At 52.2% G+C, this 57,270-nt stretch carries 58 protein-coding genes and 1 riboswitch (2 of these 59 running past the window's edge); of the genes, 31 read left to right on the top strand and 27 right to left on the bottom strand.

Translation table 11 applies throughout. The features are described from left to right. A protein-coding gene (bioA, locus tag AB7038_RS09750; protein ID WP_369453219.1) for an adenosylmethionine--8-amino-7-oxononanoate transaminase crosses the window boundary here: on the bottom strand, nt 1–201 show its 5' portion. 1,101 nt of this gene lie to the left of the window's left edge; the window shows 201 of its 1,302 coding nt (coding positions 1–201); its start codon is at nt 199–201; its stop codon lies off the left edge, out of view. Nucleotides 202–287: 86 nt separating this feature from the next. On the opposite strand from bioA, the gene bioB reads away from it, so the two are divergent. From bioB to bioD, 4 genes are read left to right on the top strand one after another with little or no spacing between them, the layout of a single operon-like run. Next, nucleotides 288–1,325, top strand: coding sequence for a biotin synthase BioB (gene bioB / locus AB7038_RS09745; RefSeq protein WP_004241642.1), 1,038 nt, complete (start codon nt 288–290; stop codon nt 1,323–1,325). A gap of 8 nt (nt 1,326–1,333) precedes the next feature. After that, nucleotides 1,334–2,506, top strand: a complete 1,173-nt coding sequence (gene bioF, locus AB7038_RS09740; protein ID WP_368888836.1) for an 8-amino-7-oxononanoate synthase — start codon at nt 1,334–1,336, stop codon at nt 2,504–2,506. Further along, on the top strand, nt 2,472–3,266 hold the full coding sequence (gene bioC, locus AB7038_RS09735) for a malonyl-ACP O-methyltransferase BioC (RefSeq protein WP_368888775.1): 795 nt from the start codon (nt 2,472–2,474) through the stop codon (nt 3,264–3,266). The genes bioF and bioC overlap by 35 nt, the downstream gene beginning before the upstream one ends. Then, nucleotides 3,253–3,936: a dethiobiotin synthase gene (bioD, locus tag AB7038_RS09730; protein ID WP_369453218.1), complete on the top strand. Its 684-nt coding sequence runs from the start codon at nt 3,253–3,255 to the stop codon at nt 3,934–3,936. Before bioC ends, bioD begins: the two co-directional genes overlap by 14 nt. A gap of 349 nt (nt 3,937–4,285) precedes the next feature. Here the strand turns inward: bioD and AB7038_RS09725 are convergent, their stop codons facing one another. Beyond that, the gene (locus AB7038_RS09725; protein WP_175547161.1) at nt 4,286–4,438 is read right to left on the bottom strand and encodes a hypothetical protein; all 153 of its coding nucleotides are present in this window, start codon (nt 4,436–4,438) and stop codon (nt 4,286–4,288) included. Nucleotides 4,439–4,465: 27 nt separating this feature from the next. Here AB7038_RS09725 and uvrB point away from each other — a divergent pair, with 27 nt between their 5' ends. Next, nucleotides 4,466–6,478 (top strand): excinuclease ABC subunit UvrB, encoded by a 2,013-nt coding sequence (uvrB, locus tag AB7038_RS09720; protein WP_368888773.1) that lies wholly within the window; start codon nt 4,466–4,468, stop codon nt 6,476–6,478. 5 nt (nt 6,479–6,483) lie between these two features. Here the strand turns inward: uvrB and AB7038_RS09715 are convergent, their stop codons facing one another. Further along, complete coding sequence (locus tag AB7038_RS09715; protein ID WP_004241647.1) at nt 6,484–7,392, bottom strand: gluconeogenesis factor YvcK family protein; 909 nt, start codon at nt 7,390–7,392, stop codon at nt 6,484–6,486. Between the two features lie 256 nt (nt 7,393–7,648). On the opposite strand from AB7038_RS09715, the gene AB7038_RS09710 reads away from it, so the two are divergent. The 6 genes from AB7038_RS09710 to AB7038_RS09685 all read left to right on the top strand — a co-directional run bounded on the left by AB7038_RS09710 (nt 7,649) and on the right by AB7038_RS09685 (nt 11,715). Further along, a complete protein-coding gene (locus tag AB7038_RS09710) occupies nt 7,649–8,191 on the top strand; it encodes a GNAT family N-acetyltransferase (RefSeq protein ID WP_368888772.1) in 543 nt (180 codons plus the stop codon). A 286-nt stretch (nt 8,192–8,477) separates the two neighbouring features. Next, nucleotides 8,478–8,627: riboswitch (molybdenum cofactor riboswitch) on the top strand. Beyond that, nucleotides 8,615–9,598: a GTP 3',8-cyclase MoaA gene (gene moaA, locus AB7038_RS09705; RefSeq protein WP_368888771.1), complete on the top strand. Its 984-nt coding sequence runs from the start codon at nt 8,615–8,617 to the stop codon at nt 9,596–9,598. Its footprint overlaps the riboswitch before it by 13 nt. Nucleotides 9,599–9,623: 25 nt before the next feature. Next, nucleotides 9,624–10,103: a cyclic pyranopterin monophosphate synthase MoaC gene (moaC, locus tag AB7038_RS09700; protein WP_004235693.1), complete on the top strand. Its 480-nt coding sequence runs from the start codon at nt 9,624–9,626 to the stop codon at nt 10,101–10,103. Then, entirely contained in the window at nt 10,100–10,345 is a 246-nt protein-coding gene (gene moaD, locus AB7038_RS09695) for a molybdopterin synthase sulfur carrier subunit (RefSeq protein WP_369453217.1), read from the top strand. The genes moaC and moaD overlap by 4 nt, the downstream gene beginning before the upstream one ends. Nucleotides 10,346–10,348: 3 nt before the next feature. Beyond that, nucleotides 10,349–10,804, top strand: coding sequence for a molybdopterin synthase catalytic subunit MoaE (moaE, locus tag AB7038_RS09690; protein ID WP_369453216.1), 456 nt, complete (start codon nt 10,349–10,351; stop codon nt 10,802–10,804). Between the two features lie 200 nt (nt 10,805–11,004). After that, entirely contained in the window at nt 11,005–11,715 is a 711-nt protein-coding gene (locus tag AB7038_RS09685) for a Bax inhibitor-1/YccA family protein (RefSeq protein WP_153641935.1), read from the top strand. A gap of 111 nt (nt 11,716–11,826) precedes the next feature. Here AB7038_RS09685 and AB7038_RS09680 read toward each other — a convergent pair whose 3' ends face one another. The 7 genes from AB7038_RS09680 to cecR form a co-directional block, all read right to left on the bottom strand. Continuing rightward, nucleotides 11,827–12,603, bottom strand: coding sequence for a hypothetical protein (locus AB7038_RS09680; RefSeq protein ID WP_369453215.1), 777 nt, complete (start codon nt 12,601–12,603; stop codon nt 11,827–11,829). Next, nucleotides 12,569–13,729, bottom strand: coding sequence for a hypothetical protein (locus AB7038_RS09675; protein ID WP_368888768.1), 1,161 nt, complete (start codon nt 13,727–13,729; stop codon nt 12,569–12,571). The genes AB7038_RS09680 and AB7038_RS09675 overlap by 35 nt, the downstream gene beginning before the upstream one ends. Before the next feature lie 233 nt (nt 13,730–13,962). Then, a complete protein-coding gene (locus AB7038_RS09670; protein ID WP_369453214.1) occupies nt 13,963–15,060 on the bottom strand; it encodes an ABC transporter permease in 1,098 nt (365 codons plus the stop codon). A 10-nt stretch (nt 15,061–15,070) separates the two neighbouring features. Continuing rightward, nucleotides 15,071–16,207, bottom strand: coding sequence for an ABC transporter permease (locus AB7038_RS09665; RefSeq protein ID WP_368888766.1), 1,137 nt, complete (start codon nt 16,205–16,207; stop codon nt 15,071–15,073). Further along, entirely contained in the window at nt 16,204–17,949 is a 1,746-nt protein-coding gene (locus tag AB7038_RS09660) for an ATP-binding cassette domain-containing protein (RefSeq protein ID WP_369453213.1), read from the bottom strand. The genes AB7038_RS09665 and AB7038_RS09660 overlap by 4 nt, the downstream gene beginning before the upstream one ends. Before the next feature lie 9 nt (nt 17,950–17,958). Further along, complete coding sequence (hlyD, locus tag AB7038_RS09655; RefSeq protein WP_369453212.1) at nt 17,959–18,954, bottom strand: secretion protein HlyD; 996 nt, start codon at nt 18,952–18,954, stop codon at nt 17,959–17,961. 38 nt (nt 18,955–18,992) lie between these two features. Further along, nucleotides 18,993–19,679, bottom strand: a complete 687-nt coding sequence (cecR, locus tag AB7038_RS09650) for a transcriptional regulator CecR (RefSeq protein WP_046024218.1) — start codon at nt 19,677–19,679, stop codon at nt 18,993–18,995. 214 nt (nt 19,680–19,893) lie between these two features. Between cecR and rhlE the strand changes: the two genes are divergently transcribed. The 3 genes from rhlE to AB7038_RS09635 all read left to right on the top strand — a co-directional run bounded on the left by rhlE (nt 19,894) and on the right by AB7038_RS09635 (nt 22,530). Continuing rightward, nucleotides 19,894–21,240, top strand: coding sequence for an ATP-dependent RNA helicase RhlE (gene rhlE / locus AB7038_RS09645; RefSeq protein WP_004235705.1), 1,347 nt, complete (start codon nt 19,894–19,896; stop codon nt 21,238–21,240). Between the two features lie 12 nt (nt 21,241–21,252). Next, nucleotides 21,253–22,197 (top strand): tRNA dihydrouridine(16) synthase DusC, encoded by a 945-nt coding sequence (dusC, locus tag AB7038_RS09640; RefSeq protein ID WP_072871117.1) that lies wholly within the window; start codon nt 21,253–21,255, stop codon nt 22,195–22,197. Between the two features lie 84 nt (nt 22,198–22,281). Then, entirely contained in the window at nt 22,282–22,530 is a 249-nt protein-coding gene (locus tag AB7038_RS09635) for a GlsB/YeaQ/YmgE family stress response membrane protein (RefSeq protein ID WP_368888763.1), read from the top strand. Between the two features lie 56 nt (nt 22,531–22,586). Here the strand turns inward: AB7038_RS09635 and sseA are convergent, their stop codons facing one another. Both sseA and AB7038_RS09625 read right to left on the bottom strand, forming a co-directional pair. Beyond that, nucleotides 22,587–23,426, bottom strand: a complete 840-nt coding sequence (gene sseA, locus AB7038_RS09630; protein ID WP_368888762.1) for a 3-mercaptopyruvate sulfurtransferase — start codon at nt 23,424–23,426, stop codon at nt 22,587–22,589. 32 nt (nt 23,427–23,458) lie between these two features. Continuing rightward, nucleotides 23,459–23,608: a hypothetical protein gene (locus AB7038_RS09625; protein ID WP_004235712.1), complete on the bottom strand. Its 150-nt coding sequence runs from the start codon at nt 23,606–23,608 to the stop codon at nt 23,459–23,461. A 186-nt stretch (nt 23,609–23,794) separates the two neighbouring features. Between AB7038_RS09625 and dinG the strand changes: the two genes are divergently transcribed. Next, entirely contained in the window at nt 23,795–25,903 is a 2,109-nt protein-coding gene (dinG, locus tag AB7038_RS09620) for an ATP-dependent DNA helicase DinG (RefSeq protein ID WP_369453211.1), read from the top strand. Between the two features lie 16 nt (nt 25,904–25,919). On the opposite strand, the gene AB7038_RS09615 is transcribed toward dinG, so the two are convergent. The 3 genes from AB7038_RS09615 to rhtA all read right to left on the bottom strand — a co-directional run bounded on the left by AB7038_RS09615 (nt 25,920) and on the right by rhtA (nt 28,501). Further along, nucleotides 25,920–26,624: a fimbrial biogenesis chaperone gene (locus tag AB7038_RS09615; RefSeq protein WP_369453210.1), complete on the bottom strand. Its 705-nt coding sequence runs from the start codon at nt 26,622–26,624 to the stop codon at nt 25,920–25,922. Between the two features lie 331 nt (nt 26,625–26,955). Next, nucleotides 26,956–27,459 carry a DNA starvation/stationary phase protection protein Dps gene (gene dps, locus AB7038_RS09610; RefSeq protein WP_036425007.1) on the bottom strand — a complete coding sequence of 168 codons (504 nt, stop codon included), beginning with the start codon at nt 27,457–27,459 and terminating at the stop codon, nt 26,956–26,958. A 142-nt stretch (nt 27,460–27,601) separates the two neighbouring features. Then, nucleotides 27,602–28,501 carry a threonine/homoserine exporter RhtA gene (gene rhtA, locus AB7038_RS09605; protein ID WP_049241374.1) on the bottom strand — a complete coding sequence of 300 codons (900 nt, stop codon included), beginning with the start codon at nt 28,499–28,501 and terminating at the stop codon, nt 27,602–27,604. 248 nt (nt 28,502–28,749) lie between these two features. Between rhtA and AB7038_RS09600 the strand changes: the two genes are divergently transcribed. Beyond that, complete coding sequence (locus AB7038_RS09600) at nt 28,750–29,325, top strand: TIGR00730 family Rossman fold protein (RefSeq protein WP_368888758.1); 576 nt, start codon at nt 28,750–28,752, stop codon at nt 29,323–29,325. 12 nt (nt 29,326–29,337) lie between these two features. Continuing rightward, on the top strand, nt 29,338–29,799 hold the full coding sequence (locus tag AB7038_RS09595) for an N-acetyltransferase family protein (RefSeq protein WP_368888757.1): 462 nt from the start codon (nt 29,338–29,340) through the stop codon (nt 29,797–29,799). Nucleotides 29,800–29,855: 56 nt separating this feature from the next. Here the strand turns inward: AB7038_RS09595 and AB7038_RS09590 are convergent, their stop codons facing one another. Then, on the bottom strand, nt 29,856–31,577 hold the full coding sequence (locus tag AB7038_RS09590) for an amidohydrolase (protein ID WP_369453208.1): 1,722 nt from the start codon (nt 31,575–31,577) through the stop codon (nt 29,856–29,858). 27 nt (nt 31,578–31,604) lie between these two features. Next, nucleotides 31,605–32,957, bottom strand: a complete 1,353-nt coding sequence (locus tag AB7038_RS09585) for an APC family permease (protein ID WP_369453207.1) — start codon at nt 32,955–32,957, stop codon at nt 31,605–31,607. 1,006 nt (nt 32,958–33,963) lie between these two features. On the opposite strand from AB7038_RS09585, the gene codB reads away from it, so the two are divergent. Next, on the top strand, nt 33,964–35,211 hold the full coding sequence (gene codB, locus AB7038_RS09580; protein ID WP_195431531.1) for a cytosine permease: 1,248 nt from the start codon (nt 33,964–33,966) through the stop codon (nt 35,209–35,211). Continuing rightward, nucleotides 35,204–36,508, top strand: coding sequence for a cytosine deaminase (locus AB7038_RS09575; RefSeq protein WP_368888754.1), 1,305 nt, complete (start codon nt 35,204–35,206; stop codon nt 36,506–36,508). The genes codB and AB7038_RS09575 overlap by 8 nt, the downstream gene beginning before the upstream one ends. Here the strand turns inward: AB7038_RS09575 and moeB are convergent. Continuing rightward, the gene (moeB, locus tag AB7038_RS09570; RefSeq protein ID WP_369453206.1) at nt 36,465–37,238 is read right to left on the bottom strand and encodes a molybdopterin-synthase adenylyltransferase MoeB; all 774 of its coding nucleotides are present in this window, start codon (nt 37,236–37,238) and stop codon (nt 36,465–36,467) included. The two genes, AB7038_RS09575 and moeB, sit on opposite strands and share 44 nt — an antisense overlap. Beyond that, nucleotides 37,238–38,488, bottom strand: coding sequence for a molybdopterin molybdotransferase MoeA (moeA, locus tag AB7038_RS09565; protein ID WP_369453205.1), 1,251 nt, complete (start codon nt 38,486–38,488; stop codon nt 37,238–37,240). Before moeA ends, moeB begins: the two co-directional genes overlap by 1 nt. Between moeA and AB7038_RS09560 the strand changes: the two genes are divergently transcribed. From AB7038_RS09560 to yeiB, 6 genes are all read left to right on the top strand, one after another. Next, the gene (locus tag AB7038_RS09560) at nt 38,487–38,612 is read left to right on the top strand and encodes a hypothetical protein (protein ID WP_368888751.1); all 126 of its coding nucleotides are present in this window, start codon (nt 38,487–38,489) and stop codon (nt 38,610–38,612) included. The genes moeA and AB7038_RS09560 overlap by 2 nt on opposite strands. A 78-nt stretch (nt 38,613–38,690) precedes the next feature. Continuing rightward, nucleotides 38,691–39,851, top strand: a complete 1,161-nt coding sequence (locus tag AB7038_RS09555) for a YbfB/YjiJ family MFS transporter (RefSeq protein WP_369453204.1) — start codon at nt 38,691–38,693, stop codon at nt 39,849–39,851. A 424-nt stretch (nt 39,852–40,275) separates the two neighbouring features. Next, complete coding sequence (locus tag AB7038_RS09550) at nt 40,276–40,566, top strand: hypothetical protein (RefSeq protein WP_369453203.1); 291 nt, start codon at nt 40,276–40,278, stop codon at nt 40,564–40,566. A 97-nt stretch (nt 40,567–40,663) separates the two neighbouring features. Then, nucleotides 40,664–40,852, top strand: coding sequence for a hypothetical protein (locus tag AB7038_RS09545; protein ID WP_369453202.1), 189 nt, complete (start codon nt 40,664–40,666; stop codon nt 40,850–40,852). 225 nt (nt 40,853–41,077) lie between these two features. Then, nucleotides 41,078–41,737 carry a GTP cyclohydrolase I FolE gene (folE, locus tag AB7038_RS09540; RefSeq protein WP_004235735.1) on the top strand — a complete coding sequence of 220 codons (660 nt, stop codon included), beginning with the start codon at nt 41,078–41,080 and terminating at the stop codon, nt 41,735–41,737. Between the two features lie 3 nt (nt 41,738–41,740). Next, complete coding sequence (yeiB, locus tag AB7038_RS09535; RefSeq protein WP_369453201.1) at nt 41,741–42,892, top strand: DUF418 domain-containing protein YeiB; 1,152 nt, start codon at nt 41,741–41,743, stop codon at nt 42,890–42,892. A 7-nt stretch (nt 42,893–42,899) separates the two neighbouring features. On the opposite strand, the gene sanA is transcribed toward yeiB, so the two are convergent. From sanA to metG, 6 genes are all read right to left on the bottom strand, one after another. Continuing rightward, nucleotides 42,900–43,667, bottom strand: a complete 768-nt coding sequence (sanA, locus tag AB7038_RS09530) for an outer membrane permeability protein SanA (protein WP_440590465.1) — start codon at nt 43,665–43,667, stop codon at nt 42,900–42,902. Nucleotides 43,668–43,817: 150 nt separating this feature from the next. Further along, on the bottom strand, nt 43,818–45,515 hold the full coding sequence (locus AB7038_RS09525; RefSeq protein WP_024474101.1) for an NAD-dependent malic enzyme: 1,698 nt from the start codon (nt 45,513–45,515) through the stop codon (nt 43,818–43,820). Nucleotides 45,516–45,712: 197 nt separating this feature from the next. Beyond that, nucleotides 45,713–46,597 carry a cytidine deaminase gene (gene cdd, locus AB7038_RS09520; protein ID WP_368888745.1) on the bottom strand — a complete coding sequence of 295 codons (885 nt, stop codon included), beginning with the start codon at nt 46,595–46,597 and terminating at the stop codon, nt 45,713–45,715. 130 nt (nt 46,598–46,727) lie between these two features. Continuing rightward, entirely contained in the window at nt 46,728–47,423 is a 696-nt protein-coding gene (locus tag AB7038_RS09515; protein WP_262861022.1) for a CidB/LrgB family autolysis modulator, read from the bottom strand. Further along, a complete protein-coding gene (locus AB7038_RS09510; protein ID WP_072871068.1) occupies nt 47,417–47,869 on the bottom strand; it encodes a CidA/LrgA family protein in 453 nt (150 codons plus the stop codon). The genes AB7038_RS09515 and AB7038_RS09510 overlap by 7 nt, the downstream gene beginning before the upstream one ends. Nucleotides 47,870–47,993: 124 nt before the next feature. Continuing rightward, the gene (metG, locus tag AB7038_RS09505; protein WP_369453199.1) at nt 47,994–50,027 is read right to left on the bottom strand and encodes a methionine--tRNA ligase; all 2,034 of its coding nucleotides are present in this window, start codon (nt 50,025–50,027) and stop codon (nt 47,994–47,996) included. 256 nt (nt 50,028–50,283) lie between these two features. Here metG and apbC point away from each other — a divergent pair, with 256 nt between their 5' ends. The 6 genes from apbC to AB7038_RS09475 all read left to right on the top strand — a co-directional run bounded on the left by apbC (nt 50,284) and on the right by AB7038_RS09475 (nt 56,817). After that, on the top strand, nt 50,284–51,396 hold the full coding sequence (gene apbC, locus AB7038_RS09500; RefSeq protein WP_004235745.1) for an iron-sulfur cluster carrier protein ApbC: 1,113 nt from the start codon (nt 50,284–50,286) through the stop codon (nt 51,394–51,396). Between the two features lie 271 nt (nt 51,397–51,667). Next, nucleotides 51,668–52,312, top strand: coding sequence for a uridine kinase (gene udk, locus AB7038_RS09495; RefSeq protein ID WP_123569211.1), 645 nt, complete (start codon nt 51,668–51,670; stop codon nt 52,310–52,312). A gap of 68 nt (nt 52,313–52,380) precedes the next feature. After that, nucleotides 52,381–52,962, top strand: a complete 582-nt coding sequence (gene dcd / locus AB7038_RS09490) for a dCTP deaminase (protein WP_072871051.1) — start codon at nt 52,381–52,383, stop codon at nt 52,960–52,962. A 59-nt stretch (nt 52,963–53,021) separates the two neighbouring features. Next, nucleotides 53,022–54,884, top strand: coding sequence for an outer membrane assembly protein AsmA (gene asmA, locus AB7038_RS09485; protein ID WP_368888743.1), 1,863 nt, complete (start codon nt 53,022–53,024; stop codon nt 54,882–54,884). A gap of 197 nt (nt 54,885–55,081) precedes the next feature. Continuing rightward, nucleotides 55,082–56,470, top strand: a complete 1,389-nt coding sequence (dcuC, locus tag AB7038_RS09480; protein WP_072871046.1) for an anaerobic C4-dicarboxylate transporter DcuC — start codon at nt 55,082–55,084, stop codon at nt 56,468–56,470. A 68-nt stretch (nt 56,471–56,538) separates the two neighbouring features. Next, the gene (locus tag AB7038_RS09475; RefSeq protein ID WP_072871043.1) at nt 56,539–56,817 is read left to right on the top strand and encodes a riboflavin synthase; all 279 of its coding nucleotides are present in this window, start codon (nt 56,539–56,541) and stop codon (nt 56,815–56,817) included. Nucleotides 56,818–56,871: 54 nt separating this feature from the next. Here the strand turns inward: AB7038_RS09475 and AB7038_RS09470 are convergent, their stop codons facing one another. Then, nucleotides 56,872–57,060: a hypothetical protein gene (locus AB7038_RS09470; protein WP_029991050.1), complete on the bottom strand. Its 189-nt coding sequence runs from the start codon at nt 57,058–57,060 to the stop codon at nt 56,872–56,874. 80 nt (nt 57,061–57,140) lie between these two features. Continuing rightward, nucleotides 57,141–57,270 carry the end of a rhomboid family intramembrane serine protease gene (locus tag AB7038_RS09465; RefSeq protein WP_369453198.1) on the bottom strand. 749 nt of this gene lie beyond the right edge of the window, so only the last 130 of its 879 coding nucleotides appear in the window; its start codon lies off the right edge, out of view; it ends in the stop codon at nt 57,141–57,143.

Here is a 57,270-nt window from a genome sequence, read left to right as displayed (position 1 = left end):
GATAGCCGCCCACCAGGAGGACATACCGTCAACCAGTTCGCGGCCGTCTGCGAGTGTCAGTACCGCACCGTGTGCCGATACTACCGGGTAGACCGGAAGCGGCTGAGTCATTGATGTATAAGGATGCCAGATGTGGCGGCGGTCAAAATCCGCATCATCAGCCGAAAAGGCGTGACCTGAAATATTCCCTGAAAAAGTCATTATGTAAACCATGTTAATGCAAATAAAGTTGACATGATAATGCTGATATTTAAACTGGCAACACTTTTTTATCGGGAGTTACAGTTATGAGTCAAGGTCGTCAGTGGACATTAAAAGAAGCCAATGCATTGTTTGAAAAACCTTTTTTTGAACTGTTGTATGAAGCTCAGACCATACATCGCCAGCATTTTGACCCGCAGCAGGTGCAGATCAGTACACTGCTTTCCATCAAAACCGGGGCGTGTCCGGAAGATTGTAAATACTGTGCGCAGAGTGCGCGATACAAGACCGGGCTGGAAAAAGAGCGGCTGATGGAAGTACAGCAGGTGGTGGAAACGGCGCGTAAGGCGCGGGCAGCCGGTTCGACCCGGTTTTGCATGGGCGCGGCGTGGAAGAATCCCCATGAGCGCGATATGCCGTATCTGGAAACCATGGTGAAAGAAGTACGGGCGCTGGGTATGGAAACCTGCATGACTCTCGGCATGCTGAACAGCTCACAGGCGGAGCGACTTGCCAAAGCGGGTCTGGATTACTATAACCACAACCTCGATACCTCGCCGGAATTTTACGGCTCGATTGTCACCACCCGGACCTATCAGGACAGACTCGATACCCTCGACAATGTACGGGATGCGGGGATCAAAGTGTGTTCCGGCGGGATCTTGGGGCTGGGTGAAGCGGTGCGTGACCGTGCGGCCATGCTGGTGCAGCTGGCGAATCTGCCGAAAGCACCGGAAAGTGTGCCGATCAACATGCTGGCAAAAATCAAAGGCACACCGTTTGAAGATAATGAGGAAGTCGATCCGTTTGATTTTGTCCGCACCATCGCGGTTGCCCGCATTATGATGCCAACGTCTCACGTGCGCCTCTCCGCCGGTCGCGAAATGATGAATGAACAGACCCAGGCGCTTTGCTTTATGGCGGGTGCGAACTCCATTTTCTACGGCTGCAAACTGCTCACCACCACCAACCCGGAAGAAAATACCGATATCGCCCTGTTTAAAAAGCTGGGGATCAAACGCGAAGCCATTCATGTTACCCGGGGTGACAATGAGGAGACGGATTCTTTACTGGATGCCATCAGCCACAGCGATGACGAAAAATTCTATAACGCAGCCCTGTGAGCCGTACCATGTGGCAGACTTTTCTTTCTGAGCGCCTGCAGCAGGCGCAGGAACAGGATGCGGTACGCCGCCGTGAGGCCAATGACGGCGCGGACGGGCGTACCCTCCTGATTAACGGCAAACGCGCCGTGAATTTCTCCGGCAATGATTATCTCGGCCTCAGCCGCCACCCGGCGGTGATCCGCGCCTGGTGTGACGGCACCCGGCAATACGGCGTGGGCAGCGGCGGATCCGGTCATGTTACCGGTTACACCACGGCACACCGGGATCTGGAACAGATGCTGGCGGAGTGGCTCGGGTTTGAGCGGGCGATTCTGTTTGTGTCCGGTTTCAGTGCTAATCAGGCGGTGATCACGGCACTGATGCAGCGCGGTGATCACTTAATCTGCGACAAACTCGCTCACGCGTCCATTATGGAAGCGGCAATGCATTCACCTGCTGAATTCAGTCGTTTTCACCATAACGATACTGCCCATCTCAGCACCCGGCTGAGCCGGACTGAAAATAGTACCGGTAAAACCCTGGTGGTCACGGAAGGGATCTTCAGTATGGACGGGGATGCCGCGCCCCTGGCGGCGATTCTGCCGCTCACCCGGCAGCATAACGCCCGGCTGATGGCGGATGATGCGCACGGTATCGGTGTCTGCGGCCGTGAAGGGCGGGGCAGTTGTGATGCGGCGGGAATACGCCCGGATATTCAGATTGTCACCTTCGGCAAAGCGGTCGGAGTCAGCGGCGCGGCGGTGCTGTGTGATGCACAGACGGCAGATTATCTGACGCAATACGCCCGTCATCTTATCTACAGCACCACCTTCCCGGCGGCGCAGGCGTGCGCCATTCAGGCGGCGGTGCAGGAAATTCGTCACGGTGACGGGTTACGGGACACACTGGCGGAAAACATCCGCTTCTTCCGTGAGCGGGTGGCGCATCTGCCGCTGCCATTACTGCCGTCCGCCTCGGCGATCCAGCCGCTGATCGTGGGGGATAACCACGCTGCTCTGGCTCTGTCGCATTATTTACAGGAACGCGGCCTGTGGGTGAAAGCGATCCGCCCGCCGACCGTGCCGCCGAATACCGCCCGTCTGCGTATCACACTGACCAGCGCTCATCACCGCGACGATATCACACAGCTTACGGAGGCGCTGGATGCATTCTGCCGTCACTACCGCCCCGGTGAATAAAGCCGCGGTTGCCGCTGCTTTCGGGCGTGCCGCAGGGCAATATGACTCAGTTGCACATCTTCAGCAGAAAACCGGCCATCATCTGCGTCAGCTGACCACTCAGGCACTCTCCGGACAAATCGTGTCTGAACTGCACGGGCTGGATGCAGGATGCGGTACCGGGTTTTTCAGTGAACAGTGGAAAGCGGATTGCCGTAATGTGACCGCGTTTGATCTCTCACCTGACATGCTGGCGCACGCCCGGCAGCAGCAGCGGGCGACCCGTTATGTATTGGGGGATATCGAACAGCTGCCTTTTGCAGATAGTCAGTTTGATTTCTGTTTCAGCAACCTGGCGGTGCAGTGGTGTGATTCACTGACGGCTGCTCTGGCCGGACTGGTGCGGGTGACCCGGCCCGGTGGTGTGGTGGCGTTTTCCACTCTGCTCAGCGGGTCGCTGGATGAACTGAATCAGGCGTTTGCCCGGGTGGACAGCAACCGTCACGCCAACGGTTTTCTCAGCCGTGAGGCGGTTTCCGCCGCCTGTCAGCCTTACCGGCATACCTTGTCAGAAGTCTGTTACCGGCTCTCCTTTGATTCTCTGCCCGCGCTGCTGCACTCCCTCAAGGGGATTGGTGCCACCCATGTCCATCAGGGACGTGCTGCCGGGTTGATGACACGCAATAAACTCATACAGCTGGCGAATCATTATCCCGCTGAAGACGGCCTATTTCCGCTCAGCTATCTTATTCAGTACGGAGTCATACATGTTGAAAAATAACTGGTTTTTAACCGGCACCGATACGGATGCCGGTAAAACCGTGGTCAGTTGCGCCCTGTTGCAGACCGCCCGCAACGCCGGTTTCCGCTGCGCCGGTTATAAGCCGGTGGCCTCGGGCAGTGAGATGACGGAGGAGGGGCTGCGCAACAGTGATGCGCTGGCATTGTGGAGGCATACGGTACCGGCGGTCAGTTACGCGCAGATTAACCCGTATACCTTTGCCGAGCCGACATCGCCGCACATTGTCAGCGAGCTGACACAAACCCCGCTGGAATTTGCGGTGATGACTGACGGGCTGCATGCCTTAAATCAGCAGGCGGACTGGGTGCTGACAGAAGGGGCGGGCGGATGGTTTACGCCGCTGTCGGCCACACAAAGCTATGCGGACTGGGCGGAACAAATGCGAATGCCGGTGATCCTGGTGGTCGGGGTGAAGCTCGGCTGTATTAATCACGCGTTACTGACCGTGCTGGCGATACAGCAGGCCGGACTGACCCTGGCAGGCTGGGTGGCTAATGAGGTCACACCGCCGGGCCTGCGTCAGCCGGAGTATCTGGCAACACTGAACAACCTGATCCCGGCGCCGTGTCTGGGTGTGTTACCGCATCTGCCGGATCCGCTGAATCAGGACTTATCCGGCTATCTTTCACTGCCGGTTTCCGCGCACTGATCCTGCATCCGGACGGATCGTGCCGGGATCACGGCAAATCTTCCGGCCGGGTGTTTTTTATCAGGAAAAAATCCTGAATTATTTTTTCTCTTTGTGCTGAAAGTGACAATTTTATGACTGCACAATGTCACGCAACCATGCACCGGCAAACGACTTTATTAAGTTATCCACTATTCCTGTGGATAACCCTGTGTATTAACTTTAGAAAACTCACGCCATCCTTGCAGGAACGGGGCTTTCACTGACATTGTTGTAAAATCGGGCTTTTATGATTTATTTATAAATAACAAGTAGATAAATAAAATCAAGGGTCCTCCGGCGTGAAAAATAGCAATTGGTCAGAGGGGCATCAGATTTCAGCATAATTTAAAATTGCAAGTGCTTTTTTTTGGGGATAACTGTGGATAGCCAATAAAATTTTCCCCGGTTTTGCAAGCAAAAAATCACAAAATAACGGATTTTTTCTGCCGGGGGTTGAAGCTGGTTTTTTATCCAGTATCATAGTGACCCTATTCGCGCAGGGGGGCTCATGAGCAAACTATTTAAACTGCATTCTGACTTTAAACCGGCCGGTGACCAGCCGCAGGCTATTGCAAAACTGGTTGAGGGCCTGGAAGACGGGCTGGCGCATCAGACGCTGCTGGGGGTAACGGGCTCGGGGAAAACCTTCACCATTGCCAACGTTATCGCCACACTGAACCGCCCGACCATGATCATGGCACCCAATAAAACCCTTGCCGCGCAGCTTTACAGTGAGATTAAAGATTTCTTCCCGGAAAACGCGGTGGAATATTTTGTCTCTTACTACGACTATTATCAGCCGGAAGCCTATGTGCCGAGCTCTGACACCTTTATCGAAAAAGATGCCTCGGTAAACGAACATATTGAGCAGATGCGGCTTTCTGCCACCAAAGCCCTGCTGGAGCGGCGGGATGTGGTGGTGGTGGCCTCCGTTTCCGCTATCTACGGGTTGGGTGATCCGGACAGCTACCTGAAAATGATGCTGCACCTCACCGAGGGGATGATCATCGATCAGCGCTCGATCCTGCACCGGCTTTCCGATCTCCAGTACACCCGTAACGACCAGGCCTTTCAGCGCGGCACATTCCGTGTGCGCGGCGAAGTGGTGGATATTTTCCCTGCGGAATCAGATGATTACGCACTGCGCGTGGAACTGTTTGATGATGAGGTCGAGCGCCTGTCGCTGTTTGATCCGCTGACCGGCCATATCCATTATCAGGTACCGCGTTTTACTGTTTACCCGAAAACCCACTATGTGACACCGCGTGAGCGCATTATTGAGGCGATGGAAGGGATCAAAACCGAGCTGGCGGAGCGGCGTAAATTTCTGATCGACAACAACAAACTGGTGGAAGAGCAGCGCCTCGCCCAGCGTACTCAGTTTGATCTGGAAATGATGAATGAACTGGGTTACTGCTCGGGTATCGAAAACTATTCACGCTATCTCTCCGGACGCAAATCCGGCGAGTCCCCGCCGACCCTGTTTGATTATCTGCCGGCGGACGGCCTGCTGGTAATTGATGAATCCCACGTCACCATTCCGCAAATCGGCGGGATGTACAAAGGCGACCGTTCGCGCAAAGAAACGCTGGTGGAATATGGTTTCCGTCTGCCGTCCGCGCTGGATAACCGTCCGCTGCGCTTTGAGGAGTTTGAATCTCTCGCGCCGCAGAGCATTTATGTGTCCGCCACGCCGGGAAAATATGAAATGGAAAAATCCGGCTCTGATGTGGTTGAACAGGTTGTGCGTCCGACCGGGCTGCTCGATCCGGAAGTGGAAGTGCGTCCGGTGACCACCCAGGTGGATGATCTGCTGTCTGAAATCCGCATCCGTGCACAGAAAAATGAGCGCGTGCTGGTCACCACACTGACCAAACGGATGGCGGAAGACCTCACTGAATATCTGGAAGAGCACGGCGGGCGGGTGCGTTATCTGCACTCGGATATTGATACCGTGGAGCGGGTGGAAATTATCCGCGACCTGCGTCTCGGGGAGTTTGATGTGCTGGTGGGGATCAACCTGTTGCGTGAGGGGCTGGATATGCCGGAAGTGTCGCTGGTGGCGATTCTGGATGCGGATAAAGAAGGCTTCCTGCGTTCCGAACGTTCCCTGATCCAGACCATCGGTCGTGCTGCCCGTAACCTGCACGGTAAAGCGATTCTCTACGGCGATAAAATTACGGATTCGATGGCGAGGGCTATTGAGGAAACTGAACGCCGCAGAGAGAAGCAGATGGCGTTTAACGAAGCAAACGGTATTGTGCCGAAAGGGCTGAATAAAAAGATTGGTGATATTCTTAAGATCGGTCAGCCGTCAGCCGGGGCGAAAAATAAAGGCAAAGGAAAAGCAGCCGCGAAAAGCAGCGATTATCAGCGTATGTCGCCGAAAGAGCTGGAAGTTAAAATTCAGGAACTGGAAGCACAGATGTACCGCCACGCTCAGGATCTGGAATTTGAACAGGCGGCAGCGGTACGGGATGAATTACAGGGGCTGCGTGAGCAGTTTATTGCCAACTCCTGACGGGATCAGGGCAGCAGGCCGATGGTTTTATCCAGCGCACTCAGCAGCAGGCGGCGGTCATGGCGGTACGGGACATCCTGTGCTTCCAGGACCTCTCTGACAATCAGGCGGTCACCGAGGTCGCCGGTATTGATATGCGGTGCGCACACCACCGCATCTATCCGTTTGCGGCCGATACGTTTTTCAATCACGGCGATTTTTTCACTCAGGCTGAGCGATGCCGCCGCCGGGCTCAGTTCTTTGCCGAGATTCTCAATATAGATCATCGGCGCCTGATTAAAATTAATCGCTTTGGTGAAATCGGGCAGCAGCATCAGTGGCATCAGGCTGGTAAAGAAACTGCCCGGCCCGATAATAATCAGTTCTGCGCGGCAGATGGCGTCCAGCGCCTCTTTGGTGGTTTTCACCGGCGGGGAGAGCTGTAACTCCTGCGGCGGGCAGGTCAGCTGATCGACATTCACTTCGCCGTACACTTCATGGCCTTCGCTGTCGATAGCCATCAGGTCAACCGGGGTTTCCGACATCGGGATCAATTTGGCTTTGACTTTCAGCATATTACGGATCAGATTGATGGCATCCAGCGGGCGCACACTCATATGATCCAGCGCCTTGAGCATCAGGTTGCCGAGGTTATGTCCCGCCAGTTCGCCGTTACCGCTGAAACGGTATTCAAACATGGTGGAGGCAATCGACGGCTCCGTGATCATCTGATTGAGGCAGTTGCGCATATCCCCCCAGGCAATGCCACCCTCCGCCCGGCGGATCCGGCCGGTGGAGCCGCCGTTATCCGTGGTGGTGACCACGCCGGTCAGCCGCGATCCCAGACCGTTCAGGCAGGACATCACCCGTCCCAGCCCGTGGCCTCCGCCTAAAGCAACAACATGTTCCAGCGACGTGAGTGTGCGGTTTCCCATAGTGTTTATGCATTCCCTGAGTTTTCATATTTATTTGCGCGGTAATCTATCATAAAAACCAATTTTTCGCGTCACGATACTGAGATTTATCAAACTCCGGTCAATCATAAAGATAAATTATCTTTTTGCTGCGTACTTTCACGTGTGATTGAGAGGTGGCAGCGGCAGGGAAGTCATGATATGAGTGAATGCGGTGACTGAAAGCATCACAAATAAACATCAATAACAAAAATCAATAAATGACAGGAAGAACATCATGAATGACCTGACGTGCACGATTCCGGTGCTGGAAACCGACCGCCTGATCCTGAGTGCCCACCGCAGAGAAGATCATGCAGCAGTGGCTGAAATGTGGTCGGATACGGCGGTTACGCATCATATTATGGCGGGACAGATTTCCACACCGCGCGACAGCTGGATGCGGATGCTGGCGTATCTCGGATTGTGGCCGCTGCTGGGCTATGGTTACTGGGCGGTCAGGGAAAAAAGCACCGGAGAGTATATCGGGGATATCGGTTTTGCGGATTTTTACCGTGAAATGGAAAAAGACATCAGCCACTATCCGGAAGCCGGTTGGGTGTTTGCAAAGCGGGCACACGGTAAGGGTTATGCCGGTGAAGCATTAGGAGCCATACTGAAGTGGCTGAAAGAGGTGCGCGGTATTAATGAATGCGTGTGTATTATTGCTCCTGAGAATAAACGCTCTGCCCGGCTGGCAGAGCGTTACGGATTCCGTCCGCAGGAGACACTGAGAATGAATCATAAATCCGTTATTTTCTATCACGTTACACTGGACTGACCGGGCCTGCTATACCTGTGTCAGATCAAAAAAGCGGTAAATAATTTTCCTGTCAAACCGCCGTATTTCCGGCGGTTTTCTGTTTATTATTTATTCAGTTACCTATAATTGATTTGCTAATTAATTGAAAAACTGTGTGAAATTTTCGTTATCCGGTGTATCCGTTCCTTTTACCGGAGGCCCGGTAACTCGTTGTATAATAAGATATATAGCGTATTTGTCATGGTAATTCCCGCAGGGCAACGCTAGAATCAATTCACTTAGCGTGGTTATTAACAGCATTAATGACAACGATTAACTCCTAGCCTTCACACCTACGTTTCAGGTCAGAACCGGAAATAGGGTGAGCTGGCCGTGACACTCACGAGTGCCACCAGGGTGCAGGATAGAAATGTCCGCATCTCCCGTATTTGGAAAGGTGTTATGACTGAACAACTGACAGATCCCTTTGCGCGCAAATTTTACTATCTGCGCCTCTCCGTGACAGACGTTTGCAATTTTCGTTGCAACTATTGTCTGCCTGATGGTTATAAACCAAACGGACACAAATCCTTTCTTTCTCTCGGCGAAATCCGCCGGGTGACCCGCGCGTTTGCTCAGCTGGGCACGGAAAAAATCCGTCTGACCGGCGGAGAGCCGACGATGCGCCGCGATTTTACCGATATTGTTGCCGCTATCCGCGAAAATGAGAATATCCGCACCATTGCCGTGACCACCAATGGTTACCGCATGGCACGGGATATCCGCGACTGGCGTGCTGCCGGGCTGAGCGCCGTGAATGTCAGCGTTGACAGTCTCGACCCGCGCCAGTTTCACGCTATCACCGGGCAGGATAAATTCATGCAGGTGATGAGTGGTATCGATGCCGCGTTTGAGGCCGGTTTTGAGAAGGTGAAAGTGAATGTGGTGCTGATGAAGAATGTTAATGACATCCATCTGCCTGCCTTTCTGAACTGGATCAAAGACCGCCCGATCCAGCTGCGCTTTATCGAACTGATGGAAACCGGTGACGGCAGTGATGTGTTCCGCCGTTTTCATATCTCCGGCAATGTTATCCGCGCCCGTCTGTTACAGGCAGGCTGGCAGCAGGTGGCGCGTGCCCGCAGTGACGGCCCGGCACAGGTGTTCAGTCATCCGGATTATCAGGGCGAAATCGGCCTGATCATGCCGTATGAAAAAGACTTCTGCCAGAGCTGTAACCGTCTGCGGGTGTCTGCGGTCGGTAATCTGCATCTGTGCCTGTTCGGCGAGCAGGGGATCACGCTGCGTGATCTGCTGGCGGAAGACGGACACGACGCAGAGCTGAAAGCACGGCTTCAGTGCGCATTGCAGCACAAACGCGAAACCCATTTTCTCCATCAGGGGGACAGCGGTATTACCCCGAATTTATCCGTTATCGGCGGCTGATCCGCCGGTCATATCAGGAGTTTACATGTCTCAACTCACCCATATTAATGCGGCGGGCGAAGCCAACATGGTGGATGTGTCCGGAAAACAGGAAACGGTCCGCGAAGCGCGCGCCGAAGCCTTTATCACCATGGATGCCAAAACCTTACAGATGATTATTGACGGCAACCATCACAAAGGGGATGTCTTTGCGACAGCCCGTATCGCCGGTATTCAGGCCGCCAAACGGACCTGGGATCTGATCCCGCTGTGTCATCCGCTGATGCTGAGCAAAGTGGAGGTTCAGCTGAGTGCGGAGCCGGACACATCCCGTGTGCGTATTGAATCCTGCTGCCGCCTGACCGGTAAAACCGGGGTGGAGATGGAAGCTCTGACAGCGGCTTCTGTGGCTGCACTGACGATTTATGATATGTGCAAAGCGGTGCAGAAGGATATGGTTATCGGCCCTGTGCGTTTACTGGAAAAAAGCGGCGGGAAATCAGGACATTTTAAGGCGGATGCATGATTAAGGTACTGTTTTTCGCGCAGGTGCGCGAGCTGGTGAATACCGATGAGCTTTCTCTGTCGTGTGATTACGCCACAGCGGAAGATTTACGGGCTGCGTTATGTGAGCGCGGTGAGCGCTGGGCGCTGGCGCTGGAATCCGGCAAACTGCTGTGTGCGGTGAATCAGTCTTTTGTGCCGTTATCGCAGCCGCTCACAGACGGTGACGAGGTCGCATTCTTCCCGCCGGTCACCGGAGGCTGAGCTATGAATAATACCCGGATTGCTGTTCAGACAGATAATTTCAGTGTCGGCGAGGAATATCAGTGGCTGGCCGGTTGTGCGGACGACGGCGCGGTGGTCACGTTTACCGGTAAAGTCCGTAATCATAACCTGGGTGATAATGTGGCTGCTCTGACGCTGGAACATTACCCGGGCATGACTGAAAAGGCGCTGGCGGATATTGTCACACAGGCGCGTGAGCGCTGGGAATTGCAGCGGGTGACGCTGATCCACCGGGTCGGCAGCTTATACCCGAATGATGAAATTGTGTTTGTCGGTGTCAGCGCTGCGCATCGCGGTATGGCATTTGAAGCGGCTGAATTTCTGATGGATTACTTAAAAACCCGCGCGCCGTTCTGGAAAAAAGAGACACTGCCGGAAGGCGGCACCCGATGGGTGGATGCCAGAGAAAGCGACCAAAAAGCCGCAGAACGCTGGTAATTTACCGCCAATCCCCGCCGGATCGCCGGATTTTTTCCGGCGGTTTCACATCAGGTTAAAAATATTTCCTGTTTGTAAAGAAAAGGGGAGAATTCCTGACAGTTTGCCTGCTGGCAACACCCTTTTTATGTGATAATCTATAGGCCTTGGTCGTTTATCATCCGATAAACAATTTGATACAGATGAAAGGGTTATCCATCATGGACCGATTTCCTCGTTCTAACGGCTCGATAGTTTCACAGGCGGGCTCCGGTATTCAGGCTTATATGGCCCAGGTTTACGGCTGGATGGCTGTGGGTCTGTTACTGACCGCGTTTGTTGCTTTTTATGCATCAAACGACGCCAACATAATGAATTTTATTTATTCCAGCAAGATTGTCTTTTTTGGTCTGATTATTGCCCAACTGGGATTAGTCTGGGTCATTTCCGGCATGATTGAGCGCCTGAGTGGTGCCGCAGCTACCGGGCTGTTTATGCTTTACTCCGTTCTGACCGGACTGACATTATCCAGCATCTTTATTATTTATACGTCATCGTCTATTGCCAGCACTTTCTTTATCACGGCAGGGATGTTCGGTGCGCTGAGTATCTACGGTTACACCACCAAGCGCAGCCTGTCCGGGATGGGTAACTTCCTGTTTATGGGGCTGATTGGTATTATCATCGCGTCGCTGGTTAATATCTGGCTGAAAAGCGAAGGTATGACACTGATCATCACCTATATCGGTGTGATTGTGTTTGCCGGTCTGACCGCGTATGACACCCAAAAACTGCGTGAGCTGGGTGAGCAGATTGACAGCAACAACAAAGACACCATGCGCCGCTATGCGATCGTGGGTGCGCTGTCGCTGTACCTGGACTTCATCAACCTGTTCCTGATGCTGCTGCGCCTGCTGGGCGACCGCCGCTAATCACTGACAGAACAGGATGTAACAATGAAAGGCCGGTGAAAACCGGCCTTTTTACGTTTACTGTTCTGCATCTGCAATAATCTGTTCCAGTGTCCGGATCTCGTGGTATTTTTATTTTTCATACTTTACATTATATTTTTTCATCTTATTATTTCCTGACTTTATGCACTCAGCGGTATTTCCCCCGGATTCTATACAATTATTCACTTCCTTTTCTGTATTTATTCTGAATAGGATGTAATCCCAGTTATCAATATATTTCTGATATTTTTTATTTCCGTAGCCAGCGACGGTGGCAACATGTTCTCTTGCTTTATCGATATCTTTATCTATGTTTTCCTCACCATTTAAAAATGCTGAAAATACAAAATCACAGGCGGAAATCAATCTATTTCTGCCAATGTGACACGCTTTTTCATAGTAAGTTATAGCGTTCTTCATATCTTTTTCTTTCCCGTAATCATGGGATAAAATAAAACCATAGTGGAATAAAGCAAGTGGGTTTTCAGGATCTGAAGAGAGTAACGCTTCCAGATGGTAAACAGCGGTATTACAATGTTCTGAAATGCCCGTGTTACCTCTTAATTGCTGCAGGTGGTAGCAGTTATTATAATAAAAAGAGAATAATGTATAACGACTTGTTAAATTACCCCTTTCTGCTCTATTAATCAGAGAGGCAAGCTCATTTTTATTTTTTGGATAGGGGGCATATTCTGGTAATGCCGGATCATAGCGTAGTTCAATTGGATTGTATTCATACACAGTAATGTTGTTATTCCACTGACTTTCTGAGTAAGCACAGAGACTGAAACCGGGTAATAACATCAGAAATATTAATTTTTTATACATTTTTTTATCCGAATAAATAGGGTGTGATTGTTGTGTCATGATATATATCAGAGGGGAGTGCTGTAATATAAATATCGTCAGATAACGGAGCTGTTTCTCTGTTGTGTATATGAAATAAAACATCGGTAATCTCTGATTTTTCGCCGTCATGCCAGTTAATATCAGAGGTTAATTTATGAAAATTACCGCTGTCATCATAAAAACAGGAAGGCCGTGTAGCTAATTCAACAGATACTATGCCTATACTTTCAAGAGAAAGCAGTTCATCTGACTGACTGATTCCATCTGAATTTACATCCTGCCAGACTAACAATGCTGACCATGCAATATCATCCTGATTTATCAGATGATCATTATTACTATCTAAAACGAAAAGCGATGAGAATCCATCTTTGTTATTGATATAATTCGTGTATTCACCAAATAACTCGGTACCATTATTTATAATACCATCATTATTACGATCTAATACCAGTAAGCCATCACCGGGATGAACCCAGCCTGTTTGTACAGATTCGCCATTACCATTTAAATCGAAATATATTCCGGTATTATCAGCTAGTGTTGTAACACCATTTCTGTCCAGATCAATAATGAGTGGAGTACAGTAACTGTCAGCCGCATTTTCCAGGTTGTCATACAAGTTATCAGGAAAAAAAGAAACATTGATTCCATCTATATTACTGTCAGTTAATAAGTCATCTACAAATTGACCACAGTTATTAGTGAGTAAGTTATAGTTCGGCGGTTTACTTTTTCCTGTCTTATAATTATGCAATACAGTAAAAAGTTTATTGAAGTCATTATGGAATTTAAAATTATCAGACGTTATAGATAGCGTGGACGCATTACGATAATAAATGTGATCATTGAATGATAAGTTATCACTGGCTGTTTTGAGGCTTTCTCCGGTACTTAAACCAACGGTGATAATATCATACTGTTTTGTAACGGGATTAATTCCCTTTATACCAATGAAGGTGTGACCAAATGCAGAGTTGCTGACAAATTCTCCATTAATATCATGGATTTCACTGCCCTGAGGAGCGACGAATAATGTTATTTCAGGTCGGCTTATTGCATTGTAATTAAATGGTTCTTGTATCTCACGGTGAATGTTCATATCTTCTGTTTTGTAGACCTGATAGTGTTTGGTTTTTTTCATTTTCCATCCTGAATTAATTATATTAATTTAAATTATTTTTCATTAATGTTTATTGAATGGGGTTAAATTCAATTCACCCATCATTAATGTAAATTAAAGAATTTTAAATGTTAATTTTAAAAGGATGGTTTTTATTTTTTATAATAATTGTTATATCGGACCGGACTAATATTGACCTTTTTTATAAAGATGTCAAAATAATAAATTATATTAATTTCAAGTTTTATTATTATTTACGCAATCTTCCGCCGGAACAACGCATAGGCGGCGGTTCCTGTGGTCACGGCGATCACCAGTAATGGCCAGAGGCTTTGGCGGATAACACTGAAATCCGCATCTTTGAGGTAAATCTGTTTGGTGATTTCATTGAAATGGCGGATAGGATTGACCCAGGTGATATGTTGCAGCCAGACCGGCATATTCTCCACCGGAGCAATATAACCGGACAGCAGCACGGCAGGCATCATAAAAACAAACACGCCGATAAAGGCCTGCTGCTGGGTGGAGGAAAGGGCGGAGATTAACAGGCCGAACCCGACCAGCGACAGCCCGTATATCACCATGGTGAAATAAAACAGAAGCAGTGAGCCGGAGAAGGGGATACGGTAAGCAAAAATGCCGATCACCAGCACAATGCTGGCCTGGACTGTGGCCACAATCAGTGCCGGAACGGCCTTGCCGACAAAGATTTCACCGGTGGTCAGCGGGGAAACCAGTAACTGATCCAGCGTGCCCTGTTCCCGTTCGCGGGCAACCGACAGTGAGGTGACAATCATCACGCCGATAGTGGTGATCAGCGCCACCAGCGACGGCACGATAAACCATTTATAATCCAGATTCGGGTTATACCAGTTGCGCACCACCAGCTCACTGGTGACCGCCTGCGGTATCCGCTCCTGCTGGTAATGCGCAGTGATTTGCTGAACGTAATTGGCGGCAATCTGCGCACTGTTGGAGTTTCGTCCGTCGAGCAGGATTTGCAGTTGTGCCGGTTTCTGTGCGGTGAGCTGCGCACTGAAATTCTGCGGAAAATGCACCAGCAGCAGGGCTTTGCGGTTATCAATCACATCCTGTACGTCATGCCGGTTTTGGATCAGCAGCACATCGGAGAAGGCACTGGCTTTGGCAAACTGCTGGGTCAGTTCAATGGATGCGGGGCCTTTGTCCTCATCGTAAATCGCGATAGTCGCGTTGGTGACTTCCAGCGTTGCCGCCAGCGGGAACAAAATCATCTGAAAAATTACCGGTACGATCAGGATCGTCCGGGTCTGCCGCTCACGGAGAAGTAATTGCAGTTCTTTGATAATTAAGGTGAATATCCGGTGAAACATGGTGATCTCCTTAATCAAGCCGGCGGCGGGTTTTCAGGGCGGTCAGGCCGATAAACACAATCGCTGACAGGATCAGCAACACCAGGTTACTGATAATCACCGGCATAATATTACCCGCCAGGAACAGTGTCTGCAGGCTTTCCACAAAGTAGCGCGCCGGGATCACATAAGTCACCACCTGTATCGCCACCGGCATACTGTCGATTTCAAATACAAATCCGGACAGCATAATCGCGGGCAGAAACGCGGCGTTCAGTGAAATCATGGCGGCGTTAAACTGATTGCGGGTCACGGTGGAAATCAGGAGCCCCATACCGAGCGCGGTGGCGAGATAGAGTGAGGTCACCAGTGCCAGCAGCCACAGCGAGCCGTGATACGGCACATCCAGCACATACACTGTTACCACCATACACAACACCATGACAAAGCTGCCGAGTACCTGATACGGCAGCAGCTTGGAGAGCAGCAGTTCCGTTTTGGTCACCTGAGTGGAAAGCAGGGCTTCCATGGTGCCGCGTTCCCATTCCCGCGCCACCACCAGTGAGGTCAGGATCGCGCCGACCACGGTAATAATGATGCTGATAGCCCCCGGGATAATAAAATGCTGGCTGATGGCGGCCGGGTTAAACCAGTAGCGCAGCCGGACATCAATGGGCGGTTCACTGCTGAGCCCCCGATCCTGCGCCCGCTGCTGCTGCCAGATCTGCCAGATACCATTAGCGTAACCCTGCACAAAATTGGCGGTATTGGGTTCGCTGCCATCAGTAATCACCTGAATCTGTGCGATATCGCCCTGACGGGCCAGACGTTTGTCAAAATCCGCCGGGATCACCACAATACCGCGGATATGTCCCGCCTGGAGTTTATCGATTAATTCACGGCGGTTATCACTGAGGGTGGCATCAATAAACGGAGAGCCGGTAAAGGTGTGGATCAGCTCCCGCGCCGGTTCACTTTGCTGATTCACCAGAATCCCGAGGCGCAGTTTTGATGAATCCAGATTGATACCATAACCGAAAATAAATAGCAGAATCAGCGGGATCACAATGGCGATCAGGGCACTCGACGGGTCGCGGACAATCTGTTTGCTCTCTTTGATGCACAGCGCCCGCAGACGGCGCCATGAAAAACCGGAAGGTGTGCTCATGATGCGGCCTCCTGTGCGCTTTCTTTGTCATACTCTTCGACCAGCCCGATAAAGGCATCTTCCATTGACGGATCCGGATGGGTACCATCCGCCACCGAGGCTTTCAGCTCATCGGGGGTGCCGGCGGCAATGATTTTGCCGTGATAAACCAGCCCGATACGGTCACAATATTCCGCCTCATCCATAAAGTGAGTGGTTACCATCACGGTCACGCCTTTATCCACCATGCCGTTAATATGCAGCCAGAACTCGCGGCGGGTGAGCGGGTCAACCCCGGAGGTGGGTTCGTCGAGAAAGAGAATATCCGGCTCATGCATCAGAGCGCAGGCCAGCGCCAGCCGCTGTTTGAAGCCGAGGGGCAAATCTTCGGTGGTCTGGCGCAGGATCGGGGTGAAATTAAAGGCATTCACCATATCATCGATTTTCTGCTGCTGCGCTTTACCGCGCAGGCCGTAAACGCCGGAGAAAAATGTCAGGTTCTGGGCGACCGTCAGATTGCCATAGAGGGAAAACTTCTGCGCCATATAGCCCAGGCGGCTGCGGGCTTTGGCTGAGCTGGTTTTCAGATCCAGCCCCAGCACCAGGGCACGGCCGCTGCTGGGGATCATCAGGCCGCACATCATTTTGAAGGTGGTGGATTTGCCTGCGCCGTTCGGGCCGAGCAGGCCGAAAATCTCCCCGCGTTTGACCTGAAAATTCACATGATCGGTTGCGGCGAAATCGCCGAATTTTTTCGTCAGGCTGACGGCTTCAATCACGGTTTCATCGGGTGCCGCCGGGATCTGCGGCATAATCTGCGCCAGTTGTGAGCGGTGAGAAGGGCCGCCGCCGAGCAGATCAATAAACGCATCCTCAAAACGGGGCTTAGCGGGCAGCAGTTCTGCATCATGACATTTCAGTGCGCTGAGCAGGGCGCGGGTATCGGCCTGTGGTTTCACAATCAGCAGGACATAACGTCCCTGAATAACACCGTCAGATACCTGTGGCTGAATCAATGCTTCCTGTAAGATGCGGCGGCGTTCACCGGGTGCTGCGGAGAGCAGAAAAGAGCGGCCCTCCATCGTTTCTGTCAGCTGTGCCGGTTTGCCTTCATAAATGACTTTTCCCTGGTTGAGCAGCAGCACATCACGGCACTGTTCTGCTTCATCCAGATAAGAGGTGCTCCAGAGGATCAGCATGCCGTCATCGGCGAGAGAGTGCACCATCCGCCACAGTTCGCGGCGGGCGATAGGATCGACCCCCACACCCGGCTCATCAAGCAACAGCACCTGTGGCTGCCCGAGCAGTGTGCAGGCCAGTCCGAGCTTCTGTTTCATACCGCCGGAGAGTTTGCCTGCCATGCGGGTGGTAAAACGGGTCAGATCGGTAAAGGTCAGCAGGCGGTCAAAAACCGCCTGTTGTTCATGGTGCGGCAGGCCGCGCAGTTCAGCATATAAACGGAGGTTTTCCATGACGGACAGATCTTCATACAGCCCGAATTTCTGCGGCATATAACCGAGCTGTGCGCGCAAAGCCACACTGTCTTCAATCGGATCAAACCCGGCTACGCGGATCTCCCCGCTGTCTGGTTTCAGTAATCCGGCCAGCATGCGGATGAGGGTAGTTTTCCCGGCACCGTCCGGCCCGGCAAGCCCGGTCACACCGCCGCCCCGGATGGTGGTAGTCAGCCGGTCAACTGCCGGATTATCAAGGCCGGGAAAGCATTTTTCGACGGCACTGAGGGAGATAGTGATGTCTGACATCGTCTCTCCTTATGGCTGCGGCTCTTCATCAAAGCGGACGGTGACAGGCATTCCCTGACGCAGCAGCGGATCGGCATCTGTCACCACAATGCGCAGACGGTAGACCAGATCTGTCCGCAGTGCCGGGGTTTCAACGGATTTCGGGGTAAACTCGGCGGTCGGGGAGACAAAGCCGACATGCCCGTGATACGGTTTGCCCGGGCGGCTGTCGGTTTCCAGTAATACTTTACGGCCCGGCTGAGCCTGTCCCAGCTCACTTTCACTGACATATGCCCGCACCCATACCGGATTGGTCAGTGTCAGGGTGAATACAGTGCTGCCAGCCGGTAAAATCGTGCCGGGCTCGATGGCCCGGGTCAGAATAGTGCCTTCTGCCGGTGCGGTCAGCCGGGTGTCCGCCAGGTCAAGCTGCGCCTGCTCCACGGCGGCTTCGGCCTGTTTCAGCTGTCCGCGCGCTTCGGCAATCTCTTCTTTGCGGTAACCGTTTTCCAGCTGGTTCAGTTTGTCCTGTGAGGCTTTCAGTGCCGCATCGGCCTGATTGCGCTGATTGCGGGCATTTTCCAGATCATTGGCGGAGATGGCACGGCTTTTCATCAGTCCGGCCTGGCGCTGATAAAACTGACGGGCAAATTCCGCCGCTGCCGTATTACGGGCAACATCGGCTTTTGCCTGCGCGATTTCTTCCGGCCGGTAGCCGGTTTCCATCAGCAGTAATGCGGCCTGTGCGCTGTCCCGTACCCCTTCTGCTTTCAGCAGGGCGTGACGGTACGGTGTATCATCCAGCATACTGAGCAGCTCACCGGGCTGAACCACCGCCCCTTCATCCGCATTCAGGGATTGCAGTTTACCGCCGACACGAAAACCAAGATTCACCGTCCGGATATCCACATTACCGTACAGCAGAGCAGGCCCCGACGGGCGTGACTCCCACCAGTACCATCCGCCGGCACCGGCCAGCAGGATCAGAATAATGATAAATATCCCGGTTTTTTTCATTGGCTTCATGAATTGATTCCTGGTGAGTTATCAGAGACAGTGGTGCATCAGTTCCGGTAATGCTGCTTTAATCCGCTGAGCAGCAGCCGGATATGTTCCCGCAGCACATCGTTGATCATGTCATACTCTTTCGGGCCGATATTGTCCCAGCCGGTCTGGCGCAGCAGGTTTTCCCTGGCCAGACGGAAAGATAATATTTCGCCCATCAGAGCGTGTGTGTGGATCAGGGTATTGATATGCCCGTCCGGCAGTCCGGTATAACGGGCAACTAATCTGGCCTGGCGGGTAAAAATTGCAGACAGCGCCTGTTCGTGGATAAGCGTGTAAGCTTTGGTCGGAATTAACTGCTCGCGCGACATAATCCGGCTGATATTAATATTACTTTTCTTCAGCACCAGTTCATTATAGGCGAGAAAACTGAGCTCAATCAGTTGCAGACAGCGGCTTTCATCCCGTTCGTCAGTTCCGTTTTCCAGAAACAGATCAATTTCTTCAATGACAGGACGGAATTCATCACGGATAATGTCGGCAATATGCTGTGCAACGGCCAGATACAACCCGTCTTTTGAGCCGAAATAATAAGCAATAGCTGCGATATTTTGATCCGCACGTTGTGCAATCTGGCGAGTAGTGGCACTATTTGGGCCGTTCAGTCCGAAAATCTCAATAGCGGCTTCCAGTAAAGCGAGTTTGGCTTGTTCGCCTCGCGGCGTATTAGTCGTATTGACTGACATGGCGTATATCCTTATAGGTGTGTCGGCATAAACGAGAGATCAATCATATGATTAACTGTATGCTCATCAGTATCTGTTGTAAATGAGCAGTAAGCAACGGATTGATCACAGACGTATTTTATCGATATTTCTTCCGGAGTGACGGATTAATTTTCGACATTCAATTATCAGCAGGCCCCGCAGACAACAGACCGGGGCGGAGTCTTAACAATTCATGAGTTTTTCATCATTACCATTATGCCCGGAAATTCAGAAGGCCGTCGCAGAGATGGGCTACGAACAGCCGACCCCGATTCAGATGCAGGCCATTCCGCAGGTTCTTGCCGGACATGACTTATTAGCCAGCGCACAAACCGGTACCGGAAAAACCGCCGGTTTTACCTTACCTATCCTGCAATATTTACAGGATAATCCGCGCAAAGGCGGCGGGCGTCCGGTACGCGCGCTGATCCTCTCCCCGACCCGCGAACTGGCCGCTCAGATCGGCGAAAACGTCCGCGAGTACAGCCGCCATCTGCGCACCCGTTCGCTGGTGGTCTTCGGCGGGGTGAGTATCAACCCGCAGATGATGAAACTGCGCGGCGGGGTGGATATCCTGATCGCCACCCCGGGCCGTCTGCTGGATCTGGAACATCAGAATGCCGTGGATTTATCCAAAGTCGAAATTCTGGTGCTGGATGAAGCTGACCGCATGCTGGATATGGGCTTTATCCATGATATCCGCCGTGTTATCAAAAAATTACCGGTAAAACGTCAGAATTTACTGTTTTCCGCAACATTCTCCAATGGTATCAAATCTCTGGCGAATACCATTCTGAATAATCCGGTGACGGTGGAAGTCTCCCCGCGCAACAGCGCCTCACAGCAGGTCACGCAGTTTGTTCACCTGGTGGATAAAAAGCGCAAAGCAGAACTGCTGGCGCACCTGATTGGCCGTGATAACTGGGAGCAGGTGCTGATTTTCACCCGCACCAAACACGGTGCCAACCGTCTGGCGGAATTCCTTAACGACAGCGGCATCAAAGCGGCGGCTATCCACGGTAATAAATCCCAGGGCGCACGTACCCGTGCACTGGCGGATTTCAAAAGCGGCGCTATCCGCGCACTGGTCGCGACTGATATTGCGGCACGCGGTCTGGATATCGAGCAGCTGCCGTATGTGGTGAACTATGAACTGCCGAATGTGGCGGAAGATTATGTCCACCGTATCGGCCGTACCGGACGTGCTGAGGCTACCGGCCTGGCATTATCACTGGTATGTGTCGATGAGCATGATTTATTACGTGACATTGAAAAACTGCTGAAAAAGCAAATCGAACGGATGGCTGAACCGGGCTACGATCCGGATCCGTCCATCAAAGCCGAACCTATCCAGAAAGCGAAGCAGGGTCGCGGCGGCAATGGCCGTTCCGGCGGCGGACGTCAGGGCGGACAAGGGCGCAGCGCCGAAGGCCGCGGTAACAGCGGTGGCGGCGACAAACGCCCGCCGCGTCCGCGTCAGCACAAACCGCGTTCCGGCAACAGCGACTCCGGCAGCCCGTGGGGTAACCGGGGTAAATAACGGAACCGGCTCATGCGTGTTCTTTTAGCACCAATGCAGGGGGTCCTTGACCCCCTTGTCCGTCATCTGCTGACGGCGGTGAATGACTATGATCTCTGTATCACCGAGTTTGTCCGTGTGGTGGATATGCTGCTGCCGGAGAAACTGTTTTTCCGTCTCTGTCCGGAGCTGGAAAACGGCGGTCTGACCGAATCCGGTACGCCGGTGCGGATCCAGCTGCTGGGGCAGTTCCCGCAATGGCTGGCGGAAAATGCCGCACGGGCGGCGGAACTCGGCTCGCACGGGGTGGATCTCAACTGCGGCTGCCCGTCCAAAACAGTGAACGGCAGCGGTGGCGGGGCGACGCTTCTTAAAGACCCGGAGCTGATCTATCAGGGCACCAAAGCTATCCGTGAAGCAGTACCGGCGCACCTGCCGGTATCGGTGAAAGTGCGGCTCGGCTGGAGCAGCAATGCGCACCAGTTTGAAATCGCCGATGCGGTGGCACAGGGCGGGGCAACAGAGATCACGGTGCACGGGCGCACCAAAGAAGCAGGCTATCGCGCGGATCTGATTGACTGGCCGGCGATCGCGGCTATCCGTCAGCGGCTCTCCATTCCGGTGATTGCCAACGGCGAGGTCCGGGACTGGCAGAGTGCGCAGCAATGTCTGGCCGTGACCGGCTGTGATGCGGTGATGCTCGGGCGCGGAGCGCTCAATGTGCCGAACCTGAGCCGGGTGGTTAAATATAATGCACCCTTTATGCCGTGGCCGGAAGTGGTGGCTTTGCTGCACCGCTACACGCAGCTGGAAAAACAGGGGGATACCGGGCTTTATCATGTGGCGCGTATCAAACAGTGGTTCAGCTATCTGCATAAAGCCTATCCGCAGGAAGCGGATGAACTTTTTGCCGTGATCCGCCCGCTGAAAGATTCTGCCTCGATTGCACAGGCGATTGCCCGGGCTCAGGGCGCATAAAATTTGCTTTTTTTACCATATCGCACTTTAATTGACAGGTGAGCCGGATTTTTTCTTAACCCGTTAATACAGCAGGAGGTACTGATGAATTTTCTGTCCTGGATTATTTTTGGCCTGATCGCCGGTGTGCTGGCGAAATGGATTATGCCCGGAACCTATAGTATCGGCATTATTATGACGATTGTGCTGGGTATTGTTGGTGCTGTTGTCGGGGGATATATCAGTGTTTTCTTCGGCAAGGGGCGTGTCGACGGGTTCAATTTCGGCAGCTTTGTGGTAGCGGTGATCGGTGCGATGGTGGTGCTGTTTCTCGCCGGGAAGTTTGCGGGCTGACAGCCGCATAACAGATTAAAAAAATGCCGGAGCAGCTGACGCGCTCCGGCATTTTTTTATGGTTCAATCGGCAGGGTGTCTGAACCGCCCCATTCCGCCCAGGAACCGTCATACAGACGGACATTCTGATGGCCGGTGAGCGTCAGCGCCAGCAGCAGTATGGCGGCTGTCATACCGGAGCCGCAGGACACCACGAGGTATTTACTTAAATCCACGCCTGCATCACGGAATATCTGCTGAATCTGCGTCGGGGATTTGAAGATCCCGTTTTCCACCAGGGTATTCCACGGTACATTGCAACTGCCGGGAATATGGCCGGAACGTACGCCGGGACGCGGATCCGGTGCCAGCGCCTGAAAACGGTCGGCAGAACGGGCATCGACAATCTGAATTTCCGGGTCCGTAATTGCCAGCAGCACATCATCTTTATTCACCGCATTATGACGCTGAAATTCCGGCACAAAGGTTTTCGCCTGCGGCAGCGGCAGCTCACCGCTTTCGGTGGTATAACCGGCACCGGCCCAGGCATTCAGCCCGCCCTGTAAAATACGCAGATTTTTCACACCGAAGGTTTTCAGTGTCCACCAGGCGCGCGGGGCGGAGAACAGGTTACCCTGATCATAAATAATCACCATGGTGTCATTATCGATCCCGGATTCACCGGCAGCCTGTGCGAACACCTCCGGTGACGGCAGCATATGCGGCAGCGGGGAGGAGAGATCAGCGACTTTATCCAGATCAAAATAGTGTGCGCCCGGAATATGGCGCTCAAGCCATAACTGATGGCAATCAGCGGGCTGACCGGGCGGCGCTTTGCTGACATCGAGCACAACAAGATTGTCGTCATTCAGGTGCGTGTGCAGCCAGTCTGCGGTCACAAAATAGTCTCGGTACATCGCAATTAACCTCGTTAGCAGGACGCAGAGAGCTACCGGGTTTCGCCGGTGGTCGTTTCCTGCGCCGTGGATGGAGTCTCAGGGGCAACCGAACGATTATACATATTCATTCCGGCAAGAAAAACGCCGCCGAGGGAGCCGAAGGCAAAAATAAAAATGAAAATAATCAATAATTTCTTCATAGATATATTCTGGTCTTATCTGATGGAGCCTGTCTTCCGGACAAATCCGGGGCTATGTTGATTAATTGTAACAAACTATTGAAGCAACCGTATGCAGAAAATGAGCGGTAACGGCCCGGACATGCTGATTTTTTTTCTGTAGTGTGAAACAATAGCGCCCTGTTTATTTATCCATAGGTTTTTCAGATGCCCCTGTCCGCCACCGTCAAACAACAAATCAGCGCCTGGTACAAAGCCCTGCCGGAGCAGATTGACGGCTTTGTTCCGCGCGCGCCGCAGCGGGAAATGATTGCGGAAGTCGCCCGGACGATGGCGGGTGATGAAGGGCGGCATCTGGTGATTGAAGCCCCGACCGGGGTGGGAAAAACCCTCTCTTATCTGATCCCGGGCATTGCAGTGGCCCGGGAACAGCAAAAGCTGCTGGTGATCAGTACCGCCAATGTCGCGTTGCAGGATCAGATCTACAGCAAAGATCTGCCGCTGCTGGCAAAAATTATCCCTGATCTGCGTTTTACCGGCGCGTTCGGGCGCGGGCGCTATGTGTGTCCGCGCAATATGGCGGTGATTGGCGCGGCTGAAGGGGAACAAATCGACCTGATGCTGTTGCTCGAAGATAAAGCGGATGTGGCAACGGCCTCTGAACGCGATACGGTGCGCAAGCTGCAGAATGATTTTACCTCTTTCGGCTGGGACGGCCTGCGCGATCACCACAAAACCTCTATTCCGGACAGCCTGTGGCGCAAAATCAGCACTGACAAACTCAGTTGTCTCGGCCGCAATTGCCAGTATTACTCGCGCTGCCCGTTTTTCCTGGCGCGGCGTGAAATTGAAAGTGTGGATGTGGTGGTTGCCAACCATGCGCTGGTGATGGCGGCAATGGAGAATGAATCCGTTCTGCCGGAAAGCAAAAAACTGCTGCTGGTGCTGGATGAAGGGCACCATATCGCTGATGTGGCCCGTGATTCTCTCGAAGTGGAAGGGGATATCACCCTGGTATCCCTTCAGGCGCAGCTGGATAACCTTTCCCGCTTTGTCACGCAGTATCTGCAACAGTTCCGCCCGGTAAAACCACCAAAACTGGCGGACAGTGCCCGTCTGCAGAAACATCTGGACGCGATGTCAGATGTGTACCGTGATGTGGCGATGTACACACAGACGCTGCTGCCGGAGCAGGCGGCGGATCCGCACTATCTGTTTCCGCTCGGGGAACTGCCGGAGCCGCTGACAGCGGCGGCTCAGCAACTGTCAAAACAGACGGATGCCCTGCACAGCATGGTGGAAGGGATACTCAGTGATCTGAACGAACAGACGGCAAAACAGGATATTGTCCGTCTGCACCGCGCCATCCTCACCGCCGGAAAGTTCCTCGGCGCACTGGAAAACAGCGCCAAACTGTGGCGTCTGGCGGCGCTTTCGGAAATCTCACATGCGCCGGTCTCAAAGTGGCTCAGCCGCCGCTATGAAAAAAATCAGTCTCACCTCTGGTTCCACTGTGCGGGGATCCGTGTCAGTGAACAGCTCGGTCACCTGTTATGGCGCAACGTGCCGAATATTGTGGTGACCTCGGCAACTCTGCGTTCACTCAACAGTTTCAGCCGGTTGCAGGAAATGACCGGGCTGAGTGAAAAGGCCGATGACCGCTTTGTGGCACTCGATTCCCCGTTTGACCACTGCCGCCAGGGGCGGCTGGTGATCCCGAAAATGCATTATGAACCGACACCGGCTGATGAAGCCGCGCATATCGGGGAAATGGCGCGTTATTTCCGCTCACAACTGGCATCCGGTGAGCACCGCGGTATGCTGGTACTGTTTAACAGCCAGCGGGCAATGGATCTGTTTCTCACCCATGTGACGGATTTGCGTCTGCAACTGCTGGTGCAGGGGGATCAGCCCCGTTACCGTCTGGTGGAAACTCATTGTCAGCGGATCCGGGACGGGCAGAACAGTGTACTTATCGGCCTGCATTCTTTTGCCGAGGGGCTTGATCTGAAAGGGGATTACCTGACTCAGGTGCATATTCACAAAATCGCCTTTCCGCCGGTCACCAACCCGGTGATCATCACGGAAAACGACTGGCTCAAATCTCTGAACCGCTACCCGTTTGAAATCCAGAGCCTGCCGGGCGCGTCATTTACGCTGATCCAGCAGGTCGGGCGGCTGATCCGCAGCCATCAGTGTCACGGGGATGTGGTGATTTATGACCAGCGCCTGCTGACCAAACGGTACGGCAGCAGGCTGCTTAATGCATTACCGGTCTTTCCGATTGTGCGGCCGGATATTGAACCGGAAAAATAATATAAACGGGTGAGCGTTATTCTGCCATGGCGGTAAAAGTCACGTTACCGCCGTAATCATTGATATTACTGACAGTCAGATGGTCACCGCGTTTAACCGCTCTTTTTACCGCTATTTCCGAACTGCTTTTCGGTTGCAGCATAAAGGATTTATGCAGTATTTGTTTTCTATCTGCCAGGGTTATTTCCGTAATGGTAATGTGGTACGGCGATGTATTATTGACCCGTATTGAATGACTGCCGGACTGAAATGTAACCTGCTGTGTGGCCGTGTCTCTGTCGCTTAATCCGGCAGGGCGGTAAAAGACTTTAAACCGGGAACGGACGGCCAGTTGCCCTGAATTTTTCTCTTTCAGTGATGATGTTTTACTGACCGTCGGAATATCAAGAACATTCAGCCACCACAGGCTTTCTCTGTCTGACGGCATACTGTTTTTATCCATCAGCCGTATACGTAAGATCTGCTCTGCCCCGGGATTGATGTGTGAAACCGGCGGGGTCAGCTCAAACGGCGTGACCGGCAGTTTTGCGGGCAGTGTTTCTGAATTCCCTGAATCAAGCCAGTATTGTACAAATACCGGTGAGGCGGATTCATTATTAACCCTGACAGTAATATCTTTTGCATCTTCCGGATAAATATACCGTGTGCTGTTCGTACTGATACCATCTGCGAATGCAAAGGCACTGATAAAACACCCGATAAATAACAGATATGATTTCATTTTATTTCCCCGCTGTGCACGAAGGAACACACGGACAGGTATTATTACTGAGATAATGACCTGTCATGATTACGTATTAACGTACTCCCTTTCTTTCATTTAATTTTATGCATTTTTTTTGTTTTTGAAATACGTATATTTTCCCGGTTTTTTTATTATGAAATACCGTTAACACCGCAAAGTAATAAGCAAAAAAAACCGCCCGGAGGCGGTATAAAGGGTAGGATTGACTCACAAGGTCTTACTGTTTTTATTGTTGCGACACATACTCACACACGAGATGTTAATTTCAGACCGCAACCCGCCGGTTACGGTTCTGTATTTCTGATATTTATTCGATATTGGCTTCAATAAACCACAGGTACTGGTCGAGGTCGCGGGAGGCGGCAGTAAACATATCTGCGGTATTTTCATCCTCAACGCGGCTGACGGCACGGCGGATATCGTTGGCAACAATCGCATAACGGTCGGCCAGTGCTTTCAGGTGATCCTGCACAGTGTGGATATCGGTCGGATAAGCCGGTAAAGCGGAGGCTTTACTGATCGCCTGTGAAGTACCGAGTGCCACACCGCCGAGCTGAACAGCGCGTTCGGCAAAAGTATCCAGGTGGGTGTTCAGACTGTCGCGGAAGCCGTCCAGCATTTCATGTACAGCAATGAAATTGCGGCCGCGCAGATTCCAGTGTGCTTGTTTGGTCATCAGCGACAGGTCGATAAACTGCAGAACCTGATGATTCAGTTCATCAATGGTTTCCTGCTTAATATCATCAGTGACATCGTTACGGGTGTACACTAAGTGAGAAGCTGTGGTTTTCACTAATTTCGCGGTGCTCATTATTGTTCCCCTTATTTATTCCGTTAAACATCTTTGTTTCGATGGGGTTACTATAGGACAGCGCAGATGATAGTTAAATTCGATTAAATCTATAGAATCGATAGGTAAACCGGCACGAGGCCGGTTTCAGTACGGCGGGGGATTACTCAACAGCTTTGATTTTTGACTTTGGTTTGATAGTCAGTGCCGCGCCCATGGAGGCGATGACAATGCAGCTCAGTGCCAGCCATTGTGTGAATAACAGATGCTCGCTCAGGAAGATAATACCCACCATGGCCCCAATCACCGGTTCAAGGCTCATCAGTATACCGAATGTCCGGGTCGGCAGGCGGGTCAGTGCCACCATCTCCAGCGAGTACGGAAAGGCCGTTGATAAGATAGCCACTGCCACCCCGACCGGCAGTACCGCCCAGCTGAACATCACACTGAGATCACTGTGATAGGCCCCTATCGGGAAAAAAATCAGTGCGGCGATAAGCGAGCCGACGGAAACCGTGGCCGCGCCGTAAAAGCGTCCGGCCCGCTGGCCGAAGATAATATAGAGTGCCCAGCCCGCCCCGGCACCCAGGGCATACAGCATCCCCACCGGATCCAGCTGATTAATCTGTCCGATCTGCTCACCGAGCGGCAGCAGAAAGGCGAGACCGGCGATCACCAGAATAATCCAGAGATAATCCGTTATTTTACGTGCCCCGAACATGGCGACCGCCAGCGGCCCTGTAAACTCCAGAGCGACTGCAATCCCGAGCGGAATGGTGGACAGCGCCAGATAGAACAGATAGTTCATTGCCCCGAGTGAGAGGCCGTATCCCAGCATCGGCAGCAGTGATTCCCGGGTAAAACGCAGCCGCCAGGGTTTAAAAATCACCAGCAGAATTGCCGTACCCAGCAGTAAACGCAGGGCGGTCACACCCGGGGCACCGATAACCGGAAACAGGGTTTTCGCCAGTGAGGCACCGCTCTGAATAGAGATCATCGACAACAGCAATAAGCCGATCGGTAACCACGGAGAACCACTTTGCTGGCGGGGAGACGCAGACATGAAGAACCTCGGGAGCAATAAAAATGCGGTGAGACAATTAGTTATGCTGAATTGCATGCAAAAGGCAGCACTCGTCCTGCAATCTTAGCGGGGCGGCTGACGGATAGCAATTACTGATTTAAGAGGATATTAATCTGCGGACAGATATTGCCGGGTAACATAGCAAAATCTGACGAGTGCTATCTTCGGACCGCTTGCGTATACTGACTGCCGGATTTTCATTTCATCACGATAAGGACAGGGCAGATATGCGGGATATTAAACGAATTGCGGTCTATTGCGGATCTGCAGCGGGTGCATCAGAGATTTACCGCCTTGAGGCCGTGAAATTTGCCCGGATTCTGGTTGAGCAGGGAATTACCCTGGTTTACGGCGGTGCCAGTGTGGGGATCATGGGGACGGTGGCGGATACAGTACTCCGCGAAGGCGGCAAGGCCATCGGCGTGATCCCGGCATTGCTGGAAGGGCGGGAGATTGCCCATAAAAACCTGACGGAGCTTCACCGCGTCAGCACCATGCACGAACGCAAAAGCAAAATGATTGAACTGGCGGACGGCTTTGTCGCGCTGCCGGGTGGCTTCGGTACCCTGGAAGAGTTTGCCGAGGTCTTTACCTGGAGCCAGATCGGGCTGCATCAGAAGCCGGTCGGGCTGATGAATATCAATAATTATTATGACCCGCTGCTGTCGCTGATCAGCAAAATGACCGATGAACAGTTTATGCAGGAAAAATACCGCCATATGGCCATCGTCGAAACGGACGGTAACGCGCTTATCCGCCGCTTCCGTAACTATGAGGCACCTGCGGTCAAAACTTACGATTAACCGGAGAACACCATGATAATCCGCCCTGCCACACGGAATGACACAGATCGCATTGCTGAGCTTTATCAGCAGTTATTTACTCTGATGGCAGAATATCAGCCGGATCGCTGGCGTCCGGCAGAGCAGGATCGCGGATTTATCGAAAACGCCATGACAGATGAAAAATTTTGTCTGCGGGTGGCTGAAACGGAAGGGCATATTGCCGGGTTCGCCTTTGCACAGACGCAGGATACCTCGCCTTACACCTGTGTGGTGCCGCGCCGTTTCGGTTATATCTTTGATATTGTGGTTGATCCGGCGATACGCGGGCAGGGCACGGGGAAAAAATTACTGGATGCCGTTAAAGACTGGTCAAAGGCACAGGGCCATACGCATCTGGAGTTGTCAGTGCTGCCGGAAAACACCGGTGCAATGCGTTTATATGAACGCGAAGGTTATCAGCCGGTGATCCACACCCTGGCGATTAAGCACTGAGATAAAAAAACCTCATCCGGTGATGAGGTTTCTGTTTTTCAGACTGCCGGTTACGGTCAGCTGGTCAGATGAACGGTTTTTCCGCCGACAATGGTGCGCAGCACTTTCACATTGGCAATATCATCCGCAGGTATCTGAAACACATTGCGATCCAGCACGATCATATCCGCCAGTTTGCCCGGTTCCAGGGAGCCGAGAATATCTTCCCGGTGCTGGGCATACGCCGAGTCAATCGTGGCGGCACGCAGTACTTCCGTGATGGTCAGGTCACGGTCAGTATCCAGACGCTGTGCAGGCTGCCCGTTAACCGGATGACCACGGCGGGTGGCAGCCACTTTCAGATCATACCATTCATCAAAATCATCAATCGGCCAGTCACTGCCGAACGCGACCACCGCCCCGGCATCGATAAACTTGCCGATAGGTTCCAGTTGCTGATAACGGGTTTCGCCGATCATATGACGGGTGAATTCCGCCAGTTCTGCGGTCGGTGCCGCCCACTGGAACGAGAGACAGGCGATGGTGCCGAGCCGGGCGAAACGTGCATAGTCTTTGGCGTCCACCAGCTCGTTGTGAGCCAGTCCCGGACGGATATCTTTGCCCGGATGTGCGGCACGCATTTTTTCGATGCCGTTGAGCACCATATCAATCGCACCTTCACCGACGGTGTGCAGATGCGGATCATACCCGGCCGCCGCAATGCGTTCGAGCAGGGCATCAATGACATCGGAGGTGAAATAGAGATCGCCGTAATTTTCCGTTTCACGCCAGTCCGGTTGTGCCGGGGTGCCGTGATTGATGCGGTACGGTTTCAGCAGGGAGGCGGTCATGGTCGGGAACTGAAGCACACCATCGACAAACATTTTGATGTTTTTTACCGCGATGCCCGGTTCCGGGCCCCATTGCGGCTGATGATAACGCTCCGCAAAGGCAACGGCGTTTTGCACGGCCTGCGGCACGGATGCCACATCCGGCGCATCATCCGGGGTGATTTCACGGGCAGCCTGCACACGCAGTGTCAGTTCACCCTGTTCCTGTAATGCACGGAACGCATCCAGCTGTAATTCCGCCACACGGGCATCCATGACCATGGTGACGCCCTGTTCATTAAGGACTTTCTGCACCAGACGGGCTACATCCACCGCACGGTCGGCCTGAATGGAGGGAATACTGTCCGCAGCACGCATGGCCGGGGCATCCTCAAGGATACCGTTCAGCTCACCATTGGCGTGTTTGCCGATTTTACCGTCACTCGGTGCCGGGGTTTCTCTGGTGATGCCGAACAGTTCCAGCGCACGGCTGTTGGCGAGCAGCGTGTGGCAGTCATTGGAGAACAGCACGACAGGGCGGCGGGTATTGAGTTTGTCCATATCTTCACGGTACATATCAATACCGGCCGGTAACATGCCCTGACGCAGCCAGGCGGTCACTTTCAGCCAGTCGTTTTCGCCGGTGCGCGGATCATTATCCAGATGCGCCTGCACGCGGGCGAGGATCTCATCAATGGTCAGGGATTCATAATTCAGATGGCAGCCGAACAGCTGAATACCGCCCCAGAACGGGTGCATATGACCATCAATAATCCCCGGCATCATCATTTTGCCGTCGAGATCGATAAACTGTGTATGCTCACCACGGAATGCTGCCATGTCATCATTATCACCACAGGCAAGAATACGGCCATCAGCAATCGCGATGGCCCCGGCGACGCGGTTTTCCGCATCCGCAGTATAGATATAACCGTTGTGATAAATAATATCAGCGGCAGTCATTTTCATTATGCTCTCCAGTCCTCATCAACAGAGTTAATTGATAATTAAGTGAGTTTCTTCTTCCGTGATTGACGGCGGACGGCGGGTAAAGAAGCGGGTGATCACACCGAGGTATACCACACCGATCCCCAGCCAGATCAGGCCGACAGTCAGTGCCTGTGCATCCAGGCTGGTCCACAGCCACAGGGTCAGCAGTACTCCGATTGCCGGTACCACCAGACAGCGCAGGATCACGGCAGCCGTCAGCGGTTCTTTCCGGTCAATAATAAAGTGTTTGATAACACACAGATTTACAAAGGTAAATGCGATCAGTGCGCCGAAGCTTATCATGGATGCCACCAGGCTCAGGGAGAGCACCAGCGCCATCAGTGAGGCGAGGGCGACAAACAGAATCGACAGCACCGGCGTGTTGAATCTGGCATGCAGACGGGCAAACACAGCGCGCGGCAGCACCCCTTCACGGCCCATGGCATAGAAAATCCGCACAATACTGGCCTGGGATGTCATTGCGGAGGCAAACACGCCGATCACATAGGCAGTAATAAAGGAGGACGCCATCAGTGCGCCGCCGACTTTTTCCATCACCTGAATACTGGCGATATCGGTGTTCGGCAGGAAATCACGCCACGCCGGATAGCTCAGATGTGCGCCGTAAGAGATAATGATAAATAATGTCCCGGCAATAAACACGGTATAGAGAATCGCTTTCGGCAGCGCGCGTTTGGCATCTTTGGTCTCTTCCGCCATGGTGGAGATGGCATCAAACCCGAGGAATGCGAGACACAGAACCGCCGCACCGGCGAACAGCCCGGATACCTGATCGGACATCACCGTCAGCGGGGCGAGCAATGCGTCTTTATCGAGCGTGAACGCGGAACTGAAGCTGAGATACAGGAACAGCGCGATAAATATAAGCTGCATCACAATAATCAGCATATTCATCGAGGTGACCAGTTTTATCCCGAGGATGTTCAGCAGAGAGACAATCACAATCGTGGAGACAATAATCAGCTCCATCGGCACCGACGGCAGGGCTTCATGCACAAAAATACCGATGGCGATATAGTTGATAATCGGCAGAAACAGATAATCCAGCAATTGAGCCCAGCCGACCAGAAACCCGGTATTCCCGCCGAAGATTTTCTGGACATAGGAATACGCAGAGCCGGCCAGCGGCAGTGTGCTGGTCATTTTACAATAGCTGAGAGCGGTAAACAGGACGGCTGTCAGTGTAATAATATAAGCAACCGGTAAATGACCTTCACTGAGGACGGTAACCTGTCCGTAAGTTGTGAAGATACCAAGGGGCACCATATAGGCGAGCCCGAAGAAAACTAACGCGGGGGTATTTAATACGCGTTTCATCTGCACAGTATTCTGTTGCATTTTTACAGCCCTTCCCAATAGCCTGAAACATGCCGCGGATATCGCATCCGGGCACAATATATATCTCCGGCCGTCAGCGGATGACGGTCAGTCTGCATTTATTTTCAATAAACCTCGCACCTTGCGTCTGCATCGTGCGCACTTTACTGAAACGTCAGTGATAAACGGGCCATCACCACACGCTGGGGTAAATGCAGGCGGCGTACAATATATGAGTTATCTGTATTTGGCAACAGAAGTTGAACAGGATAATAACAAGGATAAACCATCCTTACCGGTCGTGCTTTTCCGGTTTATTGTCAGGCATACCGAAAACAACATAACCTGATATATTTTTCAGTAAATTCATTGTGATACCTGTTTTAATTAATAAGCCGGTGTTACCGGCAATACATTACGTGACATAACGTAATTCTTTATCCGGCCACAAAAGAGAATAACCCGGGTATTTTGAACCGGCAGGGTGACGGATAAGTCTCAGGCTGCTGCTTTTCATCACCGTAAAATGGCGGATAACCGATAAATAAAGATAAAGTAATAGCGGTTCAAAAAGAGAATATAAAAATTAACAGCATCCCCGGCGGAATATCCGGGGAAATAAAGGGGAGCCCGGGAGAAGAATATTATTTTCTGAGGTCAGGTGTTATTTCCCGGCAGGCATGCAATGTTTATCGTCACTTACTGCGACAGTAAATAATTAAAATATTAATAATTTGATTTTTATGTGATTTTTTGAGTCTTTTGCCGGGCGGAAGCGTATTTCAAGCACTTCATGTTCATATCATGATAACAGGTGTGGCCTCTCCGTCTGACAATAACGGGTACAGCAATCAGGAACGATTTCTCCGCATTTTTGTCCTGTTCGTTTGGTCAAAATGCTTTTTTACCGGGATATTAACGATGCGTTAATTCTCTTAAAGTGTGAACGAAATCGTTTGCTTTTGTTTTTTGCGGCTATAGAATTCGTCAGATTTTTTTGGCCTGAGAAAAGCAACAGGAGGTAATTGTGTCCGGGGATAAAAATTACAGTCATGGGCCTGTGCCCATATCCGCGCGGAAAGGCGGGCTGGCATTAACCTTTGTAATGCTGGGTTTGACCTTCTTTTCCGCCAGTATGTGGACCGGAGGTGCTCTCGGTACCGGTCTCAGTTTTAATGATTTCTTCCTCGCAGTTCTTATCGGTAATCTTCTTCTTGGTGTCTACACCGCTTTTCTTGGTTTCATTGGTTCCAAAACCGGCTTAACAACCCATCTTCTCGCGCGTTACTCCTTCGGTATTAAAGGCTCCTGGCTCCCTTCATTCTTACTCGGCGGCACACAGGTCGGCTGGTTCGGTGTCGGCGTGGCCATGTTTGCCATTCCGGTCGGCAAAGCGACAGGCTGGGATATCAACTGGCTGATCGGCATCTCCGGGGTGCTGATGACTATTACCGTTTTCTTCGGCATCTCTGCGCTGACCGTACTGTCGGTGATTGCGGTCCCGGCGATTGCCATTCTCGGCAGTTACTCGGTTTACCTCGCGGTAACCGGGATGGGTGGCATGAGCGCACTGCGCGATGTTATCCCCGCACAGCCGATTGATTTTAATCTGGCGCTCGCCATGGTGGTCGGTTCGTTTATCAGTGCCGGTACGCTGACAGCAGATTTTGTCCGCTTCGGCCGCAAACCGAAAATTGCGGTGCTGGTGGCGATTATCGCGTTCTTCCTCGGTAACTCACTGATGTTTATCTTCGGTGCCGCCGGAGCTGCGTCTCTCGGTATGGCGGATATCTCTGACGTGATGATTGCTCAGGGGCTGTTATTACCGGCGATTATCGTTCTCGGTCTGAATATCTGGACCACCAATGATAACGCGCTTTATGCATCCGGTCTGGGGTTTGCCAATATCACCGGGCTTTCCAGCAAAACCTTATCTATCGTCAACGGGCTTATCGGCACACTGTGCGCCCTGTGGCTCTACAATAATTTTGTCGGCTGGCTGACCTTCTTATCCGCCGCTATCCCGCCAATCGGGGGCATTATTATTGCCGATTACCTGATGTACCGTCACCGTTATGAAACCTTTGACCGCAGCAAAATGCGTGATGTGAATGTCAGCGCACTGCTGGCCGTGGCGGCAGGCGTGATTGCCGGGCACTGGCTGCCGGGGATTGTGCCGGTGAACGCAGTTCTCGGCGGGGCATTAAGCTATGCTGTCCTCAATCCGTTACTTAACCGTCGTCGTACAACCAACCCGGAGATGACCCGTGCTTAATCAAACCGTAAAACATATTTTTAATGCCCGTCTGCCGGATCGTGATGGCCTGTGGCGTATCGACATGGATAATCAGCGCATTACCGCGATTATGCCGCAGCCGGAGGGGGAAGTACTGCCGGAGAGTCTGAACGCAGAAGGCGGCCTGGTCACCGCGCCGTTCGTTGAGCCGCATATTCACCTCGATACCACCCAGACCGCAGGGGAACCGGCGTGGAACCAGTCCGGTACCTTATTTGAAGGTATTGAACGCTGGGCGGAACGCAAAGCGCTGCTGACGCACGATGATGTGAAAACCCGTGCCTGGCAGACCCTGAAATGGCAGATTGCCAATGGCATCCAGCATGTTCGTACCCATGTTGATGTCTCTGATGCCACCCTGACCGCGCTGAAAGCGATGCTGGAAGTGAAGCAGGAAGTTGCGCCGTGGGTGGATTTACAGATTGTTGCGTTCCCGCAGGAAGGGATCATGTCCTATCCAAACGGTGAGGCACTGCTGGAAGAGGCGCTGCGTCTGGGCGCGGATGTGGCGGGGGCTATCCCGCACTTTGAATTTACCCGCGAATACGGCGTGGAATCTCTGCACAAAACCTTTGCGCTGGCACAGAAATATGACCGCCTGATCGACGTGCATTGTGATGAAATCGATGATGAACAGTCCCGTTTCGTGGAAACCGTTGCCGCGCTGGCATACCGCGAGGGAATGGGGGCGCGTGTTACCGCCAGCCACACCACAGCGATGCACTCTTATAACGGGGCTTATACCTCCCGCCTGTTCCGTCTGCTGAAAATGTCCGGCATTAACTTTGTGGCGAACCCGCTGGTGAATATTCACTTACAGGGGCGTTTCGATACGTATCCGAAGCGCCGCGGGATCACCCGTGTCAAAGAGATGCTGGCGGCGGATATTAATGTCTGCTTCGGTCACGATGATGTGTTTGACCCGTGGTATCCGCTGGGAACGGCTAATATGCTCCAGGTACTGCATATGGGGCTGCATGTCTGTCAGCTGATGGGGTACGGTCAGATTAATGACGGGCTGAAGCTGATCACGGAATACAGTGCGCGCACCCTGAACTTACAGGATTACGGCGTGGCGGAAGGCAAACGTGCCAGCCTGCTGATCCTGCCGGCGGAAAACGGGTTTGATGCCGTCCGCCGTCAGGTGCCGGTACGTTACTCTGTCCGTGACGGCCGTGTGATAGCTGAAACACAGCCTGCTGTCACACAGATCCATCTGGATAAACCGGAGACTATCCGTTACAGCCGCACACCTCGCACTGAGGATCAGGCTTAAGGTTAATGGTGCGGAACTGCATGCGCATCGCATCAAAAAGCACCACTTTTCCGCTGCTCACCTGCCCGTAGCCGGTGAGCAGTTTGATGCACTCCATCGCCTCCAGGGTGCCGATGGTGCCGACCAGCGGTGCCATCACACCCGCTTCCACACAGGTCAGACTGTTCTCCCCGAATAACCGGCTCAGGCAGCGGTAACAGGGTTCCTCCTCCTGCCAGGTAAAGACGGCAACCTGTCCTTCCATACGGATAGCGGCACCGGACACCAGCGGGATCTTCAGCTGATGACACGCGCGGTTCAGCTGTTCGCGGACGGCGACATTATCGGTGCAGTCCAGAACCACATGGTGAGACTGAATCAGAGCGGCAAGCTCATCATCATTCAGTTGTTTTGTGACAGTTTCAGTCCGGCAATGCGGATTGACCGCTTTCAGTGCAATCGCGGCGGATTCTGTTTTTGCCATACCGATGCGGGCATCGGTGTGCAGGATCTGACGCTGCAAATTGGAGAGCGACACGGTATCAAAATCCAGCAGGGTGAGATGCCCCACGCCTGCAGCTGCCAGATACTGTGCCGCCGCACAGCCCAACCCGCCGAGGCCGGTGATCAGCACCCGTCCGGCTTTCAGGGCTTCCTGACCATCAAAATCAAAGCCGCGCAGTACTATCTGACGGTTATAACGCAGCGTTTCTTCATCACTGAGCTCAATATGTCCGGGTTCAGTCGCCATCAGTCATTCTTCAGTAAATGATTAAAAAATTCGATTTCAACGGTTTCACCGGCGGCAACTGCGCCGCGCTCACGCTCGAGTACAATAAAGCAGTTGGCGAGGCTGAATGAACTGAAAATATGCGAGCCCTGATCGCCGGTGGTTTTCACCACCATCTGACCGGACTCATTCACCCCGGCAATTCCGCGCTGGAAATCCAGACGACCGGCGGATTTTTTCAGCGGCGTGGTGGTCACGGCTTTAAACCGCATCGGCGGCTGCCACTGACTGAAACCGGACAGGCGGGCGATCAGCGGCTGCACCAGCTCATAAAAGGTAACGGTGGTGGAGACCGGGTTACCCGGCAGACCGCAGAACCAGGCGTTATTCAGCTTACCGAAAGCAAACGGCTTGCCCGGTTTGATCGCCAGTTTCCAGAAATTAATTTTGCCGATCTCATCAAGAATTTGTTTGGTGTAATCCGCTTCGCCGACAGACACGCCGCCGCTGCTGATCACCAGATCAGCCTGAGCATCGGCCTTCTCAAAGGTGGCGCGCAGAATATCCGGATTATCCGGGATAACGCCGAGATCAATCACATCACAACCGAGCTTTTCCAGCATCAGACGAACCGCAAAGCGGTTGGTATCATAAATCTGTCCGTCACCCAGCGGCTGGCCGACAGCCTGCAATTCATCACCGGTGGAGAACACCGCCACTTTCAGTTTTCGCACCACGGACAGCTCCGCCAGACCCAGAGAGGCGATCAGCGGTAGTTGAGCGGCGGCCAATTTGGTACCTGCCGGTAAAACCTCACTGTGCTGCGCGATATCCTCACCAACTCGGCGGATATTCTGCCCGGCGGTAATCCCGGCGGTAAAGGTGATCCCCGCATCCGACACTTCCGCTTCTTCCTGCATCACCACGGTATCCACACCCTTGGGTACCGGTGCGCCGGTCATAATACGGACACACTGTCCGGCCGGTAATTCACCTTTAAACGGCACGCCCGCCAGAGCACGACCGGCAACCGGCAGCGGGGTTTTTCCGTCCCAATCGGACAGGCGCAGGCCGTAACCATCCATTGCGGAATTATCAAATGGCGGTACATTGATAGGCGAAATAACCGGGGTGGCAGTGATCCGCCCGGCGGCATCTGTCAGCGCGATAGTTTCAGTACCGGTGATCGCGGCCGGGGTCGCGAGCAGCTTATCCAGTGCTTCCTGTAAAGAGATTAACGAAGAGGTGTGACTTTCTGTCGGATTAGCCATGATGCTGTTTCACTCCCGGTGCCCGCAGGGCGCAGATAAAACGGATAATAAAGAGGAGAGCATTATGGCAGACTTACAGCCCGAGTTGAATGATGTGGCACAAAAGCGTGAGCAACAGATCTGATTCCGGAAGTCATTATTGCATTTTAAAGGCTTCTTTTGGTATAACGAAGTTACAAATTATTAACATATTGCATTTCATATGACGACATCTCACTCCGCCCGTCAGACAACGGCGCTTCATATTGCAGTCAGTGGTTTTCTTGCGCTGGTGGTGGCCATGGGAATAGGGCGCTTTGCTTTTACCCCGCAGGTGCCGCTGATGATTGACGAGCACCAGCTTGACCTGACAACCGCCGGTATTGTGGCTGCCTGGAATTACCTTGGTTATCTTGCCGGATCCTTTGATGCCATGCGGGCAAAACGCGGTATTGAACTGCGGCTGTGGACCGGTTTATGGGGCGCGGTGATTATCACACTGTTGTCAGCGATGATTTCCGGCGCGGTACTGCACAGTATCGCACGCTTTTTTATCGGTTGGGCAAGCGGCTGGACGCTGGTGTTAGCGGCCGCCTGGACCAATGACGCACTGGCAAAACTCAACCGTCCGGCACTGAGTGTCGCGGTTTACGGCGGCACCGGCACCGGCATTCTGTTGTGCGGACTGGCGGCCATCGGTATTCAGGGCTTATCACTGACCGCCTCACAGGGCTGGTGGATCTACGGTGCGGCAGCACTGGTATTCAGTCTGTATGTCAGCCGCTATCTGCCGCGCCCGGGGGAGCTGAGCAGCAGCAATTCCCCGCACAGTAAACCTCTGATGACCCCGAAAATCCGCCGTTTATTATGGAGCTATGCGCTGGCCGGATTCGGCTATATTCTACCTGCCACGTTTTTATCGCAAATGGCGGCAGCACGTTTCCCCGGCAGCCTGTTTGCTCAGTTTGTCTGGCCGGTATTCGGGATAGCGGCGGTCACCGGTATCGTTGCTGCGATTGCCGCGCGACGTTTTTTCACGCCACAGCGGCGGCTGGCAATCACCCTCTGGGCACAGGCTGCGGGTATTCTGGCGGCAGAAATCATGCCCGGGATCAGCGGCCTGGCGGTCAGTGCTTTTCTGGTCGGCGGCGGCCTGATGGCTGCGGTGCAACTGGCATTTCAGTGCGGGCGTGAACTGGCTCCGGAGCACGGCCGCTATATGGCCGGGCTGCTGACCACCTGGTATGCTGTCGGGCAGCTTGGCGGCCCGCTGGTATCCTCGGTCTCCGCGTATTTTACCGGCAAACTGGAACCGGCGCTGTGGGTCGCCTTTGCGGCACTGATTATCGCTGGTTTGCTGATTTTTCGTGATCGCAGTAGTTAATAATTTGAATAATATATTATAAATAAATCAGCAAGAGGATTATTCTCTCTGCTGATCTATTTGTGTGTGATTTTAAAATAAAATCCATTATTGTTTTTTAGTATTTACGCTTCACGAGAATAATGTTTTTTTTAATGCGTTGCTATGGTAAGAATATATTCTTAATCATACTAAAGAGTATATAATGAAAGACTTAATTGATTATGTTAAAAGAGCGTCTCGTAAGGTTTTTGAGATTAAATTTATCGCGATGATGAGTAGTTTAATGCTGACGCCGATAATGATATCTCATTCATCTCTGCGGATAGTTTATCCTGATAATTCAATGTGTGATGTATTTCTTGCATTTATTATTTACATTGGTTTTTTTTCATTTACCAAAACAGCATTAACTCTTCTTTTTAAATAAATAATAGGTGACTTTATGATCAAACTAAATAATTTACAGATAGCTCAAGTATCAGGTGGCGGAACAGAGCGCATGCCTGATAAAACACAGGCTAATGATGCCGGTATTGGTATGATTGCCGGTACGCTCGGAGGGCTGGCGCTTGGTGGCGGACCTGTAGGGGTAGCAGTTGGTGTAATTGGTGGTGGTTTAGCATACGCTATGTCATCTGAAAGTAACAGTCCGTACCGGCCTGAGCCTCAGATGCCAGAATATATTGATTTTAATGATATGTACTGCCCTAATCCTAATTACAATTATTATTAATATAAAGGTGTTCGTATTTTCAATGGGGATTGTTTTTATATACGCGAGTACAATGTATTACATTGTACTTTAAATTTTAATAATTGAGAGGTTAATTATGAAGGAATTAAATCAGGAACAATTAATATCTGTTTCAGGTGCCGGGATTATCGCTGCCGGAACCATTTTTGCCGGTATTGCATTTGATATCACTGCGGTGATTATGTCTGATATTACCGGCGGCCGCGAAGAGATTGTTTTTGCTGATCACCGGGATGTCTCCCGCACCCGTTATGAGATTGTATAGCGTTTTCGTCGTCCGGCGCTTTTCCGGTCATGGTGTCAGTGACTTTCGTTCCGGCTGATATCCGTAGTATTAACAGGGATTTCCGGTGCAAACTTTTCATCACCAAAACCACAAAATGAATTAACAAAACGACGTATTGCTCTAAAATAGCAGGGCGGCGGGTAGTGACCCGCCGGCGGGTGCAATACAGCACCGGGAGTCACCTGAAAAATAGTCGGAGAAGGTATGTCATCATTAAGCCGGGAAGCAGAACTTGTCCACGCCGCGCTCATCGCACGCGGGCTGGAGACACCATTGCGGGAGCAGACACTGCCGCCGGAAACCCGTAAGGTTCAGATTGAAGCGCATATGACAGAAATTATGAAGCTGCTCAATCTCGATCTGAGCGACGACAGTCTGGCAGATACCCCGAAACGTATCGCGAAGATGTATGTGGATGAAATTTTTTCAGGGCTGGATTATCACAATTTCCCGAAAATCACCCTGATTGAAAATAAAATGAAAGTGGATGAAATGGTAACAGTCCGCGATATCACGCTGACCAGCACCTGTGAACACCACTTTGTCACTATCGACGGCAAAGCCACTGTCGCGTATATCCCGAAAGATACCGTTATCGGACTGTCGAAAATTAACCGGATTGTGCAATTCTTTGCTCAGCGCCCGCAGGTGCAGGAGCGGCTGACACAACAAATTCTGCTGGCACTGCAAACACTGCTCGGCACCACCAATGTGGCGGTATCCATTGACGCGGTGCATTACTGTGTCAAAGCGCGCGGTATCCGTGATGCAACCAGTACCACGACCACCACCTCTCTGGGCGGATTATTTAAATCCAGCCAGAATACCCGCCAGGAATTCCTGCGCGCAGCTCGTCATATTTAACGGATGAATACTTCAGTCACATCTGCCTCTGCCCGTATTGATGTCCTCGATATGGTGCGGGGGCTGGCCATCCTCGGTATTTTTATTCTGAACATCGGCGGATTCGCGCTGCCGTCTGCGGCCTATCTGAACCCGCTGTACACCCCGGCAGCGTCCGCAACAGATATCGCCACCTGGGCGGTACTGAGTGTTCTGGTTCAGGGGAAATTTCTCGGCATGTTTGCACTGCTGTTCGGTGCCACTCTGATGATGCTCAGCCGTTACAGCCAGCCCTGGAATATGGCGCGGTTACTGATACTGGGAGTGATCGGGCTGCTGCATACCGCTCTGCTCTGGAGCGGGGATATCCTGCTGATGTACAGCCTGACCGGCGTGGCCGCCTGCTGGATCATCCATAATGTCTCCTCCCGCTGGTGGCTGAAGCTGGTACCGGTGCTGATCCTGACCGGATTGTTTTTACTGTTTTTCCTGTTATCGGAAGACGGTGAGCTGAAACTGCTGTACTGGCAGCCGTCGCAGGAAATGCTGGATTATGAAGTCCTGATCGCTAACACCGGTGGTATTGCCGGTATGCTGGACAGAATCAGCACCATCAGCGGCATGCTGATGATGATGGTGGTTCAGTATGGCTGGCAGTTACTGGCAATGATGCTGCTGGGCGCAACACTGATGAAAAACGGCTGGCTGAAAGGGACATATCCTCTGTCTCATTACCGGCGGCTGGCGGCGTGTCTGCTGATCCCGTCACTGCTGCTGCAGGCTGTTGTGATGTGGCTGGAATACCTGAACGGCTGGAGTATCTTCTGGATGGGCACTATCGGTTACCCGCTGGCAGATATTTTGCAGCCGGTACAGACCACCGGGCTTATCGCACTATTCTATGGTTTACAGCCACAGCTGAAGCCGGTTGCCGCCTGTTTACAGCGGGTCGGACGCACAGCACTGAGCAGCTATCTGCTGCAATCGGTGTGCGGGGTGATACTGTTTGAGTACCTCGGTTATTTCTGTCAGTTTGATCGCCTGACGCTGCTGGGCATTGTGCCGTTGATGTGGCTGATTAACATCCTGTTCTCAACCCTGTGGCTGCGTTATTTTTCTCAGGGGCCGGTGGAGTGGTTGTGGCGGCAGGCAGCCAATAAGCTGGCGGCCCGCTGAATCCGGATTATTGCGCGGCGGGTGCCGGTTGTGTGGTATCCGCCGGTTTTTCCGGTGTCACGGGTGGCTCCGGATAAAGCACATTCAGCTCTTCCGGTGTCACTGCCGGATATGACGGCACATTCTCAGGTAAGGTCTGCGGTGCCGGAATAGATTCCTGCGGGCCGAGGAAACGCGGCTCACGGTTGAGAATATATAAATCAGCCAGCGCACCCAGACGGGCAATCACTTCCCGCGCCCGGACAGTAAACATATTCTTAGGAGAGGAAACCGCGTAACAGCGTGCCTCAATGCCTTTTTCCATTGCGATATACAGCGCCCGTTCACAATGGAAGCGCTGGGTAATAATCGTAAAGCCATTGGTATCAAAGACTTTACGGGTCCGTACCACGGAGTCCAGCGTACGGAACCCGGCAAAATCGAGCACTATTTTACTGGCCGGGACCCCGGCATTCACCAGATCCTTGCGCATCGTACTCGGCTCATTGTAGCTGTGCTGGGCATTATCGCCGCTCAGCAGCAGATACTTCACCTTGCCGCTGTTGTATGCATTTACGGCACCCTGAATACGATACCGGTAATATTGGTTAATTGTCCCGTTTTTATAGTACTTAGCCGTACCGAGTACCATGCCGACTTCGCTCGGCGGCAGGTCATTGATATTTTCATAGATATAAGGCGCGGTTTTCCAGCTAATCCAGCGATCTGCCGCAATAGCCGCTGCTGCCGCCAGAATAATACCTGCCAGCATCCACAGAATGATCCGTTTCCATATCCGCGCTTTTCCCATTATTCCTGAGACCTTTATCACTATATCGTTACCATAAGGCTAAGATTACTTGAGCGGGGAAAGGCTGGCAAGGGTGAAAAAAAGAATAAAACCCGCACGGAGGCGGGTTTTCAGCGGCAGAATAGCGGTTATTCGTCAGAAAGATGTCCGGCGGTAAACACGATATTCCGGATGCCAGAAGTTACGTTCGATAGCTTCATCGAGTGCACCGTCAGAGGTCACAGTTGCGACACCCTGGATCTGTGCTTCTTTGGCAACCTGTTTGGCGATGATACGGGAGACTTTTTTGATGTCTTCGATATCCGGCAGCAGTGAGCCTTCGCCGTTAACAACCATCGGTGAACATTCCGCCAGCGCGCGGCTTGCTGCCATCATCATGCCGTCAGTGACGCGTCTGGCACCGGCGGCCAGCACACCCAGCCCAATCCCCGGGAAAATAAAGGAGTTGTTGCACTGGGAGATAGGATAGGTTTTATCCTTATAAATCACCGGATTAAACGGACTTCCGGTCGCAACCAGTGCATGACCGTCTGTCCAGGCGATAATATCTTCCGGACGGGCTTCCACACGGGAGGTCGGGTTGGACAGCGGCATGACGACCGGACGCGCACAGTTTTTGTGCATTTCTCGGATAATCTCTTCCGTAAACAGCCCCGGCTGACCGGAAACCCCGATAAGCACAGTCGGCTTCGCGTTACGGACCACATCTTCCAGTGAAATCGCATCATTCTGCACATCCCAGTCCGCAATAATGTCACTTTTGGTGATCAGTTTGCTCTGGAAATTCAACAGATTCGGCAGTTTATCGGTCAGCAGACCGAATCTGTCCACCATAAAGATACGGGCACGTGCCTGCTCTTCACTCAGACCTTCGGACTTCATCTGCGCGATAATCTGCTCGGCGATACCACACCCGGCTGAACCGGCACCCAGGAAGGCAACGGTCTGGTCTTTCAGCTGTCCGCCTGCAGCACGACTGGCGGCAATAAGGCTGCCGAGGGTGACTGACGCGGTACCCTGGATATCATCATTGAAGCAGCAGAGCTGATCGCGGTAGCGTTCCAGCAGCGGCATCGCATTTTTCTGGGCGAAATCTTCAAACTGCAACAGCACATCCGGCCAGCGGCGTTTAACGGCATTGATAAATTCATCAACAAATTCATCATACTCTTCGCCGGTAATACGCGGGTGACGCCAGCCCATATAAAGCGGGTCATTCAGGCGCTGTTGGTTATTAGTGCCGACATCCAGCACGATAGGCAGTGTATATGCCGGGCTGATGCCGCCGCAGGCGGTATACAGAGAAAGTTTACCAATCGGGATCCCCATCCCGCCGATCCCCTGGTCACCCAGACCGAGGATCCGCTCACCGTCAGTGACCACGATGACTTTTACATTCTGCTTGGTGGCATTCTGCAGCATGTCATCAATGTAAGCACGGTTCGGATAAGAGATAAACAGCCCGCGCGCGCGGCGGTAGCTGTCCGAGAAATGCTCACAGGCTGCCCCGACGGTCGGGGTGTAAATGATAGGCATCATTTCTTTGAGGTGAGCATTAAGCAGGCGGTAGAACAGCGTTTCATTCGTATCCTGAATGTTTCGCAGATAGATATGTTTGTCAGTATCGTTTTTAAAATCAGAATACTGACGATAAGCGCGTTCAGTCTGCTCTTCGATGGTCTCCACTGCTTCAGGCAGCAGGCCGTGGAGGTTGAAATTACTGCGCTCTTCTTCGGTGAAGGCGCTTCCCTTATTCAGCAGCGGAAATTCTAACAGGATAGGGCCCGCATACGGGATATATAATGCACGTTTGCTTTCGTATTCCAGTTCCATGTATGACTACTCTTTGCCAATTGACATTTTTAAGACAGGACGCACTGATCCTAAGTTATCTGAAAAATATGTACAGTAATTGTTACGAAATTAGTGATACCGATGTGTGAAAGTGAGAGGCGGGATAGATTTATATTGAGTAATCACGTAAAGGCTGATACCCGGAACCTGCGGGTATCAGCCTCAGCAAAGCAGAATCAATAGCTGAACAGAGAGATATCCTGACACCCCAGGGCGCTCAGTGTGGCAGAGGTACTTTCCCACTGTGACAGCATGGCGTTACTGCCTTCTACCAGCACGGCGCGGTGGATATCATGCAGGTCGCCGCCTGCCATATTCATAAAGATCAGCGCAGCCTGCAACGGCGGCAGTCCCGGGTTAAAGGCGGCATTTTCAATATAAGCACCGCTGTAGATGCGTCCGCGGCTGTCCTGTAATGCTACACCACTGTGGGAATGAGAATACGGTGCATGGCTGCGGTTAGCCGCCTCGAGCGCTTTTCCGACCACCGCATTGGTGGCGAGGAAATGATAACCATGATGCACCTGGTCAAATAACCGGGTTTCAATTCCCAGATCCACCGGACCGAAAGCATGCGGCAGCAGGGTTTTCAGCGGCATAGCGGCCAGTTCCGGTAACTGGATCAGCAGTTCTGTACCGCTGTTGAGTTCATTCATAAACTGACGGCAGTGGCCGCACGGCGTGTAATTGACCGTGACTTTGCGCAAACCTTTCTCGCCGCGCAGCCAGGCGTGTGTGATCGCGCTCTGTTCCGCATGTACTGTCTGTTGTAACGGCACATGGCAGAATTCCATATTGGCACCGAAATAGAGGTTACCGCTCAGTCCGTGTGCAATCGCACCCACATTAAACCGGGACACCGGAGTCACGGCACAGGCTGCGGCCAGCGGCAGCATGGCCAGCGCGAGTGCATCTTCATCAGTACCTGCGGCATTACAGAGTGCACTGACCTGTTTGGCAGATAAATATCCGGGGAAAGTATCAGCGCAAACAATGTCTGTCAGCAGGGTCTGTAGCGGGGAAGGGAGTGTGTTCAGGGCTGCATGAAAGCGGTTTTGCATAAATGACCTCCATTATCAATGAGATCATTCTAGCGGGTAGTTATACATAATGAACGTGATTTTTATCACGTTCATTATGAAACAAATGAAACGAATGTTGAATTTGCGAGATGGTGCTCAAATTTTAAGGTCAACCGAATAATGTCAGCAGCACCGGGAAGATAAACGGTGCCATCAGGGAAGTAATAATCCCGCAGGTCATTAATGCCAGTGAGCTGTATGCACCTTCCACATAATCCTCTTCCGCGCAGCGGGCGGTACCGAGGGCGTGAGAGGCTGTACCCATTGCCAGGCCGCGTGAGGCTTTGGTGGTGACCCGCAGGCGTTTGAACAGGGTATGGCCGAAAATCGCACCGAGGATCCCGACGAAAATCACACACACAGCGCTGATTGCCGCCACGCCGCCGATGGAATTGGAAACTGCAATCGCTATCGGGGTGGTGACTGACTTCGGCAGGATAGAGGCGGCTATTTCCGGTGTCGCGCCCATCATAAAGGCAACAGCAGTGCCGGTAACCATCGCAATCACACTCCCTGCAAAGCAGATGGTGATGATGGATTTCCACTGTGCGCGGATCTGATGCAGCTGTTCATACAGCGGGAATGCCAGTGCCACTACGGCAGGTTGCAGCAGATCGTTGAGGATGCGGCTGCCCTCAAAATAGTGGTTGTATGAGGTTCCGGTGAATACCAGCAGCGGAATGATAATCACGATGGAGATCAGCAGCGGGTTTAATACCGGCAGCTTAAATTTGATATAGATAGCTCTGGCGAGAAAATAGACGCCGATGGTAAGCGGGAGCGACCACCAGATATGCGTTAACATTTGCGTTTCTCTTGTTGTTCAGTGTGTTCTGCGGCGGCAACCGCGTCGGCCTCCTGTTGTTCCGGAACCGGAACATGGCGGCGGTGAATAAATTCAGAACTCAGCGCCACAGTACACATGGCGATAAAGGTACTGACGACACAGGCAACGAGGATTGGCAGCAACTGGGCGCTGAGGGTATCGTAATAGTTCATCACACCGATACCGATCGGCAGAAATAACATTGTCATGTTTTTCATTAATAAGGTGCAGCCGGGCTGGGCCCAGTGCGCCGGAATGATCTGCAGTGCGAGCAGCACAAAAAGCAGCAGCATGCCAACAATGCTGCCCGGGACGGAAAACGGCAGTAACACCGCGATAATATTGCCGGCAAACAGGCACAGATACAGGATCAGAAATGCCCGTAGATAGCGCCAGCCGGTTTCCGCTATCTGTTTTGGTTTCATGATAATGTTCCTTCTTGGATGAACCTATTCATCATACAATTAACTTTTTATTTGTGCCATAGATCACATAAAAAAACCTGCACCGGAGCGCAGGTTTTTTTCAGTTTATTGTACAGAGAAGAACTTACTTCACCTGCTGACCCGGCTGTGCACCGGAATCCGGACTGAGCAGGAAAATCTCTTTTCCGCCCGGGCCTGCGGCCATGACCATGCCTTCAGAGATCCCGAAACGCATTTTGCGTGGTGCGAGGTTGGCGACCATCACTGTCAGGCGGCCTTCCAGCGCTTTCGGATCCGGATACGCCTGGCGGATGCCGGAGAATACCTGACGGGTTTCGCCGCCGAGATCCAGTACCAGTTTCAGTAGTTTGTCAGAGCCGTCCACGAAATCGGCAGACATGATCTGTGCGATACGCATATCGACTTTGGCAAAATCATCAAAGCTGATGGTATCCGCAATCGGGTCATCTGCCAGCGGACCGCTGACCGGTTTGGCGGACATCGCTTTGATATCCTCTTTGGAAGCTTCAATCATCTCTTCCACTTTCGCCATTTCAATACGGCTGAACAGGGCTTTGAAATCCGCAATCTGATGATCCAGCAGCGGTTTGGTAATGCCGTCCAGTGTCAGTTCCTGATTCAGGAACGCTTCGCTGCGTGCCGCCAGTTCCGGCATCACCGGTTTCAGGTAGGTCATCAGCGCGCGGAACAGGTTGATACCCACGGTGCAGATGGCGTGAAGCTCATCATCTTTACCTTCCTGTTTCGCCACCACCCACGGTGCTTTCTCATCAATATAACGGTTGGCAACATCGGCCAGCGCCATGATTTCGCGGATAGCTTTGCCGAATTCACGGCTGGTGTACTCTTCGCTGATGGTTTTTTCAGCATCAACAAACTGCTGATATAACTCAGGTTCAGCCAGGGTTGCACTCAGACGGCCGTTAAAGCGTTTTTTGATAAACCCGGCGGTACGGGATGCCAGGTTGACCACTTTGTTAACGATGTCACTGTTAACACGCTGAACGAAGTCTTCCAGGTTGAGGTCGATATCATCAATACGTGAAGAGAGTTTCGCCGCGTAGTAATAGCGCAGGCTGTCTGCATTCAGGTGATTCAGATAGGTACGGGCCTGGATAAAGGTGCCGCGTGATTTGGACATCTTCGCACCGTTGACCGTCACATAGCCGTGGACAAACAGGTTGGTCGGCTTGCGGTAACCGCTGCCTTCCAGCATGGCAGGCCAGAACAGGCTGTGGAAGTACACAATATCTTTACCGATAAAGTGGTACAGATCCGCGTCAGAATCTTTCTTCCAGAACTCGTTAAAGTCGAGATCGCCGCGTTTATCACACAGGTTTTTGAATGACCCCATGTAGCCGATAGGTGCATCCAGCCAGACATAGAAGTATTTGCCCGGTGCATCCGGGATCTCAAACCCGAAATACGGTGCATCACGGCTGATATCCCACTGCTGCAGGCCGGAATCAAACCACTCCTGCATTTTGTTGGCGACCTGCTCCTGGAGTGCGCCGCTGCGGGTCCATGCCTGTAACATGTCAGCGAAGGCCGGCAGATCAAAGAAGTAGTGCTCACTTTCGCGCAGCACCGGTGTGGCACCGGAGACCACAGAGCGCGGGTTAATCAGCTCGGTCGGGCTGTAAGTCGCGCTGCACACTTCGCAGTTGTCGCCGTACTGGTCTTCCGCTTTACATTTCGGGCAGGTGCCTTTCACAAAGCGGTCCGGCAGGAACATGCCTTTTTCCGGATCATACAGCTGGGAAATGGTCCGGGTTTCAATATGGCCGTTCTTTTTCAGTGCCAGATAGATGTTCCCGGATAACACCCGGTTCTCCTCGCTGTGCGTGGAGTGGTAGTTATCAAAGCTGATGGCGAAATCAGCAAAATCTTTCTGATGCTCAACGCTCATGTTGGCGATCATCTCTTCAGGGGAGATCCCCTGCTGTTGTGCCTTGAGCATAATCGGAGTGCCGTGAGCATCGTCGGCGCAGATGAAGTGAACCTCTTTGCCGCGCATTCGCTGAAAACGGACCCAAATATCAGCCTGGATATGTTCCAGCATATGACCGAGATGGATTGAACCGTTTGCATATGGTAACGCACAGGTTACCAAAATTTTATTAGCGATCTGAGACATAGAGTATTTCACTTCCTCAAATAATAAAGGGTCTTTGATGTTAACCGATCCCGTCCACCCCTGCCAGCAGTAATCCGGCTTTGTGTGTGGTTTTCCGGACTTTTTTCTGCCGTGAACATCCGGCGATAACCCTGCTGATTGCAGGGGATTTGTTTTGTGCGGGTTTGCGCGGAATGACTAAATTAATCAGTTGGCTTCTGCTATCATTGAAGCCGATAGTTACAGGCAATAAAAACGATAAATCTAAGGAGCCGGGATGAATGCGAAATCCCCCGGGGAGATGAACCCTGAATTGCTGAACGACCAGGTCGCGCAGGTACTGGCGACATTTGAGCATCCGACACTCAAACGCAACCTGATTGCCATCAAAGCGCTGAATCACTGCGCGATGCTGGATGATGTGCTGCATGTTGAGCTGGTGATGCCGTTTGTCTGGAAGCGCCCGTTTGAAGCACTGATTGAAGCAAAAACCAAAGAATTACGCAAAGTGACCGGTGCGGCGGCGGTGGACTGGAAACTGCGTCATGATATCGCAACACTGCGCCGGGCCAATGATCTGCCGGGCATTAACGGTGTCCGCAATATTCTGGCGGTCAGCTCCGGCAAAGGCGGTGTGGGTAAATCCAGCACTGCGGTTAACCTCGCGCTGGCACTGGCGGCGGAAGGGGCGAAAGTCGGTATCCTTGATGCGGATATTTACGGCCCGTCCATCCCGAACATGCTGGGCACCACCAAAGAGCGTCCGACCTCACCGGACGGCCAGCATATGGCCCCGATTATGGCTTACGGTCTGGCCTCCAACTCTATCGGTTATCTGGTCACCGATGATAATGCTATGGTCTGGCGCGGCCCGATGGCCAGTAAAGCCCTGATGCAGATGTTACAGGATACCCTGTGGCCGGATCTGGACTATCTGGTCATCGATATGCCGCCGGGTACCGGTGATATCCAGCTGACTCTCTCACAGAACATTCCTGTCACCGGTGCGGTGGTGGTAACCACTCCGCAGGATATCGCGCTGGTGGATGCCATGAAAGGTATCGTCATGTTCAAGAAAGTGAACGTGCCGGTTCTGGGGATTGTGGAGAACATGAGTGCGCACATCTGCAGTAACTGCGGCCATGTCGAGCCGATTTTCGGCACCGGCGGGGCGGAGAAACTGGCGGAGCGCTATCACACCAAACTGCTGGGACAGGTGCCGCTGCATATTTCGCTGCGTGAAGACCTCGACCGCGGCCAGCCGACGGTGATGCGTGACCCGGACGGCGAGTTTGCGGATATCTACCGTGAGATCGCCGTAAATGTGACGGCAGAAATGTTCTGGGAAGGGGATAAAATCCCGACAGAGATCGCTTTCCGCGCTGTATAAGCGGGATTTATTTCTGCTCCGGCGTGTCCGGAAAGTCAAAAAGACCTGCACAGTGATGTGCGGGTCTTTTTTTCAGGGTGCCATAAGAGCGGTTACCCTGAAATAATGAGGCCGGATGCCCGATTCTGCTGGAATCTCGCGCCGTTACTCCCTATAATTCAGCGCCGGGCGGACACGTTTTGTTACTCACGGCCGGATAAGCACCAAAAGAGGCCGCAGCAGACCGTTTCGGTTTTTTTCTCTCCTATTTTCAAACCGGGTTATTTCAATTATGGCTGACACAGCACAGCAGCAGTGCACTATCATCGGCATCACCGGCGCATCCGCGTCAGGAAAAAGTCTGATTGCCAACACGCTTTATCACGAATTACGTGCTCAGGTGGGCGATCACAATATCGGTGTGATTCCGGAAGACTGCTACTACAAAGATCAGAGCGATGTGCCGATGGAAGAACGCATCAAGGTCAACTATGACCATCCCGGCTCTATGGATCACGAACTGCTGTTACAGCATCTGAAAACACTGAAATCCGGTAAGGCGATTCAGTTACCGCAATATGATTACGCCGAGCATACCCGCAAGCCGGAATCGGTTCTGTTCAGCCCGAAACGGGTGATTATTCTTGAGGGCATCCTGCTGCTGACAGACAAACGTCTGCGCGAGCAGATGGACTTCTCCATTTTCGTCGACACCCCGCTGGATATCTGCCTGATGCGCCGCATCCGCCGCGATGTGAATGAGCGCGGACGCACACTGGATTCGGTGATTGCACAGTACAATAAAACCGTTCGTCCGATGTACCTGCAATTTATTGAACCAACAAAACAATATGCTGATATCATAGTGCCGCGGGGCGGTAAAAACCGCGTGGCGATTGATATTCTGAAAGCCAAAATCAGTCAGTTCTGCGAGTAAGCCGCCGACAACGATTAATCCGCGTTTATCCGCCGGTGATAAACGCTGAGTTTTATAAGGATGATACCATGCGACTTTGTGACCGTGACATTATTCAGTGGCTTGATGACGGCAGACTGACTATCTCCCCGCGTCCGCCGGTTGAGCGGATCAACGGGGCGACCGCGGATGTCCGCCTCGGGCATCAGTTCCGGGTTTTCCGGGGCCATACCGCTGCGTATATTGATCTCAGCGGCCCGAAAGAAGAAGTGAATGCGGCGCTGGAAAATGTCATGAGTGATGAAATCACCCTGACTGAAGATGAAGTGTTCTACCTGCATCCGGGGGAACTGGCACTGGCAGTGACACTGGAATCGCTCACACTGCCGGACAACATGGTCGGCTGGCTGGACGGGCGTTCATCACTGGCACGCCTCGGGCTGATGGTCCACGTGACCGCGCACCGGATCGATCCGGGCTGGCACGGGCAAATCGTACTGGAATTTTACAACTCAGGTAAGTTACCCTTGGCACTGAGGCCGGGAATGGTGATCGGTGCCCTGAGTTTTGAGCCGTTATCCGGCTCCGCTGACCGGCCGTATAACCGCCGCAGCGATGCAAAATACAAAAATCAGCAGGGAGCTGTGGGCAGCCGTATCAGCGAAGATTAAACGGCGGACAGCACTGTCCGCCAGCGGGTTCAACAGAGAATGGGAAAGGAACAGGGATTATGAAACGATTTTTCACCACGCTGATTATTCTGCTTGTCGTGATAGCGGCGGGCCTCGCGGCCTTAATCCTGCTGGTGAACCCGAATGATTTCCGCGACTATATCGTTAACAAGGTGAAGGAAGACACCGGTTACGAGCTGGTGATGAAAGATGATATGCGCTGGCATGTCTGGCCGAAACTGAGCATCATCACCGGTAAAATGACCCTGACTGCCCCCGATGCCGCCGAACCGGTGGTAACCGCCGAAAACATGCGTCTGGATGTTGAACTCTGGCCGCTGCTGTCCCATCAGTTGTCGGTCCGTGAAGTGATGCTTGACGGCGCACTGCTGAAAATCCTGCCTGAAACCGAATCAAAAGAGAAGAAAAGCGCCCCTGTTGCCCCGGGTAATCAGAAAGCCCGTCCGGTGCCGGTTGAGCAGGAAAACAAATGGTCGTTTGATGTTGATCGCATCCGTATTGCCAACAGCCTGCTGGTCTGGCAGACAGAAGATGGTTCGCAGATCAACATGCGCGATATTAACTTCTCTCTCGAGCGCAATACCCCTGAACGCTATGTGATAGCGCTGAACAGTAATATTCTGCGCAATCAGCAGGAACTCTCTTTCAGTCTGAGTTCTGATATTGACCTCTCCCAGTACCCGGTGCAGGTCAGCGGCAATATTAACCGCCTGAATTACCGCCTGTCCGGTGCCGGTTTGTATGCCAACGGCATCAACGGTAACGGTACAACCACCTATACCTGGCACGAAGCGGTCGGCCAGGCACCGCAGTCCCTGATCCTGGAAAATCTGAAACTGAGCGCTAACGAAAGCCAGCTCAGCGGTACAGTGGAAGCGGCACTCGGTGAAACCCCGCGTTATGATATTCAGCTGACCTCTTCAAAACTGAATCTGGATAATCTGCTCGGTTATGAGCGTGCCGTGCATTCAGAAAACGGGGAAAAAACCCCGGTTGCCACCAAACCGGCAGTGGTCACCACCGGCAGTGATGCGGATAAATATGATCTGACCTTTATGAATCACTTCAATGCCACCCTGGCGCTGAATGTGGATTCTCTGATTTACCAGGGAATGGAAATCGGCCAGCTGACGGTAAAAGCAGAGAACCGGGGCAGCATCACTGAAATTTCCAAAATGACCGGCAACGTGTTCGGCGGCCGTTTCTCTCTGCCGATGACGATTTATTCTGAAAAAGTCCCGGCACAGCTGCGCATTAAACCGCTGCTGCAGAATATTGATGTGAAACCGTTGCTGACGGCGTTTAAAATGCCGGAAAAATTCACCGGACGTCTGAGTTTTGACGGCGATCTGCGCGGTACCGGTTATGACCAGGACGCGGTATTAAACAACTGGCGCGGCGATGTGGCGCTGACCATCACCGATGTTAAGTTGCTCGGCCTGAATATTCCGTATCTTATCCAGCAGTCGCTCTCCCAGGCGACAGATAAAGTGGCGCAGCCGGAATCGATGGATGCCATGACCGAAGCGAAAAAACTGGAAGCTATCGGTACCCTGAATAACGGTGAAGTGAAAATCAGTAAAATTCTGGCGGTATCCGATGCCTTTAATATCACCGGCAGCGGCCGGACAAATCTGGTGAAACAGAATCTGGATGTGAACCTGGGCGTTCAGATCCTGAAAGGCTGGGGAAAAACCAATGATCTGGTGACCTGGCTGCAGTCTGTCCGTATTCCGGTGGTGCTGTTCGGTAACTGGGATAATATTCAGTATAAGTTCGAAGTGGAAACCCTGTTGCGTAATCAGATACAGCAACGGGTAAAACAGGCAGCCGGAGAGCTGCTGAATGAAAAAACCGGGAAGGATCTCAAAGCTGTGGAATCCTTGCTTAACCGGTTATAAATTCGCGGACGATTTATACAAACAGAGCAGTGACGATAATTTATATTGTCACTGCTTTTTTAATGCCGGAGGCCGGAATACTTAAATGATACGGGTAATAACCCTGGTTCATTGACGCATATCATTTAATCTGTTCCCGGTTTTCGGCAGAGTGCATTAATCATTTTTATAAATAAAAATACCAGACAGGAGCAGAAATGTTAGATCTTCTTATTGGTGCTGTCGTTGCCGTCGGCGTCGGGCGCTATATTATTAAAGGGTATTCAGCCACAGGGGTGCTGATGGTCGGGGGCTTACTGCTTCTGATCATCAGTGTCATCATGGGGAAAAACATCCTGCCGTCCGCCGCCACCTCCACCGGCTGGGGACCGACAAACATTATTGAGTATGTGAAGTACCTGCTGATGAACCGCGGCGGCGACCTCGGTATGATGATCATGGTACTGTGCGGCTTTGCGGCTTATATGACCCACATCGGTGCCAACGACGTGGTCATCAAAATGGTCTCCAAACCGTTACAGGTCGTGAACTCTCCGTATCTGCTGATGATCGTGGCTTACTTTATTGCCTGTCTGATGTCTCTGGCGGTTTCCTCCGCCACCGGTCTCGGTGTGTTACTGATGGCAACCCTGTTCCCGGTGATGGTGAACGTGGGGATCAGCCGTGGTGCGGCAGCGGCTATCTGCGCCTCTCCGGCGGCGATTATCCTGGCACCGACCTCCGGTGACGTGGTGATTGCGGCTGAAGCCTCGATGATCCCGCTGAAAGAGTTTGCGTTCAGCCTGACTCTGCCGATTTCTATCGTGGCGATTGTATCTATGGCGATTGCTCACTATTTCTGGCAGCGTTTCCTCGATCGCAAAGAAGATATCAAATCTGAGATCCTGGATGTCAAAGAAATCACCACCAATGCACCGAAATTCTATGCCATTCTGCCGTTTATGCCGATCATCGGCGTACTGCTGTTTGATGGTAAGCCATTCAGTATCGGTTTCCTGAGCCATATCGTACTGCCTGAATTACACATCATCACGATTATTGTCGGCTGTATTATTCTGTCTGCCATCATTGAATTCCTCCGTGGTTTTGACGGCAAAAAAGTCTATGCCGGGCTGGATGTCTGCTACCGTGGTATGGCGGATGCCTTCGCCACCGTGGTTATGCTGCTGGTTGCGGCCGGTGTGTTTGCTCAGGGTCTGAGTACCGTCGGCTTTATCTCCGGTCTGATCAGCCTGGCGCAGTCTTTTGGTTCCGGTGCGATCGTGATGATGATTGCTCTGGTGATTATTACCATGCTGGCGGCGATGACCACCGGTTCCGGTAATGCGCCATTCTATGCGTTTGTGGAGCTGATCCCGCGCCTGGCACAGCAGATGGGTATCAACCCGGCGTACCTGGTGATCCCGATGTTACAGGCATCCAACCTGGGCCGTACCATGTCACCGGTTTCCGGTGTGGTGGTGGCGGTTGCCGGTATGGCGAAAATTTCACCGTTTGAAGTGGTGAAACGGACATCCGTTCCGGTGCTTGTCGGCCTGCTGGTGGTGATTGTCGCCACTGAGTTCCTGGTGCCGGTAACACTGTAAAACGACACGGCCGCACCGGTTATCCGCTGCGGCTTTTTTGTATCAATACGGAAAGTGTGAGGTTGGCTTTGGATAAGATTTTTACCGGTGTGGTGCAGGGCACGGCGCTGATTTTAAAAATTGAAGAAAACAATGATCATCTGATTCATATTGTGCAGTTTCCGGAGGCATTATTAACGGGGCTGGCGATTGGTGATTCCGTGTCGTATAACGGCTGCTGCCTGACTGTCGCAGCGATTGATAACAGTCATGTCGGTTTTTATCTTTTCACCGATACCCTGCTGAAAACCGCGCTCGGGCGGCTGGCTGCGGGTGATAAAGTGAATATCGAAAGAGTGGCGGTCTGATGATATAAAAAAACCCCGTATCTGACGGGGTTTTTGCTCTGTGAGGGGCGTTAATTACACACGGTTAAAGGCAAGAATACGGACTGAACGCAGGTCAGCCTGAGACTCGTCAGCAATTTTCTGAGTAGCTTGTTCTAATGCATCCCGGGGTGACACACCGGCTTCGGTTTCTGTGATCTGATGTCCCTGTAAAGTGTCTCCGTTACGGGCACGCACTTTGTACGATACAAACCAATAATCCATATCATCACCTGCTTCTGTCATTAATCGTTTAATCACCATAGCGGTTTACGTAACTGATTAATGTGACCGGAATCAATCATTTAATTGTTTTTCTGTCCGGACGGCAGTGCATCAGCCTGAGCCGCGATATCTTCCAGAATCCTTTCCCGTTCAAAGAGCAATTGTTGTTCACGGCTTGAGGAGCAGGTGAACAGCAGAAGGATAAGCAAA

Origin of the sequence: Morganella morganii, from assembly GCF_041099235.1 — a bacterium.
Classification (GTDB): Bacteria; Pseudomonadota; Gammaproteobacteria; order Enterobacterales; family Enterobacteriaceae; genus Morganella; species Morganella morganii_E.
Note: the sequence above shows the minus strand (reverse complement) of the source record. Positions and strands in the feature narration are given on the sequence as shown.

Excerpts from the sequence above, each read along its gene's own strand:
- AB7038_RS09525 (WP_024474101.1), bottom strand. The coding sequence starts at position 45,515 with ATGGAACTGGAATACGAAAGCAAACGTGCATTATATATCCCGTATGCG.
- dusC (WP_072871117.1), top strand. The coding sequence starts at position 21,253 with ATGCGTGTTCTTTTAGCACCAATGCAGGGGGTCCTTGACCCCCTTGTC.
- AB7038_RS09600 (WP_368888758.1), top strand. The coding sequence starts at position 28,750 with ATGCGGGATATTAAACGAATTGCGGTCTATTGCGGATCTGCAGCGGGT.
- moeA (WP_369453205.1), bottom strand. The coding sequence starts at position 38,488 with ATGGCTAATCCGACAGAAAGTCACACCTCTTCGTTAATCTCTTTACAG.
- AB7038_RS09550 (WP_369453203.1), top strand. The coding sequence starts at position 40,276 with ATGATCAAACTAAATAATTTACAGATAGCTCAAGTATCAGGTGGCGGA.
- dcd (WP_072871051.1), top strand. The coding sequence starts at position 52,381 with ATGCGACTTTGTGACCGTGACATTATTCAGTGGCTTGATGACGGCAGA.
- folE (WP_004235735.1), top strand. The coding sequence starts at position 41,078 with ATGTCATCATTAAGCCGGGAAGCAGAACTTGTCCACGCCGCGCTCATC.
- AB7038_RS09670 (WP_369453214.1), bottom strand. The coding sequence starts at position 15,060 with ATGTTTCACCGGATATTCACCTTAATTATCAAAGAACTGCAATTACTT.
- dcuC (WP_072871046.1), top strand. The coding sequence starts at position 55,082 with ATGTTAGATCTTCTTATTGGTGCTGTCGTTGCCGTCGGCGTCGGGCGC.
- AB7038_RS09725 (WP_175547161.1), bottom strand. The coding sequence starts at position 4,438 with ATGATACTGGATAAAAAACCAGCTTCAACCCCCGGCAGAAAAAATCCG.
- bioF (WP_368888836.1), top strand. The coding sequence starts at position 1,334 with ATGTGGCAGACTTTTCTTTCTGAGCGCCTGCAGCAGGCGCAGGAACAG.
- AB7038_RS09585 (WP_369453207.1), bottom strand. The coding sequence starts at position 32,957 with ATGCAACAGAATACTGTGCAGATGAAACGCGTATTAAATACCCCCGCG.
- dps (WP_036425007.1), bottom strand. The coding sequence starts at position 27,459 with ATGAGCACCGCGAAATTAGTGAAAACCACAGCTTCTCACTTAGTGTAC.
- AB7038_RS09660 (WP_369453213.1), bottom strand. The coding sequence starts at position 17,949 with ATGTCAGACATCACTATCTCCCTCAGTGCCGTCGAAAAATGCTTTCCC.
- AB7038_RS09665 (WP_368888766.1), bottom strand. The coding sequence starts at position 16,207 with ATGAGCACACCTTCCGGTTTTTCATGGCGCCGTCTGCGGGCGCTGTGC.
- bioC (WP_368888775.1), top strand. The coding sequence starts at position 2,472 with ATGCATTCTGCCGTCACTACCGCCCCGGTGAATAAAGCCGCGGTTGCC.
- asmA (WP_368888743.1), top strand. The coding sequence starts at position 53,022 with ATGAAACGATTTTTCACCACGCTGATTATTCTGCTTGTCGTGATAGCG.
- AB7038_RS09625 (WP_004235712.1), bottom strand. The coding sequence starts at position 23,608 with ATGAAGAAATTATTGATTATTTTCATTTTTATTTTTGCCTTCGGCTCC.
- AB7038_RS09545 (WP_369453202.1), top strand. The coding sequence starts at position 40,664 with ATGAAGGAATTAAATCAGGAACAATTAATATCTGTTTCAGGTGCCGGG.
- AB7038_RS09515 (WP_262861022.1), bottom strand. The coding sequence starts at position 47,423 with ATGTTAACGCATATCTGGTGGTCGCTCCCGCTTACCATCGGCGTCTAT.
- dinG (WP_369453211.1), top strand. The coding sequence starts at position 23,795 with ATGCCCCTGTCCGCCACCGTCAAACAACAAATCAGCGCCTGGTACAAA.
- AB7038_RS09680 (WP_369453215.1), bottom strand. The coding sequence starts at position 12,603 with ATGACACAACAATCACACCCTATTTATTCGGATAAAAAAATGTATAAA.
- AB7038_RS09595 (WP_368888757.1), top strand. The coding sequence starts at position 29,338 with ATGATAATCCGCCCTGCCACACGGAATGACACAGATCGCATTGCTGAG.
- hlyD (WP_369453212.1), bottom strand. The coding sequence starts at position 18,954 with ATGAAGCCAATGAAAAAAACCGGGATATTTATCATTATTCTGATCCTG.
- udk (WP_123569211.1), top strand. The coding sequence starts at position 51,668 with ATGGCTGACACAGCACAGCAGCAGTGCACTATCATCGGCATCACCGGC.
- AB7038_RS09710 (WP_368888772.1), top strand. The coding sequence starts at position 7,649 with ATGAATGACCTGACGTGCACGATTCCGGTGCTGGAAACCGACCGCCTG.
- uvrB (WP_368888773.1), top strand. The coding sequence starts at position 4,466 with ATGAGCAAACTATTTAAACTGCATTCTGACTTTAAACCGGCCGGTGAC.
- moaC (WP_004235693.1), top strand. The coding sequence starts at position 9,624 with ATGTCTCAACTCACCCATATTAATGCGGCGGGCGAAGCCAACATGGTG.
- moeB (WP_369453206.1), bottom strand. The coding sequence starts at position 37,238 with ATGGCGACTGAACCCGGACATATTGAGCTCAGTGATGAAGAAACGCTG.
- AB7038_RS09685 (WP_153641935.1), top strand. The coding sequence starts at position 11,005 with ATGGACCGATTTCCTCGTTCTAACGGCTCGATAGTTTCACAGGCGGGC.
- rhtA (WP_049241374.1), bottom strand. The coding sequence starts at position 28,501 with ATGTCTGCGTCTCCCCGCCAGCAAAGTGGTTCTCCGTGGTTACCGATC.
- cecR (WP_046024218.1), bottom strand. The coding sequence starts at position 19,679 with ATGTCAGTCAATACGACTAATACGCCGCGAGGCGAACAAGCCAAACTC.
- cdd (WP_368888745.1), bottom strand. The coding sequence starts at position 46,597 with ATGCAAAACCGCTTTCATGCAGCCCTGAACACACTCCCTTCCCCGCTA.
- apbC (WP_004235745.1), top strand. The coding sequence starts at position 50,284 with ATGAATGCGAAATCCCCCGGGGAGATGAACCCTGAATTGCTGAACGAC.
- AB7038_RS09590 (WP_369453208.1), bottom strand. The coding sequence starts at position 31,577 with ATGAAAATGACTGCCGCTGATATTATTTATCACAACGGTTATATCTAT.
- bioB (WP_004241642.1), top strand. The coding sequence starts at position 288 with ATGAGTCAAGGTCGTCAGTGGACATTAAAAGAAGCCAATGCATTGTTT.
- moaE (WP_369453216.1), top strand. The coding sequence starts at position 10,349 with ATGAATAATACCCGGATTGCTGTTCAGACAGATAATTTCAGTGTCGGC.
- sseA (WP_368888762.1), bottom strand. The coding sequence starts at position 23,426 with ATGTACCGAGACTATTTTGTGACCGCAGACTGGCTGCACACGCACCTG.
- moaD (WP_369453217.1), top strand. The coding sequence starts at position 10,100 with ATGATTAAGGTACTGTTTTTCGCGCAGGTGCGCGAGCTGGTGAATACC.
- AB7038_RS09635 (WP_368888763.1), top strand. The coding sequence starts at position 22,282 with ATGAATTTTCTGTCCTGGATTATTTTTGGCCTGATCGCCGGTGTGCTG.
- AB7038_RS09560 (WP_368888751.1), top strand. The coding sequence starts at position 38,487 with ATGATGCTGTTTCACTCCCGGTGCCCGCAGGGCGCAGATAAAACGGAT.
- moaA (WP_368888771.1), top strand. The coding sequence starts at position 8,615 with ATGACTGAACAACTGACAGATCCCTTTGCGCGCAAATTTTACTATCTG.
- metG (WP_369453199.1), bottom strand. The coding sequence starts at position 50,027 with ATGTCTCAGATCGCTAATAAAATTTTGGTAACCTGTGCGTTACCATAT.
- AB7038_RS09715 (WP_004241647.1), bottom strand. The coding sequence starts at position 7,392 with ATGGGAAACCGCACACTCACGTCGCTGGAACATGTTGTTGCTTTAGGC.
- AB7038_RS09675 (WP_368888768.1), bottom strand. The coding sequence starts at position 13,729 with ATGAAAAAAACCAAACACTATCAGGTCTACAAAACAGAAGATATGAAC.
- AB7038_RS09615 (WP_369453210.1), bottom strand. The coding sequence starts at position 26,624 with ATGAAATCATATCTGTTATTTATCGGGTGTTTTATCAGTGCCTTTGCA.
- AB7038_RS09510 (WP_072871068.1), bottom strand. The coding sequence starts at position 47,869 with ATGAAACCAAAACAGATAGCGGAAACCGGCTGGCGCTATCTACGGGCA.
- yeiB (WP_369453201.1), top strand. The coding sequence starts at position 41,741 with ATGAATACTTCAGTCACATCTGCCTCTGCCCGTATTGATGTCCTCGAT.
- AB7038_RS09555 (WP_369453204.1), top strand. The coding sequence starts at position 38,691 with ATGACGACATCTCACTCCGCCCGTCAGACAACGGCGCTTCATATTGCA.
- AB7038_RS09470 (WP_029991050.1), bottom strand. The coding sequence starts at position 57,060 with ATGGATTATTGGTTTGTATCGTACAAAGTGCGTGCCCGTAACGGAGAC.
- rhlE (WP_004235705.1), top strand. The coding sequence starts at position 19,894 with ATGAGTTTTTCATCATTACCATTATGCCCGGAAATTCAGAAGGCCGTC.
- bioD (WP_369453218.1), top strand. The coding sequence starts at position 3,253 with ATGTTGAAAAATAACTGGTTTTTAACCGGCACCGATACGGATGCCGGT.